Source organism: Rhodanobacter sp. C06, assembly GCF_002001105.1.
In the GTDB taxonomy this organism is placed as follows: domain Bacteria; phylum Pseudomonadota; class Gammaproteobacteria; order Xanthomonadales; family Rhodanobacteraceae; genus Rhodanobacter_A.
Genome location: NZ_MUNP01000028.1, coordinates 1 through 57671 on the forward strand (window position 1 = coordinate 1; position 57671 = coordinate 57671).

46 protein-coding genes and 1 tRNA gene (1 of these 47 running past the window's edge) are annotated in these 57671 nt (G+C 67.0%); 7 read left to right on the forward strand and 40 right to left on the reverse strand.

Annotated elements, in window-relative coordinates:
• Nucleotides 1-289 precede the first annotated feature (289 nt).
• Nucleotides 290-643 (forward strand): hypothetical protein, encoded by a 354-nt coding sequence (locus tag B0E52_RS02465; RefSeq protein WP_077481433.1) that lies wholly within the window; start codon nt 290-292, stop codon nt 641-643.
• Between the two features lie 48 nt (nt 644-691).
• On the opposite strand, the gene B0E52_RS18255 is transcribed toward B0E52_RS02465, so the two are convergent.
• From B0E52_RS18255 to thrS, 11 genes are all read right to left on the reverse strand, one after another.
• Complete coding sequence (locus B0E52_RS18255; protein WP_139351556.1) at nt 692-2293, reverse strand: hypothetical protein; 1602 nt, start codon at nt 2291-2293, stop codon at nt 692-694.
• A 195-nt stretch (nt 2294-2488) separates the two neighbouring features.
• Nucleotides 2489-3526: a site-specific integrase gene (locus B0E52_RS02480; protein WP_168174114.1), complete on the reverse strand. Its 1038-nt coding sequence runs from the start codon at nt 3524-3526 to the stop codon at nt 2489-2491.
• A gap of 555 nt (nt 3527-4081) precedes the next feature.
• Nucleotides 4082-4158 (reverse strand) — tRNA-Pro (locus tag B0E52_RS02485).
• A gap of 88 nt (nt 4159-4246) precedes the next feature.
• A complete protein-coding gene (locus B0E52_RS02490) occupies nt 4247-4603 on the reverse strand; it encodes a MerR family transcriptional regulator (protein ID WP_077481441.1) in 357 nt (118 codons plus the stop codon).
• Complete coding sequence (ihfA, locus tag B0E52_RS02495) at nt 4584-4883, reverse strand: integration host factor subunit alpha (protein ID WP_077481444.1); 300 nt, start codon at nt 4881-4883, stop codon at nt 4584-4586. The genes B0E52_RS02490 and ihfA overlap by 20 nt, the downstream gene beginning before the upstream one ends.
• 1 nt (nt 4884) lies before the next feature.
• Nucleotides 4885-7263: a phenylalanine--tRNA ligase subunit beta gene (gene pheT, locus B0E52_RS02500; protein WP_077481446.1), complete on the reverse strand. Its 2379-nt coding sequence runs from the start codon at nt 7261-7263 to the stop codon at nt 4885-4887.
• 18 nt (nt 7264-7281) lie between these two features.
• Nucleotides 7282-8277 carry a phenylalanine--tRNA ligase subunit alpha gene (pheS, locus tag B0E52_RS02505; protein ID WP_077481448.1) on the reverse strand — a complete coding sequence of 332 codons (996 nt, stop codon included), beginning with the start codon at nt 8275-8277 and terminating at the stop codon, nt 7282-7284.
• Between the two features lie 244 nt (nt 8278-8521).
• The gene (gene rplT, locus B0E52_RS02510) at nt 8522-8881 is read right to left on the reverse strand and encodes a 50S ribosomal protein L20 (protein ID WP_077481450.1); all 360 of its coding nucleotides are present in this window, start codon (nt 8879-8881) and stop codon (nt 8522-8524) included.
• A gap of 17 nt (nt 8882-8898) precedes the next feature.
• Complete coding sequence (gene rpmI / locus B0E52_RS02515; RefSeq protein WP_019467379.1) at nt 8899-9096, reverse strand: 50S ribosomal protein L35; 198 nt, start codon at nt 9094-9096, stop codon at nt 8899-8901.
• A gap of 370 nt (nt 9097-9466) precedes the next feature.
• A complete protein-coding gene (infC, locus tag B0E52_RS02520) occupies nt 9467-9994 on the reverse strand; it encodes a translation initiation factor IF-3 (protein WP_077481452.1) in 528 nt (175 codons plus the stop codon).
• A gap of 45 nt (nt 9995-10039) precedes the next feature.
• Nucleotides 10040-11941: a threonine--tRNA ligase gene (gene thrS / locus B0E52_RS02525; RefSeq protein ID WP_077481585.1), complete on the reverse strand. Its 1902-nt coding sequence runs from the start codon at nt 11939-11941 to the stop codon at nt 10040-10042.
• A 315-nt stretch (nt 11942-12256) separates the two neighbouring features.
• Between thrS and B0E52_RS02530 the strand changes: the two genes are divergently transcribed.
• Nucleotides 12257-13279 carry an NAD-dependent epimerase gene (locus tag B0E52_RS02530; protein ID WP_077481454.1) on the forward strand — a complete coding sequence of 341 codons (1023 nt, stop codon included), beginning with the start codon at nt 12257-12259 and terminating at the stop codon, nt 13277-13279.
• A gap of 48 nt (nt 13280-13327) precedes the next feature.
• Here the strand turns inward: B0E52_RS02530 and B0E52_RS02535 are convergent, their stop codons facing one another.
• The 17 genes from B0E52_RS02535 to B0E52_RS02615 form a co-directional block, all read right to left on the reverse strand.
• Complete coding sequence (locus B0E52_RS02535) at nt 13328-13777, reverse strand: CopD family protein (protein WP_077481456.1); 450 nt, start codon at nt 13775-13777, stop codon at nt 13328-13330.
• Nucleotides 13778-14112: 335 nt separating this feature from the next.
• Complete coding sequence (locus tag B0E52_RS02540) at nt 14113-15093, reverse strand: ABC transporter ATP-binding protein (RefSeq protein ID WP_077481458.1); 981 nt, start codon at nt 15091-15093, stop codon at nt 14113-14115.
• Nucleotides 15093-15824 (reverse strand): ABC transporter permease subunit, encoded by a 732-nt coding sequence (locus B0E52_RS02545; protein ID WP_217316653.1) that lies wholly within the window; start codon nt 15822-15824, stop codon nt 15093-15095. Before B0E52_RS02545 ends, B0E52_RS02540 begins: the two co-directional genes overlap by 1 nt.
• Before the next feature lie 23 nt (nt 15825-15847).
• Nucleotides 15848-16849: an extracellular solute-binding protein gene (locus tag B0E52_RS02550; RefSeq protein WP_077481462.1), complete on the reverse strand. Its 1002-nt coding sequence runs from the start codon at nt 16847-16849 to the stop codon at nt 15848-15850.
• The gene (locus B0E52_RS02555; protein WP_077481464.1) at nt 16846-17172 is read right to left on the reverse strand and encodes a hypothetical protein; all 327 of its coding nucleotides are present in this window, start codon (nt 17170-17172) and stop codon (nt 16846-16848) included. Before B0E52_RS02555 ends, B0E52_RS02550 begins: the two co-directional genes overlap by 4 nt.
• Nucleotides 17169-17741: an NTP transferase domain-containing protein gene (locus B0E52_RS02560; RefSeq protein WP_139351558.1), complete on the reverse strand. Its 573-nt coding sequence runs from the start codon at nt 17739-17741 to the stop codon at nt 17169-17171. The genes B0E52_RS02555 and B0E52_RS02560 overlap by 4 nt, the downstream gene beginning before the upstream one ends.
• Nucleotides 17725-18225, reverse strand: a complete 501-nt coding sequence (locus B0E52_RS02565) for a molybdenum cofactor biosynthesis protein MoaE (RefSeq protein WP_077481468.1) — start codon at nt 18223-18225, stop codon at nt 17725-17727. Before B0E52_RS02565 ends, B0E52_RS02560 begins: the two co-directional genes overlap by 17 nt.
• A gap of 1 nt (nt 18226) precedes the next feature.
• Nucleotides 18227-18487, reverse strand: a complete 261-nt coding sequence (locus tag B0E52_RS02570) for a MoaD/ThiS family protein (protein WP_077481470.1) — start codon at nt 18485-18487, stop codon at nt 18227-18229.
• Nucleotides 18484-19737, reverse strand: coding sequence for a gephyrin-like molybdotransferase Glp (gene glp, locus B0E52_RS02575; protein WP_254426673.1), 1254 nt, complete (start codon nt 19735-19737; stop codon nt 18484-18486). Before glp ends, B0E52_RS02570 begins: the two co-directional genes overlap by 4 nt.
• Nucleotides 19734-20726, reverse strand: coding sequence for a bifunctional molybdenum cofactor biosynthesis protein MoaC/MoaB (gene moaCB, locus B0E52_RS02580; RefSeq protein ID WP_077481472.1), 993 nt, complete (start codon nt 20724-20726; stop codon nt 19734-19736). Before moaCB ends, glp begins: the two co-directional genes overlap by 4 nt.
• 3 nt (nt 20727-20729) lie before the next feature.
• Complete coding sequence (moaA, locus tag B0E52_RS02585) at nt 20730-21713, reverse strand: GTP 3',8-cyclase MoaA (RefSeq protein ID WP_254426674.1); 984 nt, start codon at nt 21711-21713, stop codon at nt 20730-20732.
• A 70-nt stretch (nt 21714-21783) separates the two neighbouring features.
• On the reverse strand, nt 21784-22623 hold the full coding sequence (locus B0E52_RS02590; protein WP_077481476.1) for a uroporphyrinogen-III synthase: 840 nt from the start codon (nt 22621-22623) through the stop codon (nt 21784-21786).
• A 34-nt stretch (nt 22624-22657) separates the two neighbouring features.
• Nucleotides 22658-24094, reverse strand: coding sequence for a siroheme synthase CysG (gene cysG, locus B0E52_RS02595; RefSeq protein ID WP_077481589.1), 1437 nt, complete (start codon nt 24092-24094; stop codon nt 22658-22660).
• 29 nt (nt 24095-24123) lie between these two features.
• A complete protein-coding gene (locus tag B0E52_RS02600; protein ID WP_077481478.1) occupies nt 24124-26826 on the reverse strand; it encodes a nitrate reductase in 2703 nt (900 codons plus the stop codon).
• 40 nt (nt 26827-26866) lie between these two features.
• Nucleotides 26867-27217, reverse strand: coding sequence for a nitrite reductase small subunit NirD (gene nirD, locus B0E52_RS02605; protein ID WP_077481480.1), 351 nt, complete (start codon nt 27215-27217; stop codon nt 26867-26869).
• Between the two features lie 4 nt (nt 27218-27221).
• The gene (gene nirB, locus B0E52_RS02610) at nt 27222-29792 is read right to left on the reverse strand and encodes a nitrite reductase large subunit NirB (protein ID WP_077481482.1); all 2571 of its coding nucleotides are present in this window, start codon (nt 29790-29792) and stop codon (nt 27222-27224) included.
• A complete protein-coding gene (locus tag B0E52_RS02615) occupies nt 29789-31144 on the reverse strand; it encodes an MFS transporter (protein ID WP_077481484.1) in 1356 nt (451 codons plus the stop codon). Before B0E52_RS02615 ends, nirB begins: the two co-directional genes overlap by 4 nt.
• A 232-nt stretch (nt 31145-31376) precedes the next feature.
• On the opposite strand from B0E52_RS02615, the gene B0E52_RS18260 reads away from it, so the two are divergent.
• Nucleotides 31377-31736, forward strand: a complete 360-nt coding sequence (locus B0E52_RS18260) for a hypothetical protein (protein ID WP_139351559.1) — start codon at nt 31377-31379, stop codon at nt 31734-31736.
• Here the strand turns inward: B0E52_RS18260 and B0E52_RS02620 are convergent.
• The 4 genes from B0E52_RS02620 to B0E52_RS18265 all read right to left on the reverse strand — a co-directional run bounded on the left by B0E52_RS02620 (nt 31699) and on the right by B0E52_RS18265 (nt 36444).
• Complete coding sequence (locus B0E52_RS02620; protein ID WP_077481486.1) at nt 31699-33126, reverse strand: sugar porter family MFS transporter; 1428 nt, start codon at nt 33124-33126, stop codon at nt 31699-31701. The genes B0E52_RS18260 and B0E52_RS02620 overlap by 38 nt on opposite strands.
• Before the next feature lie 74 nt (nt 33127-33200).
• Nucleotides 33201-34541 carry a xylose isomerase gene (xylA, locus tag B0E52_RS02625; RefSeq protein WP_077481488.1) on the reverse strand — a complete coding sequence of 447 codons (1341 nt, stop codon included), beginning with the start codon at nt 34539-34541 and terminating at the stop codon, nt 33201-33203.
• Nucleotides 34542-34567: 26 nt separating this feature from the next.
• The gene (xylB, locus tag B0E52_RS02630; RefSeq protein WP_077481490.1) at nt 34568-36094 is read right to left on the reverse strand and encodes a xylulokinase; all 1527 of its coding nucleotides are present in this window, start codon (nt 36092-36094) and stop codon (nt 34568-34570) included.
• On the reverse strand, nt 36091-36444 hold the full coding sequence (locus B0E52_RS18265) for a hypothetical protein (RefSeq protein WP_139351560.1): 354 nt from the start codon (nt 36442-36444) through the stop codon (nt 36091-36093). The genes xylB and B0E52_RS18265 overlap by 4 nt, the downstream gene beginning before the upstream one ends.
• On the opposite strand from B0E52_RS18265, the gene B0E52_RS02635 reads away from it, so the two are divergent.
• The 3 genes from B0E52_RS02635 to B0E52_RS02645 all read left to right on the forward strand — a co-directional run bounded on the left by B0E52_RS02635 (nt 36443) and on the right by B0E52_RS02645 (nt 41425).
• Nucleotides 36443-37669 (forward strand): XylR family transcriptional regulator, encoded by a 1227-nt coding sequence (locus B0E52_RS02635; protein ID WP_077481591.1) that lies wholly within the window; start codon nt 36443-36445, stop codon nt 37667-37669. The genes B0E52_RS18265 and B0E52_RS02635 overlap by 2 nt on opposite strands.
• A gap of 559 nt (nt 37670-38228) precedes the next feature.
• Entirely contained in the window at nt 38229-39734 is a 1506-nt protein-coding gene (locus tag B0E52_RS02640) for an alpha-L-fucosidase (RefSeq protein ID WP_254426675.1), read from the forward strand.
• 131 nt (nt 39735-39865) lie between these two features.
• A complete protein-coding gene (locus tag B0E52_RS02645; protein ID WP_254426682.1) occupies nt 39866-41425 on the forward strand; it encodes a family 43 glycosylhydrolase in 1560 nt (519 codons plus the stop codon).
• 81 nt (nt 41426-41506) lie between these two features.
• Here the strand turns inward: B0E52_RS02645 and B0E52_RS02650 are convergent, their stop codons facing one another.
• The 7 genes from B0E52_RS02650 to B0E52_RS02680 form a co-directional block, all read right to left on the reverse strand.
• Nucleotides 41507-42169, reverse strand: a complete 663-nt coding sequence (locus B0E52_RS02650) for an FCD domain-containing protein (RefSeq protein WP_077481495.1) — start codon at nt 42167-42169, stop codon at nt 41507-41509.
• Nucleotides 42170-42259: 90 nt separating this feature from the next.
• Nucleotides 42260-45115 carry a TIM-barrel domain-containing protein gene (locus B0E52_RS02655; protein ID WP_077481497.1) on the reverse strand — a complete coding sequence of 952 codons (2856 nt, stop codon included), beginning with the start codon at nt 45113-45115 and terminating at the stop codon, nt 42260-42262.
• Nucleotides 45112-47637, reverse strand: coding sequence for a glycoside hydrolase family 3 C-terminal domain-containing protein (locus B0E52_RS02660; protein WP_077481499.1), 2526 nt, complete (start codon nt 47635-47637; stop codon nt 45112-45114). Before B0E52_RS02660 ends, B0E52_RS02655 begins: the two co-directional genes overlap by 4 nt.
• Before the next feature lie 11 nt (nt 47638-47648).
• Entirely contained in the window at nt 47649-49250 is a 1602-nt protein-coding gene (locus B0E52_RS02665; protein WP_077481593.1) for a DUF5597 domain-containing protein, read from the reverse strand.
• Between the two features lie 36 nt (nt 49251-49286).
• Entirely contained in the window at nt 49287-51224 is a 1938-nt protein-coding gene (locus B0E52_RS02670) for a sialate O-acetylesterase (protein WP_077481501.1), read from the reverse strand.
• Nucleotides 51221-53455, reverse strand: coding sequence for a sialidase family protein (locus tag B0E52_RS02675; RefSeq protein ID WP_254426676.1), 2235 nt, complete (start codon nt 53453-53455; stop codon nt 51221-51223). The genes B0E52_RS02670 and B0E52_RS02675 overlap by 4 nt, the downstream gene beginning before the upstream one ends.
• Before the next feature lie 154 nt (nt 53456-53609).
• Complete coding sequence (locus B0E52_RS02680) at nt 53610-56768, reverse strand: TonB-dependent receptor (protein WP_254426677.1); 3159 nt, start codon at nt 56766-56768, stop codon at nt 53610-53612.
• A 205-nt stretch (nt 56769-56973) separates the two neighbouring features.
• Between B0E52_RS02680 and B0E52_RS18590 the strand changes: the two genes are divergently transcribed.
• Nucleotides 56974-57405 (forward strand): hypothetical protein, encoded by a 432-nt coding sequence (locus B0E52_RS18590; RefSeq protein ID WP_174575533.1) that lies wholly within the window; start codon nt 56974-56976, stop codon nt 57403-57405.
• Here the strand turns inward: B0E52_RS18590 and B0E52_RS02690 are convergent.
• On the reverse strand, nt 57318-57671 hold the end of the coding sequence (locus B0E52_RS02690) for an ATP-binding protein (RefSeq protein WP_254426678.1). Its footprint extends 924 nt past the window's final position; 354 of the gene's 1278 nt are visible here — the last part of the coding sequence; its start codon lies off the right edge, out of view; its stop codon occupies nt 57318-57320. The genes B0E52_RS18590 and B0E52_RS02690 overlap by 88 nt on opposite strands.

Below are 57671 nucleotides of genomic sequence, written 5' to 3' on the forward strand. Positions count from 1 at the left end.
CTGTTTGCGCTGGTCAACCTATGGATGGCGCGCGGGATACTGCTGCAACCGAGATAGGGTTGCTGCGTCCGCCGTGGCCTGAAAAGGCTGGCGGCGGCACGAAGAACATGGAATGGGGCTCGCGGGCGGGAGCATCTTGCCTGCCGCTGGCTCAAATACGCGCCGAGAGCATGAGGCGGTGATTGATCAGACCATCCCTAGAGGCAGGGTCGATCCGTTCCTGAAAATCGTCTTCGCGCATTCATACAGATTTCTATAATGAGTTAACTCATTAAATAGAGAGAACCGTATGAAAAGTAAAGCTGACGTTGCCAACTACATCGAACACATCCTCGCCGCCTCCGGTAAATCCAACAAAGACATCGCCAAAGAAATCGGCTATGAAGCCCCCAATATCCTGTCGATGCTGAAGAGTGGCGACACCAAGGTGCCGCTGGCACGCATCCCGGCCATTGCCAAAGCAACAGGAACGGATCCGAAGGTGCTCCTGGATCTCTGCCTTGAGGCGTATGACCCGGAGCTTCATCGTTTGTTGTCCGAGCTGGCACCCAGCATGTTGATCTCCCGGGAAGAGCTTCAGCTGGTGCGGTTCGTTCGACGAGTATTGCGCGCTCCGGGAAGGCTTTCGTCTTGCCTAGCGTGATCACGAGCGACGATCCACCGCCAGAATCACACGCGCTGTTGTTGGTCTTCAGCTCGTAGGCGTCGACGCTCCATTCCGGATGACCTCATACAGCTCTTTGGCAGCGCCAGCCTTAACCCCTGCGGAGTAGCAGTCAGCCACAACTTGGCCGCTTTGCGCCACGAGCGCAGCAAACTGCGCAGGACTACCTTGGTAGAAGCGCATTCCCGTCACCGGATTGCGAAGATCGAACATGGAGAGAAGATATTTTCCTTCGTCTATCGGAGCGACTTTACGTTTCATGTCCTGGATTACCTGCTTACGCAGTGACAGATCATCTGGATCCCAGACGAGATCCTCACGGAGTTGGTTGATCAGCCTCCTTGAGAACCAAGACGGTAACCCGAACCGCTGACGCATACCCGACCAGTGCTTGAGAATGGCCTCTCGATCTACCCGAGCGCGTTCAAGCAAGACCCCACCAGCGACTTCGCAACAGTCAGAGGACCAATAAACCGACGAAAGCAGCACAGATGGGACACGGTTAGCCCACTCGCATCGGGCAACGTCATCAACGAGCTTCGAATACTCTTCTGCCAACTGGCTGTTAAGGTCACTCAGACGCTCTTGGTGCACACGCCGTCCATCTAGAGGCAAGCCGTAACGCATGTAAGCAAGCATTTCCTGCTGCCCGTCCTCCAGCACAATCGCGTCCGCTGCGTCGCTCAGATCATTGGCGCGCATCGCGAGAAACAACGTGATCCCGCCACCATCATCCCGCCGTGTCCAGACTGCCGCCATGTCAACTGGCCCAAGGCGGTGTTCCAAGGATCGCCGCAAATGACGCTGCAGGGTGGTCACCCCATTGTCACGCGCCAAAAAGCGCTCAGCCGCCAAGGCTGGCAGGTCAATAGCAAGGAACCCGACATCAGGCTCTGGGGTCTCGTCACGCCACTGCGAGACAGAAGGACCGCTACGAGGGTCTGCTGCAAGATTGGCGAATCGAACACCGAGCACCAGCTCCCGGACTTGCCTGGACTGGCGCCCCAAGGGGCCGACCTTCTTCCATGCCGGCAGCTTGCTGAAGCAAGGATCCGGGATGCTCACCATAGAGGGAGGCTTACTGAAGCTCACTCCGGGACGAGGGATGTTGTTCCGCCCGTTCCCTTCTTCTTTCTTGTTATTACAGATAGAAGAAGAGTTACTAACATATAAGGGAAAATTGGAACAATTTCCCCCTTGGATTCCCGGATTTGAGATGGAACTCCACACCATGGAGTAGTTACGGCGCGAGAAGTCCCGGAGCAGATCCATGGCCTCAACCAAACCACGTTTCGCATGGTAGGCATGGTATGGAAGGTATTTGGGGACCGGGTCAACTTCCATGGACAGCAGCTCGTCGACCCAGTCAGGTTCGGCAGCCGCACTCGAAGCGACGACAGGGACACCCTTGGAAGAATTTCCCTTCGGATGGGTTTGGACACTTTCCCCCAGCCCTTCTTCGTCACCGTCACTCAACAACCCCAGCCCACGAAGGTCCTCTAACCCTTCCTTCGTAAGGCGATCGATTTCATTCTCGATATCAAAAAGTAGTGGATTGTCACCAAGGTGGCCCTGCAATTCGGCAAAGTAGCCGATCCAATCTTGGTTCGCAGCGATCTGCTCCGTCATATCTGTTCTCCGGGTCCATATCCCACGGACTGCCTGCCAACCCGTGTAGATATTTATCTATAGTCAGCTCTGACTTATCGCGGCTCACGCCGTTTAGCCGGATTTCAGTTTCGACTTGCATAGGTCCGCCCTGGAACGAGCCCTCGCTGCTCTTCATCGCCCGGAACAACCTGCCGGGTAACTGTGCACTTCAGTTCAAACTCTGTAGGACAGCTGCGAGACCATCTCTACGCGCCGTTCCAACGTGACGCTTTGCCCAGCGCCGTAGCCGGCTGTCATACGCGCGATCTCCACGCCGTGACCGATAAGTGGCGCTATCTCGTGGTCGGGAAATCCGGCTGCACGCAGCTTGGTCACCACCGTGTGTCGGAACCGATGCATCGCACCGCGAGCGTCCTGGGCGATGTCGAGACGTGCCAGAAACTTTCGGAACCATTTCCCGATCGGGGTGGCACGGCGTCCGTACCTGTCCGGAAAGACCTCCTCGAAGAACCACTCGTGCCCCTTGTCGATGGCTTGCTGCCGGACATCAAGCAGCCCTAGCCGCACCAGCTCACTATGGATAGGTACGACGCGCCGTGAGGTTCGGGTCTTGAGCTGCTGACCCTCCCCGTCGTCGGTGATGTCGAACACCCACATCCCGTCAACAGAACGAATGTCCATGCACCGGAGCTGTGCGATTTCGCCAAGCCGCGCCCCTGTGTAGGCACAGATCAGGGGAACCCAGTAGCGCCAGTCCCGAATGCAATACGTCCCAGTTGCGGACTGGTTCTTCTCCGACTCGCACCCTGTGAAGGCTTTCGCCTGCAGGATCGCCTTGACCTCTCCATCCGTAAACGGACGCATGCGCTGGTCCGGCCGGGCATCCTTCACCAGCGTCGTTCGAAAACTCTCTGCCTTGAAGCCGGTGGTGTTGAGCTCCAGCCAGACACCGAACGCCGATAGCTGGGAGAGCTTGTTGTTGATGGTCTTGGGTGCGATCGGCTCAGCACCATCCTTCCCGGCCTGCGCGATGACCTTGGCGAAGGACATGCCGGGGTAGAGATGCTCGGCATTCTTCGGGTAACCACGCAATGCTCGTTTGAAGGCAGCGACGTGTTCGGCCGTATAAGCCGACACCGGCAGCTCGCCCGCGGATTCGACGAAACGCCGGATGGTGGCGCGGCGATCGGTCACGGCACGGGGATTGCCCTGCGCGTGCTGTTCTTCGAAATAGCGCTCGAAGTAATCCATCAGTCGCTGGCCACGGGGAGGCTTCGCAGGTCTCGTCGACAAGCCTCCAGACACAGCCGGAGCCTCTTTGAGCGGCTCGGGCCCAACGACATCGCCCTGAGTTGTGACCAGTGGCGACAGCGTTACAACTGCAGGGAGAGAGGCCTGCGCACGCCCTCGGGCAGCTCGTGAAGGAAGGGCTGGAGGGAGAGCTGCCCCGGAAGTGAGGTCACTCCACTCCCGCTCCATCTGATCAAGCCATTCGGCCTTGGCATCGGCGGCACGCTTACGCGCCAGCCAAACCTCGGCCGTGCCAAGCGAACGCCACACCTCACACCCCACGGGAAGACCACGGGCGCGGCGAAGGCGTTGAAGCTGGGAGGGACGCGCAAGTCGCAGGTAGAAGATGCGACCGCGAAGAACGAGATGGGTTTCGTGAGCCACGAGATCTCCAGGGTTGGGAGATCCTTGGGCCCTCGTCATGTGACGTGGCAGTTCCACGTAGCACTTTGACGTAGCACCTTCGAAAAACCGGGATTACGTACTACGTAACCCCTTGTCCCACTTAGGTGTTGATGGTCGGGGCGGCCGGATTCGAACCGACGACCCTTTGCCCCCCAGGCAAATGCGCTACCAGGCTGCGCTACGCCCCGACTTGGACTTGAAAGGCGGCAACGTGGCCGCCTTCTGCGCTTCGCGATCATGCGATCGGAAAGCGCGAACTATAACAGAGGAATGCGCTCAGCGGCGCAGCAGGGCAAGGACTTCTTCCAGCTCCAGCCGCACCTGGTGCACGATCTGGTGCGACATGCTCGCCTCGACGCGCGCCTGCGGGCCTTCCAGCCGCGCACGGGCACCAGTGATGGTGAAGCCCTCGTCGTACAGCAGCGCACGGATCTGGCGGATCATCAGCACGTCGTGGCGCTGGTAGTAGCGGCGATTGCCGCGGCGCTTCACCGGGTTCAGCGCGGGGAACTCCTGCTCCCAGTAACGCAGCACGTGCGGCTTCACCCCGCACAGCTCGCCCACTTCACCGATGGTGAAGTAGCGCTTGGCCGGAATGGCAGGCAGCTCGGTGTTATTCCCTTGGTCCAGCATAGCCCTCGACTCGCACCTTGAGTTTCTGCCCTGGCCGGAACGTCACCACCCGCCGCGCCGAGATCGGAATCTCCTCGCCGGTCTTGGGGTTGCGCCCTGGTCGCTGGTTCTTCTCGCGCAGGTCGAAATTGCCGAAACCCGACAGTTTCACCTGCTCCCCTCTTTCCAGTGCTTCGCGGACCACCTCGAAGCAAGCGTCCACGAATTCCTTGGCTTCCCGCTTGTTGAGGCCCACGTCAAGGAAAAGCCGCTCGGCCATATCCGCCTTGGTCAGCGCCATCTCATCCTCTCAACTTGGCCTTGCATTCCCGCTCCAGTGCGGCGATGGCCTGCCGCACGCAACGGTCTGCGTCGTCGTCGACAAGCGTGCGGGAAGCATCCTGCAAAATCAAGCCCATAGCGAGACTTTTTCGGCCCGCTTCGACCCCCTTGCCACTGTAGCGGTCGAACAGGCGCAGCTCCTTCAGCACGCCGCCGAGCGTGCTGCGGACGACCTCGCCGATCCGCGACCAGGTAACCTCTTCCGGCACTTCGACGGCGATGTCGCGGCGCACCGAGGGGAAACGGGCCACCGGTTGTGCCTTGGGCAGGCGGCGCGCCAGCAGCGGTTCGAGTGCCAGCTCCAGCACGTGCACGTCCGGCCCCAGGTCCAGTGCCTTGGCCAGCTGCGGGTGCAAGGCCCCCAGCCAGCCAGCCGTCTCACCGTCGCGCGAGAGGCGTGCGCCACGGCCCGGATGCAGCCAGCCCGGCAGATCGTCGGTATGCACCGACCAACGCTCCGGCTCACCGCCCCAGGCCAGCAAGGCATCCAGGTCACCCTTGAGATCGAAGAAATCCAGCGCACGGGACGGCTCGCCCCACTGCTCGGCACGGGCAGTACCGCAGGCGGCAATGGCCAGGCTGGGGGTTTCGATCGGTGGATTGCCCTCCGCAAACACGCGCGCCACTTCGAACAACCGCACCCGCTCCTGCTGGCGCGCACGGTTGTGGCGCAACGCCTCGACCAGTCCAGGCAGCAGCGAGGGGCGCATCACCGCGAGATCGGCCGACAACGGATTGGCCAGAGGCACGCCCTGCCCGGCCAGCCCCCACTGCACCAGCAGCTCGTTGGCGACGAAGGACAGGTTCACCGCCTCGAAGTGGCCCCGCGCGGCCAGCTGCTCGCGCAGGGCCAGTTCGCCGATACGCGCCTCCGGCTCGGCCGCCAGTGCCAGCGCGCCGGCGGGCGTGGCGGTAGGGATATTGTCGTAGCCGAAGATGCGAGCGACTTCCTCGACCAGATCCTCTTCGCGCTCGATGTCGAAACGGCTGCTGGGCGCGGTGATCTGCCAGCCATCGACCTGCGGCTCCACCTTCATGCCCAGCGCGGTGAAGATGCGTGCCACTTCGGCATCGGCCACTTCCACGCCCAGCACGCGCCGGAGGCGCGCGCGACGCAGCGCCACAGGTGCCGGCTTCGGCAAGTCGGCGAGGTTCTCCGCCACCAGCACGGGTCCGGCCTGCCCGCCGGCGATCGCCAGCAGCAGCTCGGTGGCGCGCTCCAGCGCGCGACGTGGCAACTCGGGATCGACGCCGCGCTCGAAGCGGTGCGAGGCATCGGTGTGCAGTCCGAGCTTGCGCGCGCGGCCCATGATCGCGGCCGGCACGAAGTGCGCGGCCTCGAAGAAGATGTTGCACGTGGCGTCGGTGACGCGCGAATCGAAGCCGCCCATCACGCCGGCCACCGCCAGCGCCTTGCTGTCGTCGGCGACCAGTACGAAGCCGGTATCGGGCTTCGCCTCGCTACCGTCGAGCAGCTTCAGCGTCTCGCCGGCGCGCGCATGACGCACCACGACGTCGCCTTCGAGCCTGTCGTTGTCGAAGGCATGCATGGGCTGGCCCAGCTCCAGCATCACGTAGTTGGTGACGTCCACCACCGCGCTGATCGGGCGCAGGCCCGCGCGACGCAGACGCTCGGCCAGCCACAGCGGCGTGCGCGCCGTAGCGTCGATGCCTTCGACGACGCGGCCGAGGTAGCGCGGCGCGTCCTTGCCGGCTTCGAGACGAATGCCGCGGCGGGCCTGACTCGTCACCGGCGCCGGCGCCTGCTCGCCGGTCTTCACGCGGCTGCCGAACAGTGCGGCCACGTCGTGCGCGAGCCCGTAGAGCCCGAGGCAGTCAGGGCGGTTCGGCGTGAGCTTCAGCTCGATGCTGGCGTCGGGCAAGCCAAGGTAGGTCGCCAACGGCTGGCCGACCGGTGCGTCCAGCGGCAGCTCCAGCAGACCCGAGGCATCGGCGTCGATGCCAAGCTCTTTCGCCGAGCACAGCATGCCGAACGACTCCACACCGCGCAGTTTCGCCGCCTTGATCGCGATGCCGCCCGGCAGGTTCGCGCCCACCGTGGCCAGCGGCACCTTGATGCCCACGCGCGCATTCGGCGCGCCGCAGACGATCTGCAGCGGTGCGCCCTGCCCTGCGTCGACCTTGCACACCTGCAGGCGGTCCGCTTCGGGATGCTTTTCGGCACCGACGATCTCGGCCACCACCACACCGTCCAGGCCTTCGCCCAGCGGCGTGAGTTCTTCCACTTCCAGCCCGGCCATGGTCAGCGCATGCGCCAGCGTGGCGCGATTCGCCTTGATCTCGACCAGCTCGCGCAGCCAGTTTTCGGAGAATTTCATCGTGTGTTCCCTGCCGGTTTACGCGAACTGCTTGAGGAAGCGCAGGTCGTTCTCGAAGAACGCGCGCAAGTCGGTCACGCCGTAGCGCAGCATCGCGAAGCGCTCCACGCCCAGGCCGAAGGCGAAGCCGGTGTAGCGCTCCGGATCGATGCCGCAGTTCGCCAGCACGTTCGGGTGCACCATGCCGCAGCCCAGCACTTCCAGCCAGCGCGACTGACCGTCGGCAGTCTCCCAGCGAATATCCACCTCGGCCGAGGGTTCGGTGAAGGGGAAGTAGCTGGGGCGGAAGCGCATCTCGAAATCGCGCTCGAAGAACGCGCGGATGAATTCCGCCAGGGTGCCCTTGAGGTCGGCAAAGCTGGAGGTCTCGTCGACCAGCAGGCCTTCGATCTGGTGGAACATCGGCGAGTGCGTCTGATCCGAATCGCTACGGTAGACCTTGCCCGGCGCGATGATGCGGATCGGCGGCTGGCGTCCCTTCATCGAACGGATCTGCACCGGCGAGGTATGCGTGCGCAAGAGGCGACCATCGCCGAAGTAGAAGGTGTCGTGCATGGCGCGCGCCGGATGGTGCGGCGGGAAGTTCAGCGCCTCGAAGTTGTGCCAGTCGTCCTCGATCTCCGGGCCGTCGGCACGCTGGTAGCCAAGCCGCGCGAAGATCGCGGCGATGCGCTCCAGCGCGCGGGTGATCGGGTGGATGCCGCCGCGCTCGCCGTCGCGGCCAGGCAGCGAGATGTCGATGGTCTCGGAGGCGAGCCGGCGATCCAGCTCGGCCTGCTCCAGCACCGCCTTGCGCGCGGCCAGCGCATCGGCGAGGCGCTCCTTGACGCGGTTCACCTCGGCGCCGCGCGCCTTCTTTTCTTCCGGCGGCAACGAGCCAAGCGTCTTCAGCGCGGCGGTGACGATGCCGCTCTTGCCGAGCAGGCCGACGCGCAACGCTTCGAGTGCGTCCAGCGTGTCGGCTTTGTCGATATCGGCCAGCGCGGCTACCGCACGACTATCCAGATCATCCATCGATGCGACTCTCGCTTCTCCCCTCCCCCCTTTGGGGAGAGGACTGGGTGAGGGGCGCTCTTGTGTCAACGCCAGTTCGAAGCGAGCTTCGATGAAGTTCGGGGCAAGCCTTGGCCCCTCACCTCAATCCTCTCCCCCGCGGGGAGAGGAGGCGAACGCAAAAAGCGCGCTACCAAAACAAAGCGGGGAGAAGGCGTTGGCCTTCTCCCCGCTTGATTCACATCATATCGTCAGTGGTCGACGATCAAGCGGCCAGCGCGGCCTTCGCTTTTTCGGCGATCGCGCCAAACGCCTTGATGTCGTGCACGGCGATGTCGGCCAGCACCTTGCGGTCGACCGTGATGCCGGCCTTCAGCAGGCCGTTGATCAGGCGGCTGTAGGACAGGCCGAACTGACGGGCCGCCGCATTGATACGCACGATCCACAGGGCACGGAACTGGCGCTTCTTCTGCTTGCGGCCGATGTACGCGTACTGGCCAGCCTTGATGACGGCCTGGTTCGCTACGCGGAAAACCTTGCGGCGGGCGTTGTAGTAGCCCTTCGCGCGGCCGATGATCTTCTTGTGACGACGACGGGCGGTAACGCCACGCTTTACACGAGCCATGGTCTAGTCCTCCCGTCTCAGAGATACGGCAACATGCGAGCCACACCCTTGGTGTCGCACGCCTTGACGTGGTTGGTGGCGCGCAGGTTGCGCTTACGCTTGGTCGACTTCTTGGTCAGGATGTGCGACTTGAAGGCGTGACCGGCCTTGAACTTGCCGGAAGCGGTCTTGCGAAAACGCTTCGCCGCCGCCCGGTTGGTCTTGATCTTGGGCATGGTGATGCTCCTTGATGAGGCTGCGCTCTGTGCAAGAGCAGCCCGGTTTCTGACTGATTCGGCGGCGACCGCGAGGCCGCACTTTCCATCCTGCCGACATCGGTGCACGACCCTTCCTGGCGGGTCGAACGGGCGATTATACGGGGGATGCGGGGCTGGCGCCAGCCCGTGCCCACTCCTCTCCCGCCGGGGAGAGGGTCGGGGGTGAGCGGCGGATACTCGCGCGAACGCAGCCCGGAAGCGGGCTTCGACGCGGCCTTGTGGCAGGACCACCCCTTTTGCCCCCTCCCCGGTGGGGGAAGGAAACGAGCGGTGCCGGGCGGGTTCGATCCGCACGAGCGATACGGCAGCCGGAAGGCCACCGTTCGCTTCACTGCTTCTTCTTGGGGCCGATCATCATGACCATCTGGCGCCCCTCCAGGCGCGGGAAGGACTCGACCTGGCCGTTCTCGCCGACGTCTTCCTGGATCTTCTTGGCCAGGTTCTGGCCGAGGTCCTGGTGCGACATCTCGCGGCCGCGGAAGCGGATGGTGACCTTGACCTTGTCACCCTCTTCCAGGAAGCGAAGCATGTTGCGCAGCTTGATCTGGTAGTCGCCCACGTCCGTGACCGGACGGAACTTCACTTCCTTGATCTCGACCTGCTTCTGCTTCTTCTTGGCCGCCTGGGCCTTCTTCTGGGCTTCGAACTTGAACTTGCCGTAGTCCATGATGCGGCAGACCGGCGGGTCGCCGTTCGGCTGGATCTCGACCAGGTCCATCCCCGCTTCCTGCGCCAGTGCCAGCGCCTCGTCGCGGGTGAGGATGCCCAGCTGCTCAGCATCGGCGCCGATCACGCGTACGCGTGGAACGCGGATTTCCAGGTTGCGGCGATTACCCTTGTTGTCGGTGGTAGCGATACCACTATCCTCCAGAAGAAGTTTCGATTAGGCCGCACAACGCCTTCAGCGCTGCGTCTCGGCCTGCAGTCGCCCGATGAAGTCGGCCAGCGGCATGCTGCCCAGATCCTCACCCGAACGGGTACGCACGGAAACGGTCCCCGCTTCCTTCTCGCGGTCACCGACCACCAGAAGATAAGGGATTTTCTGCAACGTATGTTCGCGGATTTTATAGCCGACCTTCTCGTTGCGCAAATCGGCCTCCACCCGGAAACCTTTGTCGACAAGGGCTTGCGCCACCTCGCTGGCGTATCCGGCCTGGGCGTCGGTAATGCTGAACACCACCGCCTGCACCGGCGCCAGCCAGGCCGGCAGCAGGCCGGCGTGGTGCTCGATCAGGATGCCGATGAAGCGCTCCATCGAGCCCACGATGGCCCGGTGCAGCATCACCGGATGTTTTTTCTGCGAGTTTTCATCCACATACCCGGCGTCGAGGCGCTCGGGCATCATGAAGTCCACCTGCATGGTGCCGACCTGCCAGGCGCGACCGATCGAGTCCTTGAGATGATATTCGATCTTGGGCGCGTAGAACGCGCCCTCGCCTGGCAATTCCTCCCATTCGACGCTGGCGGCACGCAAGGCACGACGCAGCATTTCCTCGGTACGGTCCCAGAATTCGTCCGAACCGATGCGCTTCTCCGGCCGCAATGCGAGCTTGATCGCCAGATCGGTGAAACCGAAATCGGCGTAGACCTTCATCGCCTGCAGGTGGAATGCCGTGACCTCCGCCTCGACCTGGTCCGGCGTGCAGAAGATGTGGCCGTCGTCCTGGGTGAACGCGCGCACGCGCATGATGCCGTGCAGCGCGCCGGACGGCTCGTTGCGGTGGCAGCCACCGAACTCGCCGTAGCGGATCGGCAGCTCGCGGTAGCTGTGCAGGCCGGTGTTGAACACCTGCACATGGCCCGGACAGTTCATCGGCTTCAGCGCGAAGGTGTGCTTCTCCGATTCGGTGAAGAACATGTTCTCCGCGTAGTTGTCCCAGTGCCCGGACTTCTTCCACAGCGACACGTCCAGCACCATCGGGCAGCGCACTTCCTGGTAGCCGCTGCGCTTGTACACGCCGCGCATGTACTGCTCCACCGCCTGCCAGATCGCCCAGCCGCGCGGGTGCCAGAACACCATGCCCGGGCTCTCCTCCTGCTGGTGGAACAGGTCCAGCGCCTTGCCGATCTTGCGATGGTCGCGCTTCTCGGCCTCCTCCAGCTGGTGCAGCCAGGCCTTCAGATCCTTGTCGTTCAACCACGCCGTGCCGTAGATGCGGGTCAGCATCGCGTTGTTGCTGTCGCCGCGCCAGTAGGCGCCGGCCACCTTCATCAGCTTGAACGCGCGGAGCTTGCCGGTGTTCGGCACGTGCGGGCCACGGCACAGGTCGGTGAACTCGCCCTGCGTGTACAGCGACAGTTCCTCGTTGGCCGGGATGGATTGGATGATCTCGGCCTTGTAGTTCTCGCCGATGCCGCGGAAGAACGCCACCGCCTCGTCGCGCGACTTCACGCTGCGCGCGAGCGGCAACGCCTCCTTGACGATCTTCTCCATCTCCGCCTCGATCTTCGGCAGGTCCTCGGGCGTGAAAGGGCGCTCGTAGGCGAAGTCGTAATAGAAACCGTTGTCGATCACCGGGCCGATCGTGACCTGCGCGCCCGGATACAGCCGCTGCACCGCCTGCGCCAGCAAGTGCGCGGTGGAATGGCGCAGGATCTCCAGCGCCTCGGGGCTTTTCTCGGTGACGATCTCGAGGCGGGCGTCGTGTTCGATGGAAAAGCTTGCATCCACCAGCTTGCCGTCCACCTTGCCGGCGAGGGTGGCCTTGGCCAGCCCGGCGCCGATGGAGGCAGCCACTTCCTGCACGGACACGGGGTGGTCGAACGGGCGCTTGCTGCCGTCGGGTAGCGTGATCTCGATCATGTTCATTCCTGCCGCGCCGTCGCGGTGGACGTCGCTTTTCTGAGAAGTCCGGCCATGGACGGCCGGTTTTGCCGCTGTCTGCCCGGATGGCGGACAAAAACAAAGGCGCTCGAGCGCCTTCGTGGAGCACAAGGCGGAAGAGTCGTCAGCGGTGATTACGTGTAGTTGCCATGTCGCACGCTCGGCCGGCGCGTTGGCGCGGGCCACCTTGTCTCTGGAATGACGGCGAAACGCTAGTTTAGCCCATCGCGTGCTGTCAATTCAGCGCCCCGCCACCGACAATAAGAATGCCCTATCGCCACCAAGGCCTTGCCCATGCGCATCCTCGTCACCGGCACCGCCGGCTTCATCGGCGCCGCCCTGGCCGAACGCCTGCTGGCGCGCGGCGACGAAGTGCTGGGCATCGACAACCACAACGACTACTACGACCCGGCGCTGAAGGAAGCCCGCCTCGCGCGTTTCGCCGAGCACCCCGGCTACATCCACGTGCGCGCCGACCTCGCCGACGCCCCGGCAGTAAACGCCGCCTTCGCGGGTTTCAAGCCGCAGCGCGTGGCGAACCTGGCCGCGCAGGCCGGCGTACGCTATTCGCTGCAGAACCCGCAGGCCTACGTGCAGAGCAACCTGGTCGGCTTCGGCAACATCCTCGAAGCGTGCCGTCACGGCGGCGTCGAGCACCTGGTCTACGCGTCCTCCAGCTCGGTCTATGGCGCCAACCGCAAGCTGCCGTTCGCGGTCGAGGACGCGGTGGACCATCCGGTCAGCCTGTACGCCGCCACCAAGAAGGCCAACGAGCTGATGGCGCACAGCTACAGCCACCTGTACGGACTGCCCACCACCGGGCTGCGCTTCTTCACGGTGTACGGGCCATGGGGACGGCCGGACATGTCGCCCATGCTGTTCGCCGATCGCATCAGCCGCGGCGAGGCGATCGACGTGTTCAACCACGGCAACCACAGCCGTGACTTCACCTACGTCGACGACATCGTGGAAGGCGTGATCCGCACCCTCGACCATCCGGCCGCACCCGATCCGGCCTACGACGCACAGTCGCCGAACCCCGGCAGCTCGAATGCGCCGTATCGCGTCTACAACATCGGCAACGACCGGCCGGTGCAGCTGCTGCACTTCATCGAGCTGCTGGAGCAGCACCTGGGCCGCACGGTGGAAAAGAACCTGCTGCCCATGCAGCCCGGCGACGTGCCCGACACTTGGGCCGATGTGTCGGCGCTGCGCCGCGAGGTGGGCTATGCGCCAAGCACCTCCATCGAGGACGGCGTGGCGCGTTTCGTGGCGTGGTATCGGGACTATTTCCGTCGGTCGCAGGAGCGGCTTTAGCCGCGATTCGCGCCGGTCGCGGCTGAAGCCGCTCCTACGCACGACCCATCAGAACGGCTTGGCCAGCACCAGGAAGATCACGCCCAGCAGCAACAGCACCGGCAGTTCGTTGAGCCAGCGCAGCGCTTTCGACGACGGCAGCGCGCCGCCCTTCTCGCAACGCTTGACCATCCGCCCCGCCCACACGAAATAGATCAGCAGCAGCGCCACCAGGGTCAGCTTGGCGTCGATCCAGTGCATGCCGGCTACCACGTTCGGCAGCTTCGCGGGAAACAGTCGCCAGCCTTGCCACAGCACCAGGCCGAACAGGAAGGCGATGCCGAACATGTTGTGGCCGAACTTGTACAGCCGTCGCCCCATCAGCAACAACCGCGCCTTCACTGCCGGCTCGTCGCCCGCCTCGGCGAGGTTGACGAGGATGCGCGGCAGGTAGAAGACGGTGGCCATCCAGGCGATCACGAACAGCACGTGGAAGCTCTTGACCCACAGATAGACCATCGCAACGCTCCGCCCGGAAAAAGAAACGGCACGAACCGGAGTTCGCGCCGTTGCATGGTATCTGGTGGGCGGTACAAGGGCCGAACTTGTGACCCCTGCCATGTCAAGGTCGCGAAAGATCAAGGCAATCAAGACCTGATGCGATCACCAGAACTCATGCTCGACCGCATGGCATCGGGCTTTGCGCGAGGTGTCGGGGTCAGTGCGGGGTCAGTCGGAGACCGGCCACCACGGCCACCTTCCTTCTACCCCCTGATGACTTGGCCCGATCACGACCATCTTCTTTCTCGGCCGCCGATGTCTACCTCACTTGGAATCAAGATCATGGTGACGCGTCAGGCTGGCCAGCAGCGAATCGACGACCATGGCAGACTCAGTCGCACGGTCTCGGCCGCATGGCACGATGGCAAGTCGGCCCACAGCCGCGCCTGTCCACAGCGCAGGCCGGCATATTGGCCGTATGCACTCCGTTGCGGCAGTTCGACACCGGCCACGATGGTATCGGCGGGCACGGTGCCCCCGTGCTGCAACCTGATCGCTTCCGGCGCAACGTGCCAATCCACGGCTGTGCCGTCCGCGAGCGTCGTTTTCACGAGCAGCGACACTCCCGCCTCCGGCCATATCAAATGCTGCGAGCCTGCAGTACCCGTCAGCCGGCCACAAAACACATTGCGCAGACCAAGCAGGCGTGCAACAGCGCCACTGGCCGGGTGCGCGTGCACGTCCAGTGGCCTGCCCGTCTGCACGATGCGCCGGCCGTGCATCAGCACCAGCCGGTCTGCCATCGCGGCCAATGCGGGATCATGGCTCACCGCCAACGCGGGGATCCCGACGGCGTGCACTTCGGCGACGAGTTCCGCCAGCACGTCGTCGCGGGTGGCGGGGTCCAACGCCGAAGTGGGCTCATCCAACAGCAGCAGTTGCGGCCGGCGGGCCAGCGCACGCGCCAACGCCACGCGCTGCTGCTGACCACCGGAAAGCTGTGCGGGCCAGCGTTCGGCAAGATCTACCAAGCCCACGCGCTGCAGCCACGCCATCGCCTCATCGCGGCGGTGCGGGCCACTGAGCGCAAAGGCCACGTTCTGCCATGCGCGCAGATGCGGAAACAGCGCAGGCCCCTGCGGCAGATAACCCACAGCGCGTCGCTGCGGTGGCAGGCCGCCGTAGGGCTCGCCCTGCGCAGGAAGCAACCCGGCGATGGCGCGCAGCAGCAGCGACTTGCCCTCGCCGCTGGCGCCCAGCAGCACGGTGAAACCCTCCACCTCGAAACTCGCGGACAGCTCGATGGGCCGCGCGATGCGGTAGTCGATGCGCATCAGGCCAGCCTCCGGCGCACCGCCAAGCCCAGCGCGAGCGGCAATGGCAGCGCCACCAGGAAGAACACCCACAACAGCGGATACACGGCGGACAGGCCGATGTCCTGCAGGTTGGTCCACAGCTTCACCGGGATGCCCTGCGGGTAATAGGCCACGATCAGCACCACGCCGAACTCGCCCAGCGCACGTACCCAGGCCAGCGCCACCGCGGCGGCCAGGCCGAGCTTGGCCAGCGGCAGGCTGACCCGAAAGAAACAGCGCGCGGGCGAGTGGCCAAGCGTCAGAGCGATCTGCTCCAGCTCGCGCGGCACCCCTTCGAAGGCGGCGCGCGCGGCCAGCACGTAGTACGGCAGTGCGGCGTAGAGCTGCGCCATCACGAAGGCCGGCGCGGAGTTGGTGAGCACCAGCCCGGCGCGCTCCAGCAGGCTGCCGGCCGGGCCGTAGGGACCGTACATGGCGGCGAGCAGGAGGCCCATCGCCAGCGGCGGCGTGAGCAGGGCCAGCAGCAGCAACGCGTCGATCAGCCACTGCCCGCGTACGCGATGGCGCGCCAGCCACCAGGCCAGCGGCGTGCCCAGCGCCACGATCAGCAGCAGCGCGACCAGGCTCAGACCCAACGACACCGCCACCGCGCCGCCATCGCCGTGGGCGAAGCCGAAATGGCGCCAGTCGGTGGCGAGCACCAGCCCCGCGAACGGCGTGGCGAGCAGCAGCAGGGCGAGCGCCGCCAAGCCCGCTGCGAATCGCGATCGACTCACAGCGCTTCGCCGTGCGGCGGGCCGTAGCCGCGCTCGCGCAGCGCCTGCTGCCCCGCTGCGCTCCTGAGCAATTCCACGAAGGCGCGGCCCAGCACCGGCTGTTCCGCGTTCGCCGGCACGGCCGCATAGAACACCAGCGGCCGTGCCTCCAAGTGCTTGCCGCAGGGCAGGGTGAAACTGGCCTTGGCATACCAGCTTGCCTGCAAGGCCGGTTGCGCCAGATCGATCTCGGCAGGCAAGGCGATGGTGGGCAGGTGGTGCGAGAACGCCGCGCTGGCGTAGCCGAGGGTGGCGTCGATCTGGCCGGCTTCCAGGCGCGACATCAGCGATGTTTCGGCAAATATCTGCTGCGGGTTCTGCAATTCGCCCGCCACCTCTTCCAGCAGCTTGGGCTGGTGGTAGTAGCGCGCGGCGAGCTGCAGGGTGAGCAGCGCATTCGCGCCTTGCGGATCGACCGCCGGATCGGTGCGGCCCAGGCGCAGGCCCGGTTCGCGCAACACGTCGTACCAGGCCTTCTTGCCCTCTGCGGCCGCCTTGAAATCCACCGCGAAACGGCTCTTGGGGCTGTAGACCACCACCATGCGCGTGCTGGCCACCGGCACCGCGTGCGCGACCAGGCCGGCCTTTTTCAGCACCTCCATCGGCCCCGACGTGATGCCGACGAAGGCATCGGCAACAAGCTGCTTGCCGGCGATCAGCCGCGCCAGCGCGTAGGAGCCCTGACCGATGCCCTGGTACTGCGCACCATGCGCCTTGGCGAAGGTGGGGCCGAGATCCTGATCCATCACCACGCCCATCGAGCCGGCATAGGCCACGCGCACGACAGGTGTTTCGGCGGCCTGCACGGCATGGGCAAACAGCAGCAGGGCGAGGCCGACGAGCAGGCGCCGGCTCTTCCGAGCCCGGTAGGAGCGCACCCTGTGCGCGATGAGGTCGTTCGTGAAGAACAGCAACCGCGCACAAGGTGCGCGATTGCCGGTAGACGGTGGCGCGCTCATGCCCTGCCCTCCTTCATCCGGCGCGCGCTGTCGCGCACGTCCACATCGAAGGTGACGTCGACACCTTCCAGCGCCAGTTCCAGCCCGTCGCGGCTGGGCAGGCGCGCGGCCAGCGTGCGCACCGCATCGCTCGCCAGCACCACCCGCCAGCCGTCATCCACGCGCTGCCAGCCGGGTGCGGTGGCCAGCGCCAGTTGCTGGCGTTCGACGCGGCCATCGGGCCAGCGCATGGCGTTTTCCACCACCTCGCCGGACAGCAGCCGCGCCAGTTCCGCTTCGTCGATGCGCAGGCGCAGCGACTGTTGCCGTTGTTGCACTCTCATCGGCTCATCTCGTTCCAAAGTTCGGGCGTATTGCAATCCACGAGTTGCGTCGCCTCGTCCTTCGACAAGGCCAGCGCTTCGGTTTCCATCGCCGCCTCCAGCGCGCGCAGCGATCGCGCGCGCGGCGCGGCCGACGAAGCCAGTGCAAGCAGCAAGGCGCGGCTGGCGGCGTCCAGGCGAAAGCGCCACGGCAACACGTATTCGGCAAACGCCAGGCTGCGCGCCTGCCAGCGCTCCACGCGCAACCGCTGCAGCAGCGCGCCGGACAAGCGCGGCATGTCCACCGGGATCACCAGCAGCTCCACCTCGCCGGTCACGCTGGCGGCCACGCTCATGAGGCCACCGACCGGGCCGAGCTGCGAGGCGAGATCGGCCACGCCGTGATGCGAGGGGTGCTCTCCGCTCACCCGCAGCGCATCGACGCCCGCCGCGCGCAACGTGGCCAGTTGATGCTCGATCAGCGGCTGGCCGTGCCAGTCCAGCAGCGCCTTGTCACGCCCCATGCGGCTGGACTGGCCGCCGGCCAACAGCACGCCGAGGCAGGGGCGATACTCAGCGATCGTGGCCATGCGCGGCATGCGAATGGGCGTGGGTGAACTGGCGATCGTCCTCGCACAGCGAGCAGCCTTCGCTCCAGGCGCTGTCGCCGTCGATGTAGTGTTCCTGCTTCCAGATCGGCGACTCGTGCTTCACCGCCTCGATGGCCAACCGGCAGGCGCGGAAGGCCTCGTCGCGGTGCGGCGTGCCGGCAGCCACCACCACGGCGAGATCGCCGATGGCGAGATCCCCTTTCGCATGCGCGATCCACAGCTTGAGCGGCGCGCCCACCTCGGCCAGCGCGCGCTCGGCGATGGCACGGAACTGGTTCAGCGCCAGCGGCACGAACAAGTCGTAGCTGATGCTGGTGACGCTGCGTCCCACGTTGTGGTCGCGCACCCGGCCGATGAAGCTGGCGATGCCGCCGAAGCGCGGATCGGCCACGAAATCCAGCGCCAAGGCCACGTCCAGCGTGGCCACGCGACGTTCCACCACGGCGACATGCAAGCCGTCCATTTCAGCCTCCACTCACCGGCGGCAGCACGGCCAGCGCCACGCCGGCCGGCACTTTGCGGTGGTTGTGCAGGATTTCCTCGTCGGTGGCGAAAGCGCAGCGCCGCACCAGGCCGGCGGACACCTGCGGCGCCTGCGCAGCAAGGTGCGCGACCAGCAATTCGCGCAGCTCGGCCATTGTGCTGCCAGCGGGTACGTCCAGCTCCACCGCGCCACTGGCATCGGCCTCGCGCAGCGCGCCGAACAGGACAATCGACGTCTTCATGCGTGGCTCCCCCCGAAATCAGGACTGTGCAAATGGCTGGGGCCGTAGACCTCGATCAGGCTTCCGGCCGGAAGCAGGCTCGCCTCCAGAGGAATCACCGCCCAGGCATTGGCCTGCGCCAGCGAGCGGATGCGGTAGGACTCCTGCCCTTCCAGCACCTGTGCCGTGAGGCCGCCTTGCGCATCCATCGCCACGCGCGCCTTCAGGTGAAAGCGCAGGCGCGGCTTCTTGGTGCAACCGGTGGCCAGCGGCACACGCCACGGCATTTCGCGCGGCAGGCCCAGCATGGCGCGCAGCGCGGGCTCGACGAAGAAGCGCAACCCCACCGCCACCGCGACGGGGTTGCCCGGCAGGCCAAAGAACAGCGTGCCGTCGGGCAAGCGCGCGAACAGCACCGGCTTGCCGGGACGGATCGCCACTTTGTGGAAGATCGCGGTGGCGCCGAGCTGCTGCAATGCCTCGGGCACGAAGTCGTAGCGGCCCATCGATACCGCGCCGGTGGAGATCACCACGCGCGCACCGGCGTCGCGGACACGCGCGAAGGCGGCGAGGAAGGCCTCTACATCGTCGCCCACGGTTTCGCGATGCACCAGCTCGGCGCCCGCGCGCGGCAAAGCCGCGGCGAGATACGGCCCGTTGGAATTGCGGATCTGCCCCGACGCGAGCACGGCCTCGGCGTCATCCACCAGCTCGCGGCCGGTGCACAAGACGGCCACGCGCGGACGCGTCGCCACCCGCACTCCCGCCACGCCCAAGGCGGCCAGCAGCATCAAGTGATTGGGCGCAAGCAAGGTGCCGGCGGCGAGCACGGCCACGCCCTGCGCCACGTCGGAACCGGCGCGGCGCAGGTTGTCGCCCGCCGCCACGGCGGCTTTCAGGCGCACGCGCGGCGGCGCGTTCAGGCGTTCGGTCTGCTCCACCGCGATCACGCGGTCGAGGCCGTCGGGCACGCGCGCACCGGTCATGATTTCCCAGGCGCCACGCCGCGCACGGCTGGCGCCGTCGCCCGCGGCCTGCTCGCCTTCGATCAGCCACTCGCTGCCGGCCGGCAAGGGCTCGCTACCGCCGGCGAGCGCGTAGCCGTCCATCGCCGAGTTGTCGAAGGGCGGCAAGGCCTCGGGCGCGATCACTGCTTCGGCCAGCACGCGGCCCAGCGCGTCATCGAGCTCGCAGTCCTCGGCGGGCAACGGCGTGCAAACGTCGAGGATCAGGTGCAATGCCTCGGTTGGGTCGAGCAAATCGTGGCTCATGCGTGGCCCTCGCCCGCAACCATCGCCAGCGCATGCGCGAGGATGGGCGCGAGGATCTCCATGCCTTGCGCCGCCGCCTTGCTGCTGCCGGGCAACGCGATCACCAGCATGGAACCCACCAGCACCGCATCGGCGCGACTCAACCAGGCCAGTGGGGTGTGCTGGCTGCTTTCGCTGCGGAACATTTCCGCGATGCCGGGCACACGGCGCTCGCCCACCAGAGCCAACGCCTCGGGCGTGACATCGCGCGGCGAAAGGCCGGTGCCACCGGTACACAGCGCGAGACGGATGCCGGCAGCGGCCAGCTCGCGCAGGCGCGCAGCCAGCGGCGCGGCCGCGTCGGCGCGCACTTCGGCCGGCCCAAGCTCGGCGCCCAGCGCGCGCAGGCGTTCCACCAGCAGCGGGCCGGAGGCGTCCTCGTAATCGCCGCGGCTGGCGCGATCGCTGAGCGTGATCACGGCGGCGGGTACGCCGTCCAGCTTCGGCAAGCCGCGTGGGTGGTAGTGCTCGCGCTCGGCATCCGTCATGCCGTCGGGATGGAACCACAACCCCTTCTTGCCGCCCTCCTTGAACAGCAGCCGCACGCCGCCGATGGCCAGCGCGGGTTCCACCGGCTTGCTGAGGTCGTACAGCGTGAGCAGGGCCGCGCTGGCGCCTGCGAGCGCCTCCATCTCCACGCCGGTGCGGGCGATGGCGGCGGCCTCGCAATAGACCCGGATCGCGCGCCGTTCGGGCACCGGCACGCAGCGCAGCTCGGCGTATTCCAGCGCCAGCGGGTGGCACAGCGGCATCAGTTGCGCGGCGTTCTTCGCGCCTTGCAGGCCGGCCACTTCGGCCATGCCCATGGCATCGCCCTTGGGCAGGCGGCGCTCCACGATGGCGTCGAAGGCACTCCCGGCCAGGAGTTCGCCCACCGCCACGGCACGGCGCGCGGTGATGCGCTTGGCGCGCACGTCGGCCATGTGGAAGGCGGCGCTGCGTTCGCTCATGGATCAACCTCCGGTGGATGCGAGATGCGGGGTGATGCCGGTGCGGCCCTGGTGCAGGAAGTGGCCCTGCTCCTTGCGGCCGATCTGGCCGCCGATGGCGCGCACCAGGTCCGGCAACTGGTCGTCGCGCGCCAGGTATTTGCGCAAGGGGATGCCGAATTCGCCGAACAGGCACAGGCGCAGATCGCCGGTGGCGGTGACGCGCAGGCGGTTGCAGCCGGCGCAGAAATCCTTCGCGTACGGCGCGATGATGCCGATGCGTCCGGCGTAGTCGGGGTGGGTGTACTCGCGCGCGGGACCGTCGTCGAGGGCACGCGGCAAGGCCTGCCAGCCGCGTTCGCGAAGTTCGCCGGCCAGTGCCTCCGCGCGCACATGATGGTCGCGGAAGAAGGCCAGGTTGTCGCCGGTCTGCATCAGCTCGATGAAGCGCAGGCCCACGGCGTGGTCGCGCAGGTAGTCCAGCCAGCGCGGCAGCTCGTTGTCGTTGACACCGCGCAGCAGCACGGCGTTGAGCTTCACCGCCGGCAACTCCGCGTCCAGCGCCATGTCCACGCCGTGCAGGATGTCGTCCAGCCGGTCGTGTCCGGTGATGCGCGCGAAGGCCGCGCGGTCCAGGCTGTCCACGCTGACGTTGATCGCGTTGAGCCCCGCGTCCATCCACGCGTGCAGGCGTCTGGACAACAGCGTGCCGTTGGTCGTCATCGCCAGTTTTTTCAGGCCGGGCGCGGCGGCGGCGGTGCGCAACACCTCGACGAGGTCGCGACGCACGCCGGGTTCGCCGCCGGTGATGCGCAGTTTCTGCATGCCCAGCTCGGCAAAGCCGCGCAGCAGGCGCGCGATCTCGTCCAGCGTCAGCGGCCCGGCCGAGCCGGCTTCGGCGTGGTAGCCATGCGGCAGGCAGTAGCGGCAGCGGAAGTTGCAGGCTGGCGTGATGGACAAGCGCAGGTAGGGAAAGCGGCGACCATGACGGTCGGCCAGCGGGGGCACGGCCGTGCTCCCTTCCGGTACGGGACGAGGATGCAGTGTCGGATACATTTCCACGGAACCTGACCCTCGCTCAGATCGACAAGGCATCGATCAACGCCTGCACCAGCGGCTTCAGGTGATAGCGATCGACCGGAACCACCGTGACCGCCACGCCGCGTCGCGACAGCGCCTCGGCGACGACCGGCCCGACGGCGGCCACGACCGTTCGCCGCAAAGCCTCATGCAGCACCTCGCCCTGCCCCTGGCCGTTCGCAAGCCGGAACAGGCGCTCCACCTGCTGGAGACTGGTGAACGCGATCGCGTCGACTCCACCCTGCTGCACGCGCCGCACCAGGGCGAGCACATCGGCGTCGCCGGCGGCGTCGGCATAGCGATAGGGGGCGACCGGCAAGGCCTGCGCTCCCGCCTCGGCAAGGAAGTCCATCAACGGGATATTGGGTTCGCTGCCATACAGCTGCACGCCGACGCGGCGGCCACGCAAGTCGAACCCGCGCAGGCAGGCGATCATGCCCGGCGTGGTGGCCGGTTCGGCGATCCGCTCCGGGCGCAGCCCCAGTTCGCGCAGCACGCGTGCCGGCTTCGGGCCGCGCACCACGATGCGCACTTGCGCCAGCCGCGCAATGAAGTAGACCCGCTCGGCGGGCGCATGCCGGTCGAGCACGTCGAGCAGGCGGCTCAGCCCCTCACCGGTGAACAGCAGCAAGTCGTCGCAATCGCCCGCGTTGAACCGGCGCAACCAATCCAGCACCGGTGCGGGATCGGGCGCGTCGAGGATGTCCACCAGCGGGCAACGCAGCACGCTGGCGCCGCGCCGTTCGAGCAGGGTCGCGAACACGTCCAGCTCGCGCGACTCGGGCACCGCGATGCACTTGCCCGCCAGCGGCAACCCGAATTCGCCGCCGACGCTCATCGCGATGCTCCGTGGCTGACCGGCGACGCGTCCATCAGGCCAGCTCCGCCATCGGTTCGGCGACAGGCTGCCCGGCGCGGGCGTCGACCAGTTCGCCGAACCATGCCTGCGAAGTCGCGCAGGCCGCGACCTCGCCGACGATCAGCAGCGCCGGCGAGCCCACCGCGTGTTCCCGCACCAGCCGCGGCAACTCGGCCAGCACGCCGGCGATCACGCGCTGCTGCGGCAGGCTGCCGTTCTCGACGATGGCCACCGGCGTGTCCGTGGCGCGACCGTGCGCAAGCAGCCGCGCCGTGAGTGCGTCGGCCCGCTCGACGCCCATGTAGATGGCCAGGGTCTGCCCGGGCCGACCCAGCGCCTGCACGTCCGGCATGTCGCTGCCCGCCTTGCCGTGCGCGGTCAGCAGGCAGACCGACTGTGCCTGCCCGCGCTGCGTCAGCGGGATGCCGGCAAAGGCGGCGCAGGCCACAGCCGCGGTGACGCCCGGCACCACCGCACAGGCGACGCCGTGGCGACGCAGGAACGCCATCTCCTCGCCACCGCGGCCGAACACGAACGGATCGCCGCCCTTCAGGCGCACCACGCGCCGGCCCTCGCGCGCATGCGCCAGCATCAGCCGATGGATCTGCTCCTGCGCCACCTGGCGGCCGCCGCAGCGTTTGCCCACGTCGATGCGTTCGGCATCGCGCCGCACCATCGCGAGGATCGCGTCGCCCACGAGCTGGTCGTGCAGCACCACGTCCGCCTCGTTGAGCGCGCGCAGCGCCTGCAAGGTGAGCAGGCCCGGATGCCCGGGGCCGGCGCCGACCAGCGTCACCGAACCCTTGCGCGGCGGCGGCCCGTCGCCTTGCAGGGCGGCGAGTAGCACCTGCTCGGCCTCCTGCCCGCGCGCCGCGCGCAGCAGCGGCAGCACCGGGCCATCGTGCAGCCAATCGTAGAAGGCGCGACGGTCGGCAAGGTTTTCGTGCCGGCGCACGATGCGCGCACGCTGGCGCTGTGCCAGCGCCACCAGCGCGCCCAGTCCATGGTCCAGCACGCGTTCCAGCGTCTCGCGCACGCGCCGCGCCAGCGCCGGTGCCGCACCGGCGGTGGAGACGGCCACCACCAGCGGCGAGCGATCCACCACCGCGGGCACGTGAAAGCGCGAATGCGCGGCATCGTCGACCACGTTGGCGAAGAGGCGCCGCTCGCTCGCGGCGGCGGCCACCGCGGCGTTCAATCCGCGCTCGTCGGTGGCGGCAATCACCAGCCACATGCCGTCGAGCCAGCCGGGCACGAATTCGCCACGCTGCCAGCGGATCGTCCCTGCCCCGGCCCAGGCGGCGAGTTCCGCGTCCAGTCGCGGCGCGCCCACCGTGACCTGCGCACCGGCGCCGAGCAGGGCCTCGGCCTTGCGTCGCGCCACGCCGCCGCCGCCGACCACCAGCACCGGCAAGCCATGCAAATCCGCGAACAGGGGATACAGCTTCATCGTCGCGCTCCGGTTTGCCGTGATGTCGTTCATGCCGCGCTCCAGGCGTGCGCTTCGGCGATCAGTCGGCGGATTTCCGGGATGCATGAGCCGCAGTTGCCGCCCGCGCGCAGCGCGGCCGTCACGCCGGCTGGCGTATCCAGGCTCTTCTCGCGGATCGACGTGCAGATCGTGTTGCGGCCGACGCCGAAGCAGGCGCACACCACCGGCCCGGGATCGCCGCCCGCATCCGGCGATTCGCCGGCAAGCAGGCCGGCGCGGTCGGCATCCTCCAGCCGCGGCTTGCCGAACAGCTGCGCCAGCCACTGGCGCGACGGCAAGTCGGGGCGCGGCGAAAGGAACACGCAGGCTTCGAGTCGATCCTCGCGCACCAGCGCGGCGCGATAGATCCCGGCATCGGCGTCCTCGTATTCCAGCCACTCGGCAGCGGCGGCGGCGTCCAGCCAGGCCCTGGCCCACGTGCCGCAGTCGCCCGGCCGTTCGCGGTGCGCGATCTCGTAGCGCCAGAACTGCTCGCCGCGGATCAGCGCCCAGTAACTCAGCCCTGCCGTCGGCAACTGGCGGCGTCCGAACGCGAAGCCATGCCAGCGCACCGGAAACGGCTCCACCTGCACCGGCGTGTGCTTGAACTCCGGCTGGCCGGAGACCGGATCGATCTCCGGGCTCACCAGCGCGCCCACGCGTGCATCGGAGGCGAACTGGTCGTTCCAGTGGATCGGCACGAACACCTGGCCGGCCTGGATGCCGCCGCCATGGCGCACCCGCGCCACCATCGTTCCCCAACGCGAGACCACACGCGCCAGTTCGCCCTCGCGCACGCCGCTGCGCAAGGCATCGTGCGGGTGCATGTCGACAAACGGCTCGCTGAGATGGCCGGCGAGCCTCGGCGATTTGCCGGTGCGCGTCATGGTGTGCCACTGGTCGCGGATGCGGCCGGTATTGAGCAGCAGCGGATACTCTCGGTCCGGCGCGTGGGCGGGCGCGCGTCCGGGCGTGGCGACGAAACGCGCCCGGCCGTCGGCGTGCGCGTAGCGGCCATCCTCGAACAGGCGCGCCGTACCGCTGCCGTCTTCGCGCACCGGCCACTGCACCGGCGCCAACGCGTCGTAGCCCGGTGCGTCGAGCGCGGCCAGTCCGCCCAGATGCAGGTGCCGTCGCGCCGCCGTCCCGCCGTCGGCGCCGGACTCGTGGTTGCGGAACGCGGTGAGCCGCGCGTGTTCGACGAAGATCTCGTGCGGCCCGGCGTAGTCGAAGGCTTCGGCGAAGCCCAGGCGTTTTGCCACCTCGCAGACGATGCGCCAGTCGGCCCGCGCCTCGCCCGGTGCCGGCAGGAAAGGTCGCTGGCGCGAGATGCGCCGCTCCGAACTCGTCACCGTGCCGTTCTTCTCGCCCCAGCCCAGCGCCGGCAGGCGCACATGCGCATGCACACTGGTATCGGTGCGCTCGACGATGTCGGAGCACACCACCAGTTCGCAAGCCTGCAGCGCCTGTCGCACCCGGTCGGCGTCGGGCAGGCTGACCACCGGGTTGGTGCCCATGATCCACAGCGCCTTGACCCGCCCTTCCAATACGGCATCGAACAGCGCCACCGCCTTCAGCCCCGGCTCGGCGGCGATGTGCGGCGACGCCCAGAACGCCTGCACGATCTGCCGGTGCGTCGGCTCGTGCAGATCCATGTGCGCCGCCAGCATGTTGGCCATGCCGCCGACCTCGCGCCCGCCCATCGCGTTCGGCTGCCCGGTGATCGAGAACGGTCCCGCGCCCGGCTTGCCGATGCGCCCGGACAGCAGGTGGCAGTTGATGAGGCTGTTGGCCTTGTCGGTGCCGCTGGTGGACTGGTTCACGCCCTGCGAGAACAGGCTGACCACGCGTTCGTGCCGCGCGAACAGCCGGTAGAACGCCAGCAGGTCGGCTGGCTGCACCCCGCACATGCGCGCCACCGCCTCCGGGTCGCCGGCCTCGGCGCTGGCCACCGCCAGCGCGGCGTTCATGCCGTCCGTATGCGCGTCGACGAAGCCCACGTCCATCACCCCATGCCGGAACAGGAAGGCGAGCAGGCCGTTGAACAGCCACACGTCGGTGCCCGGCTTGATGGGCAGATGCAGATCGGCCGACTCGCAGGTGGCGGTGAAGCGCGGATCGATCACCACGAGCTTCGCCCCCGCCTCCTTCGCCTGCGCGATGCGCTGGAAGGCCACCGGGTGGCACCACGCGGTGTTGGAGCCCACCAGCACCACCAGTTCGGCCTGCGCCAGATCTTCGTAGCAGGCCGGCACCAGGTCTTCGCCAAAGGCCCGCTTGTGGGCGGCGACCGCCGAGGACATGCACAGGCGCGAATTGGTGTCGATGTTCGCCGTGCCCAGGTAGCCCTTGGCCAGCTTGTTGACGACGTAGTAGTCCTCGGTGAGCAATTGCCCTGACACGTAGAACGCCACGGCATCGGGGCCGTGCTGCTCGACCGCGCGGCGGAAACCATCGGCCACGCGGTCGAGCGCCGCGTCCCAACCGACGCGGTGAAAGCTGCCGTCCGCCTCGCGTACCTGCGGATGCAAGAGGCGACCGTGCAGGTCCGTCGTCTCACCCAGCGCCGCGCCTTTCACGCACAGGCGGCCGAAGTTGGACGCATGCGAGGGATCGCCTTCAACGCTCACCGTGCCCGCGGCATCTGCCCGCGCCAACACGCCGCAGCCGACACCGCAGTACGGACAGGTGGTGGCCACCGCCTTGCTCATGCGGCGACTCCATGCTTGGCCATGGCGGGCCGTGCGCGGCTCATCGTTCCCCGCGACGGATCAGCACGTGTTCGCCATCGCGGCGTATCTGCCACGCATGCACGTGCAGCGCCGCATCCTCCAGGCACTCGCCGGTACGCAGGTCGTAGTGCTGCTTGTGGATCGGCGAGGCCACCACCACGCGCTCGCCGAGACTGCCCACCAGGCCACGCGACAGCACTGCCGCACCCGATTCGGGATCGATGTTGTCGACCGCGTGCAGCGTGTCGCCGGCGAGGCGGAACACCGCCACCTGCTCGCCCGCCACCAGCGCGCACACGCCGGTATCGGGCACGATCTCGCCTATCCGGCACACGCAGGTCCAGCCGTCCGTTGTAGCGTTGCTGTTCATCGGTTCACTCCGTCTCGACCACGACCGGGATGCGCTCCAGCCGACTGCGTTTTTCTTCCCGCGTAGCGGGTCGGAGCTGTCCGCGCTCGGGTACGAAAGCCACGTTGTCGTCGGCTGCCTCGCTGTTGACGAAGTGGCGGAAGCGACGGCGCACCTGCGGGTCGCTCACGGCCTTCTTCCACTCGCATGCGTAGTTGTCGATCACCCGTTTCATTTCCGCCTCCAGCTCGGCGGCAATGCCCAGCGTGTCGTCGATGACCACCGCGCGCAGGTAATCCATGCCGCCTTCCAGGTTGTCGCGCCACACGCTGGTGCGCTGCAGGCGGTCGGCGGTGCGGATGTAGAACATCAGGAAGCGGTCGACGTAGCGGACCAGGGTGGCCGTATCGAGGTCGCCGGCCAGCAGCTCCGCGTGCCGCGGCTTCATGCCGCCGTTGCCGCAGACGTAGAGGTTCCAGCCCTTTTCGGTGGCGATCACGCCGACGTCCTTGCTCTGCGCCTCGGCGCATTCGCGCGTGCAGCCGGAGACGGCGAACTTCAGCTTGTGCGGCGAGCGCAGCCCCTTGTAGCGGTGCTCCAGGTCGATCGCCTGGCGCACCGAATCCTGCACGCCGTAGCGGCACCAGGTGGAGCCCACGCAGGACTTCACCGTGCGCACGGACTTGCCGTAGGCATGGCCGGATTCGAAGCCCGCCGCGATCAGCTCTTCCCAGACCAGCGGCAACTGCTCCAGCCGGGCGCCGAACATGTCCACGCGCTGGCCACCGGTGAGCTTGGTGTACAGGCCGTACTTGCGTGCGATCTGGCCGATCGCGATCAGTCCGTCGGGCGTGACTTCGCCGCCGGCCATGCGCGGCACCACCGAATAGCTGCCATCCTTCTGGATGTTGGCGAGGAAGTAGTCGTTGGAGTCCTGCAACGAAGCGTGTTCCTGCTGCAGCACGAACTCGTTCCAGCAGGAGGCCAGGATGCTGGCCACCACGGGCTTGCAGATGTCGCAGCCCAGGCCGTGGCCATGGCGCGCCAGCAACTCGTCGAAGCGGCGGATGCGCTCCACGCGAACCAGGTGGTAGAGCTCCTGCCGCGAGTACGCGAAGTGCTCGCACAGGTGGTTGTTCACCGCGACGCCGGCGCGCGCCAGTTCCGCCTTCATGATCTGCGTGACCAGCGGCACGCAACCGCCGCAACTGGTGCCGGCCCGCGTCGCCTGCTTGAGTGCGTCGAGCGAGGTGGCGCCGGCCGCCACTGCCTCGCACAGCTGCCCCTTGCTGACGTTGTTGCACGAGCACACCTGCGCCGACGCCGGCAAGGCATCGACCGCCAGGCCCGGCTTGGGCTTGCCCTCGCCTGACGGCAGGATCAAGGTCTCCGGCGACTCCGGCAATTCCATGCCGTTGAGCATCATCTGCAGCAGCGAACCGTAGTCGGCCGCGTCGCCCACCAGCACGCTGCCGAGCAGGCGCTTGCCGTCCTCGGACACGACCAGCTTCTTGTAGACCTGCCGGCGCCCGTCGCTGAACTGGTAGCTGAAGCTGCCCGGGGTGGCACCGTGCGCGTCGCCGATGCTGGCCACGTCGACGCCCATCAGCTTGAGCTTGGTGGACATGTCCGCGCCGGCGAATTCCGGCAAGTCGGGCGCCGGGCGCCGGGCCTGCAGCGCATAAATGTGCTTGGCCACCACCCGCGCCATGTCGTAACCCGGTGCCACCAGGCCGAACACCTTGCCGCCCCACTGTGCGCACTCGCCGATGGCGTAGACGTCGCGGTCGCGCGTGCGGCAGAAGTTGTCGACCATGATGCCGCCGCGCTGGCCTACGCCCAGCTCGCTCTGCCGGGCCAGCTCGTCGCGCGGGCGGATGCCGGCGGAGAACACGATGAGGTCGGTTTCCAGATGGCTGCCGTCGGCGAACTCCATGCGATGGCGCCGCGCGGCGCCGTCGACGATCCGCTGGGTGTTCCGGCCGGTGTGCACCACCAGGCCCAGATCCTCGATCGCCTTGCGCAGCATCTGCCCGCCGCTGTCGTCCACCTGCACCGCCATCAGGCGCGCGGCGAATTCCACCACGTGCGTCTCCAGCCCCGTGTCGCGCAAGGCCTTGGCGCATTCCAGCCCGAGCAGACCGCCGCCGACCACCACGCCGTGCTTCGACCGGCCGCCCCACTCCGACAACGCATCCAGGTCGTCCAGCGTGCGGTAGGTCAGGCAGCCGGCGCGGTCGCTGCCCGGAATCGACGGCACGAAGGGCGAAGAACCAGTGGCGATCACCAGCTTGTCGTAGGGCAGTTCGTTGCCATCGGCGGTCGTCACGCGCTTCCGCGCGCGATCGATGCCGGTGGCGCAGGTCGCCAGCCGCAAGCGGATTCCCGCCTGTTCGAAGAAGCCGGGCGCCACCAGCGACAGCTCCGCCGCCGTCTTGCCGGAGAAAAACTCCGACAAGTGCACCCGATCGTAGGCCGGCCGCGTTTCCTCGCCGAGCACGGTGATCTCCAGATCCGGCGGCTGCAGGGTCGCCAGCTCTTCCAGCAACCGGTGCCCCACCATGCCGTTGCCCACCACGACCAGTCGCGTCGTCATATCGATGCACTCCCCGTGGAATCCGCCGATGGCCCTCGCACTTGCCGCAGAACGTCCTGCCGCAAGGCCTCCTGGTACAGCTGTTCCTCGCTGGCCACGTGCTCGTGGCTGAAGCGCACAGCGAGCGCGCACAGCGAGCCGGCGATCACGAAGCCGCCGAGCGCCGCGAAGGTGTGCTGCACCGAGCCGATGTATTTCTGCAGGAACCCGGCCGCAACGGCGCCGACGTTGCCGCCGGCACCGATGATGCCCGCCACGCCACCCAGCGCCTTGCGATCGACGAAGGGCATCAGCGCATAGGTCGCCCCGCAGGCCATGTGCATGAACAGGCCGAAAGCCAGCATCGCCGCCACCGCCATGGCCACGCCTTGCGCGTTCGAGAAGCACAGCAGCCCGACGCCTTCGCACAACATCAGCGCGCACAGGAGTCGCACGCGGGACAGCAGGCCTCGCCTGCGCGCCAGCCGGTCGGACGCCATGCCGCCCATCGCCCGCGCGAACAAGGCCAGCAGACCGAAGCCGCCGACGGCCAGGCCCGCGCCACGCAGGCTCAACCCGTAGTGGTCGACGTAGTAGGAAGCCGCCACGCCATGCACGAAAAGTTCGACGCCGAAGCAGCCCGCGTAAGTGACGAACAGCATCCACACTCGGTAGTTGCCGGCTGCCTGGCGAAACGCCATCCAGCCACCCGGCTTGCCCCGGCCGGCGGCATCCTGTCCGCGGCCATCGCCTTCCGGACCGTCCTGGGTGAACTTCCAGTACAGGACACCCACGATCACCATCAGCACGCCGGGCAGCAGCATGACGAGACGCCATGCGAGACGGTCTCCCACGCCAAACGCGAGCACACCCGCCAGCGCCAACGGTATTGCCGCCTGCGCCACGCCACCGCCTGCGTTGCCCCAGCCGGCGGCGGTTGCGTTTGCGGTGCCCACCACGTTGGGCGCGAACATCACCGAGGTGTGGTACTGCGTGATCACGAAGCCCGCGCCGACCGCACCGATCGCCAGGCGCACGATCAGGAACGACACATAACCTTGCACGAACATCATCCCGAACACCGGAATCGAACCCAGCAGCAAGAGGCCCGCATAGGTGCGTCGCGGCCCCAGCCGGTCGCACAGCGGGCCGACAAGCAGGCGCCCGAGGATGGTCATCGCGACGGCGGCGATGGTGACGTTCGCCACCTGGTCGGGACTGAGCCGGAGCTCTGCCCGCAGCAGTGGCATCAGCGGCGCCACCGCGAACCACGCGAAGAAACACACGAAGAACGCCAGCCAGCTCAGATGGAACGCACGCATCTGCGGCGTGCGCCACTGGAACAGCTCGATCCGCGTCGCCTTGCCCGACATAGCATCTCCGCCCGAAGATGACGAATCGCCTCCTGCACCCGGCCGCGCAGCGACACATCCCTGTCCGCCTGGATTGTTGCGTAGCAACACGCATGCCAGCGCTAGCGCCACCATGAAAACAGGGGATTGGCGGATTTTTTGGAGCTGCCTGGGCAGCAGAGTGCACCCGCTTTGGTGCGGCTTTCTTCGGCTTGCACCATTGCCGTGCAGCCGACACCACGCGAGAAATCGGTTGGCACCGACCGTCTTCGTTGTCGAACCGCCAGGCAAGACCTCGGATATTTCCCTGCGGCGTGGCGCGATCAGAGTCGAGCTCGTGCGCGGAGAGGGTCTTCAGCCACGCGCGATGATGCTGACGCTGTTCCCGCCAGCCCGCCTGTGGGTGTGCAGCGAATGCCATCCTCCGTTGCGGGAGCGGCGACCTGCGTACTCAAAAGAGATTTATTTCCAGGCCACCGGCGTACTGGCCGAGCGACTTTGGGCGGTCTTCAACACGCCCATAGGGATGGCTGCTGCAGTTGAAATCGATCGGGACAAGGCTGATCCCAATGTCTTTACATCTGCTCCAGTTCCTTGCCCCGCGTTTCCTTGACATAGCGGAGCACGAACACCGTCGACAACGCTGCCGCCACCGCATAGATGCCGTAGGTGGGCGCAAGCCCGATGCCGACCAACAGCAGCGGGAAGCTGATGGTGATGGCGAAGTTGGCGATCCACTGCGCGGCGCCGGACACCGCCAGGCTGGAGCCGCGAATCTGGTTCGGGAACATCTCGCCCAGCATCACCCACATCACCGGCCCCCACGACATGTTGAAGAACACGACGTAGACGTTGGCCGCGACCAGCGCCAGCGTGCCCATCGGTGACGGCAGCCCGAGTTTGCCGCTGGCATCCATGTGCGCATGCGCGAACGCCCAAGCCACCAGTGTCAGCGCCACCGCCATGCCCAGCGAACCGATCCACAGCAGCGGCTTGCGGCCGATCCGGTCCACCAGCGCCACGGTCACCAGGCAGGCGGCGATGCTGAGGCCGCCGGAAACCACGTTGATCAGCAGCGCATCGCTCTCGGAAAAGCCCACGGCCTGCCACAGCACGGCGCCGTAGTAGAACACCACGTTGATACCCACCAGTTGCTGCAACACCGCCAGCCCTATGCCCACCCACACGATCGGGCGAACCCGGTTCGTGGCCTTGTCCATCAGGTCGGACAGTCTGGGGCGGTGCCTGTCCTGCGCCAGTGAAGTGCCGATCTCGCCCAGCTTCGCGCGAGCGATATCGTGACCGTACAGGCGAACCAACACGACTTCCGCTTCCGCTTCGCGCTTGCGCATCACCAGGAAGCGCGGGCTCTCGGGAATGAACACCAGCGAGACCAGGAACAGCGACGATGGTAGTACCTGCATCCAGAACATCCACCGCCATGCGTCTTGGCCCAGCCACAGCGCCTCGGTGGACGCACCCGCCGCCCTGGCCAGCAGGTAGTTGCTGAGGAAGGCGCAGAACAGGCCGCTGATGATGGCCACCTGCTGCATCGTGGCGAGGCGCCCGCGGTAGCGCGCGGGTGCCACCTCGGCGATGTAGGCCGGCGCGATCACACTGGCTGCACCGACTGCAAAACCGCCGGTGAGGCGCGCGAGGACGAAGAACGCCACGTCGTGTGCGGCGCCGGCGCCCAGCGCCGAGAACAGGAACAGGATAGCCGCGGCAATCAACACCGTGCGGCGCCCCTGGTAGTCGGCCGCGCGTCCGGCGAAGAACGCGCCCACGGCGCAGCCCAGCAGCATCGAGGCCACCTCGAAACCGATCTCGGCGGCATTGGAGTGGAAGGCCAGCTTCAGGCCGTCCACCGTGCCGTTGATCACGCCGCTGTCGAAGCCGAACAGGAATCCACCCAAGGTGGCCACGCAGCTGATCTGCACGATCAGCCGCGTGTTTTCTGTCCGCTCCAGCGGTCCGGTGGCATCAAGCGTTGCGCTGTACATGTCCACGTCTGGCTCCCCTTTGGTCGGCTCGCAGGTTTCCCGATACCGCGACCCGCCGCGTGTGAAATGCGCGGTCAGGCGCGCACCAGGAACTGATTGATCAGGTTCTCGTAGCGCTCCTGCTTGCCGCTTCGCTGTGACGGCTCGCCGTGCGCAAGCGCGTGGGCGCGCAAGTCTTCCATGCCGAGCCGGCCGTCGGCAAACGCCCGGCCGTTGCCTTCGTCGAAACTGGCATAGCGATCCGCGCGCCACCGCTCCAGCGGCGAGCGCGTCAGCAGCGCATGCGCCACTTCCAGGCCCCGCGCAAAGGAATCCATGCCGCCGATGTGGGCGATGAACAAATCCTCGCCGTCGGTCGATTCGCGGCGTGCCTTGGCATCGAAGTTCAGGCCGCCGGGCGCCAACCCGCCCTGGCGCAGCACCACCAGCATAGCGCCCACGGTGTCGTAGAGGTCGCTGGGGAACTGGTCGGTATCCCAGCCATTCTGCGGATTGCCGCGGTTGGCGTCGATGCTGCCGAGCAGGCCGTGGTCGGCGGAGACCTGCAGATCGTGCTCGAAGCTGTGGCCTGCCAGTGTGGCGTGGTTTGCCTCGATGTTGAGCTTGAAGTCCCGATCCAGGTCATGCTCCTTCAGAAAACCGGCGACCGTGGATGCATCGAAGTCGTACTGGTGCTTCATGGGCTCCATCGGCTTGGGCTCGATCAGGAAGTTGCCCTTGAAGCCGATGCTGCGGCCATAGTCACGTGCCATGGCGAGGAAGCGCGCGAAGTGTCCCAGCTCGCGCTTCATCTGTGTGTTGTGCAGCGAGGCGTAACCCTCACGACCGCCCCAGAACACGTAGTTGCTGCCGCCCAACTCCACCGTCGCGTCCAGCGCGGCCTTGACCTGCACCGCCGCGCGCGCCACCACCGCGAAGTCGGGGTTGGTGGCCGCACCGTTCATGTAGCGCGGATGGCTGAACAGGTTGGCGGTGCCCCATAGCAACTTCATGCCGGTGGCCTGCTGGCGCTCCTTCGCCAGCGCCACCATATGCCGCAGGTTCTGCTCGTACTGGGCCACGTCGTCGGCGTCGGGTGCCATGTCGATGTCGTGGAAGCAGTAGTACGGCACGCCCAGCTTGGTGAAGAACTCGAAGGCGGCGTCCATGCGCGCCTCGGCGCGGGCCATCGGCGCGTCGCCGGCATCCCAAGGGTAGTGCCGCGTTCCCGGCCCGAACGGATCATGGCCCGCATTGCAGAAGCTGTGCCAGTAGCACACCGCGAAGCGCAGGTGTTCGGCCATGGTCTTGTCGCCGATCTTCCGGTTCGCGTCGTAGTGCTTGAACGCCAGCGGGTTGTCCGAATCGCGCCCCTCGTAGGGGATGCGGCCGATGCCGCCGAAATATTCGCGCTTGCCGACGAAGGGAGTATTCATGGAATGCGTTGCCTCTGCGGGTTGCTTCATTGGGGAAGTTCGGGGGGAGCGTTGCCGGCGATCCGGCCATGGGTATGCCGCTCGACCTTCAGCAGTGCGAGGAACTGCCGGTAAGGCTCCTGGTACGCGGCCACGTTCGCCGCCCGTGGCTGCACCGCGCGCGAACCGTCCAGCGCCACGTGTTCGTGTACGAGCTCGGCGATGGAAACCTGGTCTCCGCCACTGCAGCGCCATGCCCACAACGCCTGCAAGGCGGCGCCAAAGGCGGCGCCCTCGGTTTCCGCGGGTATCTCCACCGGCAGCTCGAACACGTCGGCCAGCAGTTGCCGCCACGGCGCACTGTTCGCTCCGCCGCCGGTCAGGCGGATCGTCCCGAAATCCAGGCCGGCGGTGCGCAAGGCGTCCAGGCCGTGGCGCAACGCGTAGGTCGCGCCCTCCATCGCCGCGCGATAGGCATTCGCGCGGGTGAAGTTGCCCGGTGTCATGCCATGCAGGCTGGCGCGTGCGGTGGGCAGGTCGGGCGTGCGCTCGCCATTGAAGAACGGCAGCATCAGCAAGCCGTCCGCGCCTGGCGCCGTGCGCTCGACCAGTGCATCGCCCTCCCCGGCCTCGAAGCCGAAGGCAGCGGCAACGCGCGCCGTGGCCACGGTGCAGTTCATCGTGCAGACCAGCGGCAGCCAACCGCCGGTGGACGAACAGAACGCCGCCCAGAGCCCCTCCGCATCCACCACCGGACGATCGGCGCTGGCGAACAGCGTGCCCGAGGTGCCCAGGCTCACGCTGAGCACGCCCGGCTGCACGTTGCCGGTGCCGATCGCCGCCATCATGTTGTCGCCGCCGCCGGCCGACACGCGCACCGCATGCGGCAGGCCCAGTTCGTCGGCGGTGGCGGGTGCGATGGGCGCACTGAAATGCGCGTCGACCAGCGGCGGCAGGCAGCGCGACAGGTCGCGCTCCGCATCGGTGGCCGCCAGCATCGCCGAGGACCAGCGGCGCCTGCGCACGTCCAGCCAGCCTGTGCCCGAGGCGTCGCCGCATTCCATCCAGCGTTCGCCGGTGAGCCACGCATTGATGTAGTCATGCGGCAGCAGGATGCCCGCGAGCCGGCGATAGACGTCCGGACGATGCTTGCGCGTCCACGGCAGCTTGGAAGCCGTGTAGCCCGCCAAGATGGGATTGCCCGCCAGCGCGATGCACTGCCGGTAACCGCCCGCCGCGGCCATGATCTCGTCGCACTCGCGCCAGCTGCTGGTGTCGCACCACAGCTTGGCCGGTGCCAGCACCTCGCCCGCCGCGTCCAGCGGGACGAAACCGTGCTGCTGGCCGGAAACCCCGATCGCCACGACGCGTGCACGCAGGGTGGCATCGAGATCCGCGAAACATTGCCGGACCGCCTCAAGCCACCATTGGGGATGCTGCTCGCGGCTGCCGTCGGGGCCCTCGACCAGCGCCAGCGGCCGGCTGCGAACCGCAAGCATGCGGCGACGATCGGCGTCGTAGACAAGCAGCTTGACGCTCTGGGTGCCGATGTCGAGGCCGACAACAACGCTCACGCCGCTGCCTGCCTTTGGCCCTCTGCGGCATCGCGGCTGGCCGGCGCCGCATTCCTCGTCGAAGCTTTCAAGATACCCACCCTTTTCAGGAATCCGGATCCAGACCGGTCGTGGTCGTGCCGGCAATCACTCGTCGCACGATCCGTGACGGCGCGGCAGACGGCCACGTCCGCGGCGATCGCGCTGCGCCTCGACTGCGATGCTGCGTTCGACGTTGCGGCGCCGCAATTGCGAAATCCGTCATCGCGCAGGTCATTTTCCGTGCCGCATTGCCGCATGTACGCAGTCGACCCAGCAGGTATCGTCGATCCAATCCGGTAGATGCCGTCCCAGCAGATCGTGGTATCCATGCCATCCCCTCACCGCATCGCCCTGCTCTTCAACGCGAACAAGGTCTACGACCGTCACGTCCTCACGGGCATCGGGCAATACCTGACGTCCACGCGCGTCGAGTGGGACCTGTTCATGGAAGAGGATTTCCGCTGCCGTACCGTGGGCATCCACCACTGGCGCGGCGACGGCATCATCGCGGACTTCGACGACCCCATCGTGGGCGAGACGCTGTGCGGCCTGCCCTTGCCGGTGGTCGCGGTGGGCGGCTCCTACGCCGACCCGGCGAACTATCCGGAAGGCATTCCCTACGTGGCCACGGACAACGCCAAGCTCGTTCGCCTGGCCTACGATCACCTCATCGACCAGGGGCTGCAGCGCTTCGCCTTCTACGGCCTGCCGCCCACGCCGAGCAACCGCTGGGCGCTTGAACGCGAGCAGGCGTTCCTCGGCATGACCCGCGTGGACAACCTCGAAGGCCAGGTGTTCCGCGGCTCGCCCACCAGTGCGGGCGGTTGGGGCATCGCCCAGGAAGCGATCGCGGACTGGGTGCGTTCGCTGCCCAAGCCCATCGGCATCATCGCGGTCACCGACGCGCGCGCGCGCCACCTGCTGCAGGCCTGCATCGTGGCCGACGTGCCCGTGCCGGCCGAGATCGCGGTGGTGGGCATCGACAACGATCCCATCGCGCAACTGCTCAGCCGCATCCCGCTGACGTCGGTGATCCAGGGCGCCGAGGAAATGGGCCATACCGCCGCCCGGCTGCTGCACCAGATGCTGCACGGCGGACGGCTGGCCGAGCAGCGCATCGTCGTGCCGCCCAAGGGCATCAACGTGCAGGCAAGCAGCCGGCACGAACCGATGAACAACCAGTACGTGATGCGGGCACTGCACTACATCCGCCAATACGCCTGCCTCGGCATCAAGACCGACCAGGTCGCCGACTATGTCGGTGTGTCGCGCACCCTGCTGGAGGAGCACTTCAAGCGCGAACTCAAGCTGACCGTCCACCAGGCCATCCTGCGCCACAAGCTGCAGACCGCGCGGCGGATGCTGGTCGACTCCGCCGTGCCGCTGGCCGACGTGGCCGTGCGCAGCGGCTTTACTTCGCTGCAGTACATGTATGCGGTATTTCGCCGCGAGCTCGGCTGCACGCCGCGCCAGTACGCCGAAGGGCTGCAAGGCGGCGAAGGAGCTCCCGACGATGTGGAGGGGCTGGCCGTGGTGGACGACACGGCACCGTAACAAGCACCACCCGGGTGCCTGGGTGGCACGCGCCCGTCGCACCTGCGGAGCATTCGCCTCCCGCAGACGCTGGCATGCCGTGCCGCCACCTGGTTCGACGCGACCCGATGAACAAAAAAGCATCGGCACGTGCGGGGGTGACGCATGTGCCGATGGGAACCGGCGTGCGCGGGGAGGACGCACAAACCGACGAAAACACTGACATGGCGTGTCGAACCGATTGCAGCGGACGTCGTGGAAGCCCGCTTGCTTGAGCGGATCGTGAAATGGCGTCGCCGAGGCGACAATTGCGAAATCAGCAGCAGACGCTAACGTTTCTTCGTATGCGTTCGCACATCCGGCCTCGCTGGCGTGTGCTTGCTGCTAGCGTCTGACGACCCCTTCGCCAAGACATTCCATGTCGCTCTTCCCGCACGCCAGGTTTCCACGCAGACTGCATCCTGCCCTGCTTCGCGGATGCCTGCTGTCCGCATGCGTCGTGGCGGGCTCGGCGGCATGGGCCGCACAGCCAGACAGCCAATCCGACGCTCCCACTGCGAAGACACTCAGACCGGCGCAGATGGATCAGGCCTGGCAGCGCGCCACGGCGCGCTACGCACCCGAGCGCAAGGCACTGCTGGCCGAAGTCGCGCAAGGCGATGCCATCGGGCCGTTCTGCCCCGACTGGATCTCCCTCGCGCAATACCGGGCACCGACCTGGTTCGGTGCCGCGAAGTTCGGCATCTTCATCCACTGGGGCGTCTACGCCGTGCCGGCGTTCGCGAACGAGTGGTACCCGCGCAACATGTACGACGGCACGACACGCGAGCACGCCCACCAGCTCGACACCCTTGGCCCATTGACGCACCGCGGCTACAAGGATTTCATCGCCGGCTTCAAGGCACGGCACTGGGATCCCGCGGCGTGGGCCCGATTGTTCAAGCAGGCCGGCGCGCGCTATGTCGTGCAGGTGGCCGAGCATTCGGACGGCTTCGCCATGTACGACTCGCGGCTGTCGCGCTGGACTGCCGCGCTGATGGGGCCGAAGCGCGACGTGGTGGCGGCGCTGGAACGAGCCGTGCGTGCCGAAGGCCTGCGCTTTGGTCTGTCCTCGCATCGCGCCGAACACGACTGGTTCTTCGACCACGGCCGCGAGCTCGCCTCCGACGTGAACGATCCAGCCGATGCCGACTTCTACGGCCCCGCCGTGCCGCACTTCGCGCAGGATGGCGACCAGGACCTGCAACAGGACTGGACCTACGTCTCGCCCACTTACGTGGACGACTGGCTGGCACGCACGGCAGAACTGGAAGCCTATTACCGGCCCGATCTGATCTACCTCGACTGGTGGGTGGGCCACCCTGCATTCCGCGGCGCGCTAGCCGAGTTCCTCGCCTACTACTACAACCGCGGTGCGCAACGCGACGGCGTGGTGCTCAACTACAAGTTGCATGCGCTGCCCGCCGGGAGTGCGGTCCTCGACGTGGAGCGCGGCCAGCTGGGCGATATCCGCCCCACGCCGTGGCAGACCGACACCACCATCAGCAACGGCTCATGGGGCTACGTGGAGCACGACATCTACCGTTCGGCCACCTCGATCATCCAGCTGCTGGCCGACGTGGTGAGCAAGAACGGCAACCTGTTGCTGGATGTCGGTCCGCGACCGGACGGAACCATCGTGCCGCAGGAACAGGCCGTGCTGCTGGAAATCGGCCGATGGCTGGCTACCAATGGAGCGGCGATCTACGGCAGCCATCCGTGGCGCGTGTCCGGTGAAGGCCCCACCGCGCCGACCACCGGCGCCTTCAAGGAACAACTGGCCAGGCCCTGGACCACCGACGATTTCCGCTTCACCCGCAACAAGGACCTGCTGTACGCCATCGAGTTCGGCTGGCCAGCCGACGGCACGACCGTCATCCGCAGCATCAAGCCGGCCGACCGCGTGCGGGACGTGCGCCTGCTGGGTTCGTCCACGCCGGTGCACTGGGAAAACACCGGGCAAGGACTGGTGCTCCATGTCGGTTCGCGTCCCGCCGGCCCCGCAGCCTTCGTCTACGCCATTCGCACCGCGACGGATACGCCATGAAGAAACCCACCAACCACCTCGACGCGGCAAGCGATGGCACGCTTCCGACCACCGCCGTCGCGCCGAACCTTGCGCGCAGAAATCTGTTCAAGGCCATGGCGACGGGCGCGATCGCCGCACCACTGGCCCGGATGGCGAAGGCCGATCCCGGCCAGCGATGCGCCGACTCCGGTCCGCACTGGGACAAAGGCATCGAGGGCCAGCGCATGGCCGTTCTCGGCGACGGCAGTTACCGCAATCCCATCGTGTCCGGCGATCACCCCGATCCTGCCGTGCTCAAGGACGGCGACGATTACTACATGACGTTCACGCCCTTCACTGCTTCACCGGGGCTGGCGATCTGGCACTCGACCGACCTGGTCGGCTGGACGCCGATCGCGACCGCCCTGTGCAAGCCGATGGGCAACGTCTTCGCGGTCAACCTCTGCAAGCACGGCAACCGTTACTACATCTACCTGCCGGCGCAACGGCCCGGCGGCGACTGGTCCATCTTCGTGATTGCGGCGGAACGCATCACCGGCCCATGGAGCGAGCCGGTCGACCTCGGCATCCCAGGCTGCATCGACCCCGCGCATGTGGTCGGCGAGGACGGCAGGCGCTATCTGTTCGTCAACGGCATCCGCATGATCCGCCTGCGCGACGACGGCCTGGCCACCGACGGAAAACTCGTGCATGCCTACACGCCATGGCAATATCCGCAGGACTGGATCGTCGAGGACTTCGCGCCGGAAGGCCCAAAGCTGTTGCGGCGAAACGAGTGGTTCTACCTGGTCAGCGCCGTGGGCGGCACAGCTGGGCCGCCCACCAGCCACATGGTGATCGTGGCGCGCTCGCGCTCGGTGCATGGGCCGTGGGAGAACTGCCCGCACAACCCCATCGTGCGTACGCAGTCGGCCGCCGAACCGTGGTGGTCGCGCGGGCATGCCACCTTCGTCGAGGGGCCGGCCGGCGACTGGTGGATGGTCTACCACGGCTACGAGAACGGCTTTCGCACGCTGGGCCGCCAGACCCTCCTGGAACCGATGGCATGGACGGCGGACGGCTGGCCGGTGGCCACCGGAGGCGATCTGTCGCGACCTCTGCGCAAACCCTCGGGCGGCAAGGCAAGCCCGGCCGGCTTCGCGCTGTCGGACGACTTTTCCAGCGACAAGTTCGGCACCCAGTGGTCCTTCCACGATCCGCGCCCGGACGAAATGCGGCGGGTCCGCCGTGCCGGCGGCGGCATGGAGCTGGCCGGTGCTGGCACGTCGCCGGCGGACAGCTCGCCGATGGTCTGCGGCGTGGGCGACCGTGCCTACGTGGCGGAGCTCACACTGGAGCCTTCCGCCGATGCAGAGGCGGGACTGCTGCTGTTCTACAACCACAAGGCCTTCGTGGGCGTCGGCTTCACGCCGGACACGATCAAGACCTTCGAATACGCGCAGGAGCTGGACTGGGCCCGCATCCAGCGGCCGAACCGCCGCGTGCGCGTGCGCCTCACCAACGACCACAACGTGGTGACGTTCGAGTACTCGCACGACGACGGCCGCAGCTGGCAATTGCACACCTTGCGCATGGAAGTATCCGGCATCCACCACAACGTGTTCGGCGATTTCCTGAGCCTGAAGCTCGGCATCTACTGCGCCGGCAAGGGGACGGCACGGTTGGGCGACTTCAGCTACCGCGCGATCGATGGCAATCCGCTGGCATGAGCCGCGCAGCGCGACTCGCGCACCAGCGGCGAGCACGAACGGGCCGGTATGCGGCGTACCGCCCGACCCGCTCATGCCGCTTCAGCCGCGCGGCTCGGCCAGCATCTCCTGCATCGCCCGGCGCGCCGCTTCCGGCTGGCGACGACGGATCGCGCCCAGCAGCTTCCGGCGCCGCGGCAGCGCAAGCCGGACATCGCCGGCGGTGTGCACGGCGGATGCGCGGCAAGCGGACAGCGCGTTCCCGATCACCGCGAACATGGAGATCATCAGTTCGTTGCCGGTGGCGTGCAGCACGGCCTCGTGGAAGGCCAGGTCCGCGCTGGCCATGGTGGCAGGATCGGCCGCCGCGGCCATCGCATCGCATGCGGCCTCGATGCGTCTCAGCTGTTCGTCGCCGTGCCGCTGCGCGGCGGCGACAGCGGCGGCGAGTTCGATGGCCTCACGCATCTCCAGCAGCTTCTCGACGAAATCCCCTGCGGGCAGCAAGGCACAGCGCCAGGCCAGCACGTCGGCGTCGAACTGATTCCAGCGCCTGGCGTCGCGCACGCGGGCACCGGTCCGCTGGCGCGATTCGATCAGGCCCTTGGCCGACAGCACCTTCATCGCCTCGCGCAGCACGGTGCGACTCACCTTCATGCGCCCGGCCAGCACCTCTTCGCGCGGCAGGTGGCCGCCGACGACCAGACGCCCCAACTCCTGTACCACCTGTTCGTGCAGGTTGCGCACAACGATCGGCCCGATCATGGCGCCACCGCCAGGGTTGCCGGGTCGGGGGCGGTGGGTGGTAGGTGCGTCATCGGTCCGCACCCGTCAGGCAACGGACGCATGCATGGCTCACAGCCGCACCTTCCGCTCGCCGCCGTCGTAATCCATGCGCACGTCGTGGCCGGCACCGGCGGCATACGGGTCTGGATGTGTCGCGCCGACGCGACGCACGATGAACTCGCGCCTGACCGGCGCACCGTTGCCGTCACCCTCGCGCTTGCCGAGGGTCAGCACGCCGGTGGCGTCGTCGTAGTCCAGCGGGATACGCGAGTAGTGGCCGTGCTCGTAGCCGTAATCGATGCCGTCATCCTCGTAAAGCGAGAAGTGGCCGTTGGCGCCGGCGTAGACCAGCACGGTGATCGGCGCGGCGAGCTTTTCGTTGGTGTACTGCTCCGCCGGTCCGCTGGGCACGATGGCGCCGGCGCGCACGAACAGCGGCATGCGCGCTAGCGGCGCCGGTGCCTGCACGGTCTGTCCGCCGGCGTAGCGCTTGCCGGTGTTGAAGTCGTACCAGTCGCTGCCGGCCGGCAGGTACACGTCGCGATTGCGCGCCTGGTAGCGCGTCACCGGCGCGACGAGGAAGGCCGGCCCGAACATGTACTCGTCATTGATGCTGCGCACCTTGGCGTCGTGCGGGAAGTCCATCGGCAGGCCGCGCATGATGGTGCCGTCGTGCCACCAGGTGTCCGCCGCCAGCGTGTAGATGTACGGCATCAGCCGGTAGCGCAAGTGGTCGTACCAGGCCAGCGCGTCGTACACCGGCGTTCCGGGCGGCGAGATGTTGTAGATCTCGCGCGGCACGCCCTGGCCGTGCGAGCGGAAAATCGGACTGAACGCACCGAACTGGAACCAGCGCAGGTTGAGCTCGCGCCACTCCGCGAGGTTCTTCGCGTCCGGCTTCATGTAGCGGTCTTCGATCGCGTAGCCGCCGATGTCGGTGGTCCAGTTCGGGATGCCCGACAGCGAGAAGTTGATGCCGGCGGAGATCTGGTCGCGCAGGTTGCTCCAGCGCGCCACCACGTCACCGCTCCAGCTCGCGGCGGCGTTGCGCTGCTGGCCGGCGAAGGCCGAGCGGGTGAGGATGAACACCCGCTTGTCCGGGTAGGACTGGCGACTGCCCTGGTACACCGCGGTGGTGGTCATCAGCGGGTAGCTGTTGAAGAACGCCGCACCCGGGCCCAGCGCCGTCGGCCCCATCAGCATCTTGCGTTCGGCGATGCTGGTGTTGGAGTTGATGTCCGGCTCGGTGGCGTCCAGCCACCAGGCATCGACGCCGAGGTCGCCCAGGTTCTCGCGGATCTGCCGCCAGTAGATCTTCCGTGCCGCGGCCGAGTACGGGTCGTAGAACGAGCTGAGGTAGCCCGGTCCCACCCAGTCCTTGACGCCCTCCTCGATGTTGCGCTGGTAGATGTGGCCGCCCGCCGCCAGCTCCTTGTAGTTCTGCGTGGCGGGGTAGAACTTCGGCCACACCGAGATCATGAAGTGCGCGTGCTCGTCGTGCACCTTGGCGATCATGCCCTTGGGATCGGGGTAGCGCGTCGCGTCGAACTGGTGCGAGCCCCAGGCGTCGTCCTTCCAGTAGCGCCAGTCCTGCACGATGTTGTCCAGCGGCAGGCCCAGCCGGCGGTAACGCGCCACGGTGTCCAGCAATTGTTCCTGCGTCTCGTAGTGGTCGCGGCTCTGCCAGTAGCCGTAGGCCCAACGCGGCAGCATCACCGACTTGCCGGTGACCTCGCGGTAGCCGGCGATCACGTCGTCGAGGTTGTTGCCGGCGATGAAGTAGTAGTCGACCGCGTGTCCCAGCTCGGAGTACAGCGACAGCTCGCCCTGCTCTGCCGCCGGCAGCGGATCGAGGTGGTCGAGCGCGATGTAGCCGGACTGCGGCGTCCACTCGAGGCGGATGGCGTGCTTCTCGCCGGGCCTCATCGCCACGGTGAAATCGCGATACCACGGGTTCCAGTTCTGCCGCCAGTCGTCCAGCACGAGCTTGCCGTCGATATAGAGCTTGAAGTAGCCGCTGGCGTAAAGGCGGAACTTGTGCGTTCCGGCCACGTCGCTGGCCAACGCGCCCTTCCATTCCACCGTCTGGCCCGGGCCGCCGGTGACGCCCTTTGCGTCGGTCAGCGCAGAGGGCCAGCGCTTCAGGTCGTCGAGGTACTGGTAGTCGACGCCGGCTTCATCGCGGCGCAGCTTCAGCTTGCCGTCCACGGAGTAGCTGGCGGTGAGGGCGCCGGGCTTGCCGTCGGCATCGAACAGCTTGAGCCCGTGGTCGATCGGCTGGTAGGGACGTGGATCGCCGAACCGGGTGATCGAGTTGTTGTCCCACAACACGCCGTAGTTGCGCGAAGACACGACGAACGGAATGCCGATGTCCATGTTGTGCTGGGCCAGTTCGACGTCCTTGCCCTTGTAGTCCAGCACGCCTTCCTGGTGCTGGCCCAGTCCGTAGAACGCTTCGTCGGATGGCGAGGCGAACTGCTGCCGGATCGCGTAGAACGACTTCCCGTCCACCATTACCGGCGTGAAGCTGCGGCCATGCGGCTGCTCGGCCAGGATGGGCTTGCCGTCATGGCCATAGAAGCTGACCGCGCCGTCGCGCAGCGACACGCGGGCCTCGATCGCCGGCGTGTCGAGGGTCACCGTGCCGTCGTGCTCGCCCACGTTGAAATGACCGTCGCCGCCGGTCTTCAGCGCTATCAGGCTGGGCGGCAGGTCGAAGCCACCCTTCGGCACCGCGGTAACGTGGATGATGCGGTCGGACACCACTTGCAAGCGCAGCCTTTGCGGCGAACCGTCGAAGCTGATGGCGGCGCCGTCGGCCAGCCGTTGGACGTGGCTGGCCGGCACTGCCGATGCGGCCCGTGCACCACCGGCGCACAGGCCGAAGGCAAGCAGGCATGCCAAGGACAGGTGGACACGGCTCATGGTGTTTTCTCCATCGTGAGGTCGGCGGTCAACGGTGTGTGGTCGGAGGCATCGCCCACGCTGATCACGAAGCGGCCCGGGTCGATCTTCCAGTCGTTGAGTTCGGGGTCGTAATAGGCGAACGCGCGCCGGTCGAGCGTGAGGGTGACGCGCCGGCTCTGTCCCGGCGCCAGGCCCAGCTTCTCGAACGCCTTCAGTTCGCGTTCCGGCCGCTCGACGCTGGCCGATGGATCGCTCACGTAGACCTGCGCGACTTCCGCGCCCGCGCGCTTGCCCGTGTTGCGGACCACGAACGACACCTGCACCGGCTCGCCGTCGCGCGCCGCCGCCGGCTTCACCTCGAGACCGGAGAACGCGAACGTGGTGTACGACAGGCCGTAGCCGAACGGGAACAGCGGTTGCGGCTTGTCGGGGTGGCTGGTGTACCAGCGGTAGCCCACGAACAGGCCTTCGCCATAGCGCACCGTGGGGTGCGCGCCCGGCGCATGCGGCGGCGCGTAGTAATAGTCGTGTGTGGGGTTGTCCTGCGGCTGGCGCTCGAAGCTGATCGGCAGCTTGCCTTCCGGCGAGCGCGCACCGAACAGCACCTCGGCCACCGCGCGGCCGCCCTCCTGCCCCGGATACCAGTTCTGCAGCAGCGCCGGCACCCGACCCAGCCAGTCCGCCGTGGCATAGCCGCCGCCCGAGGTCACCGTCACCACGGTCTTCGGGTTCGCCTTCGCCACCGCCTGGATCAGCGCCTCCTGGCCCCACGGCAGCGCGAAGGTGCGGTCGTAGGCTTCGCTCTCCGAAGTCGGGTCGAAACCCACTGCCACTACCACGGCATCGGCCATCGCCGCCATCTTCAGGGCGGCCGGCGAGATCAACTCATCGACCGGCACCACGCCCAGGCCCATCCGGCTGTAATCCACGTCCGGCATGTAGTCCAGGCGCACCTGCACCGCCTGCCCCGCCTTGAGATCCAGTGCAGCGTACAGCGGTGCCTGGCCCTCGCGCTTGGGCTGCGCGATCACCGCCTTACCGTCTATGTAGAGCGTATAGCTGTCGGCGCTCGCCGCCGCCGTCAGGAACAGGTAGCGCCCCGCATGCGGCGCCACGTAGCGGCCGCTCCAGCGGAGGCTGCGGCGCTGCGCGGCCGGCGTGGTCCACAGCTCCGGCTTCCACTGGTCGACGTGGGCGTCCACACCGGTCGCGGTCGGCGTGCCACGGAAATCGGGATTGTCGAAAGTCTCGCGGCGCAGGCCGGGCTGGCCGTCGGTGGTGGCGAAGCCGTCGCGCTTGAACACCGTATCGGGCGACGGCAGGCCGCGGTCGTACAGCACACGCACGTGCTGGCCGAGGTAGTCGACGATCCCTCCGAGGATGCTTTCAGTGCGGAAGGTGTCGATGTGCGAGCTGCCGCCGGCGGTGGCATAACCGGGGTAGGCGTCGGGGCCGATCACCGCGATGGTGCGGATCGCGCCGGCGTCGAGCGGCAGCACGTGGTTCGCGTTCTTCAGCAGCACCAGCGACTCGCGCGCCGAGTCCAGCGCCACCTGGTCGTTGGCGAGGTCGAACAACGGTTGCGCCAGATCCTGCTGCGGCCGGTCGAGCAAGCCGAAGCGCACCGTGGTGCGCAGGATGCGCCGCACCTTGTCGTCCAGCTCGGCCCTGGACAGCGTGCCGTCGCGCAAGCCGGACAGCAGCAGCGCGGGCTGCATCTTGTCGGCTGCAGGCATCTCCAGGTCGAGGCCGGCCTTGAACGCCTTGAGCCCGTCGTCCACCGCGCCCCAGTCGGACATGAAGAGGCCGTCGAAGCCCCAATCGTGCTTGAGGATGCCGCTCACCAGCTCGCGGTTCTCGGCGGTGTACTCGCCGTCGAGCTGGTTGTAGCTGCTCATCACCGCGCCGACGTGGCCTTGCTTCACCGCCATCTCGAACGCGCGCAGGTAGATCTCGTGCAGCGGCCGCGGCGCGATGACGGAATTGAGCTGGCGACGGTCGTACTCGGCATTGTTGGCGGCGAAGTGCTTGATCGTTGCCACAACGCCCTGGCTCTGGATGCCGTCGATCAGGCCGACGGCGGTGCGGCCGGCCAGATACGGATCCTCGCCGTAGTACTCCATGTTGCGGCCGTTCTGCGGCGCGCGGTAGATGTTCACGCCTGGCCCGAGCAGGAAGCTGATGCCGCGGGCGCGCGCATCGCGCCCCATCGCCGTGCCGACGCGCTGGGCCAGCGCCGGATCCCAGCTCGCCGCCAGCGCGATGCCGGCGGCGTAGGCCGTAGAGCTGCCGCCCATGCGCACGCCGTAGGGTCCGTCCGACATCGCCAGCGCCGGCAGGCCGATCGACGGTTCCGCGCGGATGTCGAAGCCGTCGGTGCCGCCGACCAGCGCGACCTCCTGCTCCAGCGTGAGCTTGTGCAGTAGCTCGTCGACGCGATGTTCGACCGCGGGCGAATCAGGCTGCGGCCCGGAGGCCAGCGCCGGCAGGGCAACGCCGGCGAGCAGCAAGGCAACGGAAAGCGTTTTCCAGCGGATCATGCAGACATCCTTCAGTACGTGGCCAGCTTCACGCGCAGCCACTGCGGTTCACTGGTGAGATTGAGGCCCCAGTCGGTCTGGTCGCCGTTCCACACGCGCAGGAACTGCCATTGGCCGTCGACGTAGCGGCCCTCCTCCACGCGCTCGAACAACGCATGTTTGCCAGCGTTGCGGCCGGCCGGCTGGAAGCTCACACGCGCGTGGCAGCCGGCCACCAGGTATTCGTCGCGGCCGATCTGCACGATCAGCACGCCACCCTGCGGCGTGGGATTGCCCTTGGCCTCGGGCATGCCGAACTGCGGCAGACCGTAGCCGACCTGCGCCTGCCAGGCGCCCAGGTCGATCTGCTGGGTATGCGTCTGCTCGGGTTCGGATACACCCCACAGCTTGCCCTCGAAGCCGGCCTTGGCGACCAGCGAGGCAATCGGACGCAGCAGCTCGTAGTCCAGCGCGAAAGGCTTGAGCGTATCGGCGTCGATCTTGCGTGCGCCCAGCGGCCAGTTGGAGTAGCCGGTGAAATCCATGCCGAACGGCGAGAAGCCGATGGCGCCATGCCCCAGCGCCGCGAACACGTAGCGCGCATACGGCGCCGCGCTGCCTGTTTCGGCAATGAACAGCGGATTGTCGGAGCGGCTGTAGCGGTCCAGCACGGCGGTGTACTTCGCGTACTCCGGCAGGTAGATGTCCGGTGCGATCAGGTCGAGCGCGGGCGCCGCCGCGCGCCAGATGCCGAGCACGTTGTCGGTGGGACCGCCGCTGGCGTAGCCGCCTGGCGGGCCCGGATGGAACGGATCGCGCAGCGCGACATTGGCGTACATCGGCAAGTCGTAGACGGCCTTGCCGGCGGCGGCGACCTGGTCGATGTAGTGCGCGATGGCCCAGGCGTAGGAGAACTCCGCCGCGTCCTTGCCGAACACGGCCGTCCAGCTGCCGGCCTTGCGCCCGGTTTTCGCCAGCACCGCCGCGGGCACCGGCGATTGCAGCAGCCTGTCTCCGGCGGTGGAGTAGTCGCGGTCCGTACCGTAGGTGCCCGACTCGTTTTCCACCTGCACCATGATCACGGTATGGCGTTCGCCGTCGATGGCGCGCAGGTGCTTCATCAAGGCCGTGAAGGCGGCGCGGTCGGCGTCCAGCGTGGATGCCGCGAACGGCGACAGCGAGTCAAGCGTGTCGCCGTCCTTCTTCAGCACGCGGGGGAAGCGCTTGTTGTCCAGCTTCACCCAGGCCGGCGCATAGGCGGGACCGTTGTTCTTCCAGGTGGCGAACCACAACAGCGCCAGGCGCACGTGATGCTCGCGCGCCTGGCTCAGCAAGGTGTCGAGGAAGCTGAAATCGAAATGCCCCTCGCTGGGCTCGATCTGCTCCCAGGCGATCGGCACCTGCACGGTGTTCACGTGCAGCGCATCCATCGCCGGCCATACCTCGGGCAGCATCGCCGGCCACGCGCTGGAGTTGTTCACCTGCGCGCCCAGCATCAGCCAGGGCTGGCCGTCCACCAGCAACATGTGGCGGCCGTGGGCGCTGACCAGGCGCGGCAGCGGAGTGGCGGCGATGGCGGGCAACGCCGTGGCGAGGCAGGCTGCCGCAGCGAGCAGCAGCGACCACCTGCCCATGCGGCGGAATCGATGGTTCGAGTGCGGCTTCATCGTCTACCGCTCCCGGCTGCGGAACGGCGCCGCTGGCAGGCCATCGCGATTGACGAGATTGGCCGCGACCGGGTCCTCGCTCCACGCATAGCGCACCGATGCCGGGTGCCCGACCGCGTTGCTCACCGCCACCACGGTGGTGCCTTCGATGCGCGCTTGCGCAGGGTGGTAGCGGCCGTTCGCGCCGGCCAGCTCGAAACCATGCACGTCCTGGCCGCCACCGCGCACCGCCAACGGCTCGCCCTGGGTGTCGAACGACAGCACGGCGTGGCTGCCATCCACGCGCATGCCGCGATACAGCGGGCCGGCGTCGACCAACTTGTCGCCGAAAGTCACGCGGCGCGCGACCAGCGCCAGCCGGTGGCCGACGTCCTGCTTGTCGGTGGGATGGATGTTGTCGCTTTCGCCGAGATCGATGATGACGGCCTGCCCAGTGTGCGGCAGCGACAGGGCGGCGGCCTGCGACTCGCGCAGCTCGGCCCACGGACTTTCCGTGGCGGTGTCCTCGCCCGCTTTGAAATTGGGCAGCTGCACCCAGAAGAAGGGCAAATCCGGCCGTCCCCACTGCGCGCGCCAGGATTCGATCAGCGCCTTGAACTGGCCGCGGTAGCGCAGCGCATTGCTCGCGCTCGCGTTGGTTTCGCCCTGGTACCAGACGACGCCGCGCAATGGATAGCCGATCAGCGGATGCAGCATCGCGTTGTAGAGCAGGGTCGGCGTGAGTTGATCCTGGCTGGTGGGTACCACCGTCACCGCGGCGGGGCGGAAACGCCACTGGCCCACCAGCGAGCGACGCGTGCCGTCGGCCAGTTGCAGGTAGACCTCGTCGGGCTTGCCGGCCATGCCGCCACCGCCGCCAAGATCGTCCACGCGCACGGCGATGCTGTTGTTGCCGGCGTGCAAGTCGGCCGCGGGCACCTTGTAGATGCGTGGCGTATTCCACGCGAGATCCATGTGGCCCACCGGATGGCCATTCACGAAGCTCTGGTCGGAATCGTCGATGCGGCCCAGGCCCAGCGTCACTCCCTGCGCGGCCTCGGCGGCGCTGAGCGTGAACTGCCTCCGATACCACGCGACGCCGTCCATGTCGTAGTAACCGACCGGTTCCCAGTCGGATGGCACCGGCAGGCTGTCCCAGTCGGAGACATCGAGTTTTTCTGCCGCCCAGGCCAGCGAGCCATCGGCGGCTTTGACATCGGCGTGCAGCGCGGGCCAGTGCGCGATGCGCTTGTAGGTCCGTGCATTCCCCACCGCATCGGCTGCATCGTCGGCCTGCTTCTTCGCCGCCACCGCCGCCACGTCGAAATGGCCGGTCTGCGCGTCCGTCCATGCCTCGATGGCACTGCCGCCCCAGCTGCTGTTGATGAGCCCCTGCGGCACGTGCGTGCGCGCCTGCATGTCGCGCGCGAAGAACCAGCACACAGCGGAGAACTGGCCCACCGTGGACGGATTTGCCGCCACCCAGTTGCCGCCCTGCAATTGCCGCTGCGGCCTGATGGCAGAGCTGTGCGGGATCTTGAACTGGCGGATGGACGGATCGTCGCCGCGCGCCTGCTCCGCCTCGGCATCGCGCCCCTGCGACACCATGAACTCCATGTTCGACTGGCCGGAACACAGCCATACGTCACCCACCAGCACGTCGCCGATGCGGCGATGCTCGTGGCCGTCGTCGACCTCCAGCACATACGGTCCACCGGCCGCATGCGCCGGCAGCGTCGCCTGCCAGCGCCCCTGCGCGTCGGTCACCGCGTTTGCCTGCTTGCCGTCGAAATCCAGCCTCACCTTTGTGCCGGGGGTGTCCCAGCCCCATACGTGGATCGGCCGTTCGCGCTGCAACACGGCGCCCCGGGAGTACAGCAGCGGCAAGTCGAGCGTGGCCTGTGCGACGCCCGGCAACAACGAAGCCAACGCCAGCGCCGCAGAGAGAGAAAGCATTTTCATGGAGTGGATTCCTCGGGATCGCCATAGACGATGCCGCGCCCGCTGGTGGCCAGATACACGCGACCAAATACGCGCGGGTCGCCAGTGAGATGGGTGATGCGGCCGTACTGGTGGGCGTTGTCGTCGATGCGCCGCCAGTGCCGGCCGCCATCGTCCGAACGGTAGATCCCCTGCTGTCCGTCCAGGCGCCCGGCCACGAACAGCGTGGACTGGTGGCCCCCCGGAGCCGACTTGCCGAAGCCGAAGGCGTCGACGCCGTCGATCCCGGGCAAGGTCGCCTGCAGCTTGCCGCCGTCTTCGCCGCGCAGCAGCAGCAGGTCGCGCGCAGCGAGGTAGAGTTCGCCAGCCGCATCGGGCGAGGCCCGCAGTTGCACATGGTCATGGCCGCGCGCGGCGGCGCCCAAGGCGCCGGCCAGCGGCGCGAAGCTGGCGCCGCCGTCGTGGCTGACGAACAGCGCACCACTCTTCGCGTCGAAGGCGTAGCAACGCTGCGCATCGAAACGGTCGCCGAGCACGTTCACGCCGCCCGGCAAGCCCGCCGCCACCTGCCAGTGATGGCCGAAGTCGCGCGTGAGCCAAACATGCTTCGCGTTGCGCGGTGCCCACAGCACGCCGCTGCCATCAGCCGTCAGCGCGATGCTGCCGGCGCCCTCGCCTTCCGGTGGTTCGCTGGCGAATGCCTGCCAGCGCCGTCCCCCGTCATCGGACCAGGACGCGCGCACCGCCGGCCCGAACGGCTCGCGCAGGTAGCCGCTGCGCACGATCCGCTCCGGCCGCTGCCCCGCGTAGTCGATGGCTTCGCTGTTGGCGTAGCGCGGCGGCGCCTGGAACTGCAGCGGCGCCACACCGAGATCGTCGTGGCGGTAGCCATCCAGATCGCCCAGCGCGCTCAGCAGGTGCGCGCCCTGCGGCGGGCTGATCAGGCCCAGCGGAACGGTTTCCTCCAGCCCGCGATCCACGAACGTCCAGTGCACCTCACCGCCCGCATCGAGCCGGCCCATGTCGCGCGTGGACCACAGGCCGTAGCCGGTGACGAAGATCACGTGGCCGGGATCGAACGGATCGATGGCCACGGTGGTCATCCAGTGCGGCGTGTGCTCGACCGTCCAGGGCGCCTCGCGGCGGTCGAACACCGAATGCGCGAACACCTCGACCCAGTGCGCGCCGCGGTCGGTGCTGCGGAACAGCAGGTCGTGCGGTGTGTAGCGATGATGCGTGCTGGCAACCAGCACCGCCGGATCGGAGGGCGCCACCGCGACGTCGCCCCAGCCGAAGCCCGCGGGCTTGCCGCGGCCGGGCCGGCTTTGATCGGGTATCGGCGTGATGTCGGTCCAACGGCTGCTGGCCGGCTGCCAGCGCCAGAGGGCGCCGTCGTCCATGGTGTCCGGACCGGGCTCGTCGCCGTAGCTCAGGTAATAGTCGCCGTCGCTGGCGCGGTGCATGTGGCTTGGCCGCAGGCCCACGGGCTGGCCCGGCACGGCGCTCCAGCTGCGGCCGCCGTCGGCGGAACGGAACAGGCTGGCCTGCCGGGTGGACACGCCGGCGTAGATCACCGGTGTCGGCTGGCCGCGCCGGCCGCTGGCCGGATCGAACACCACGAACACGATGCCGATGGGTTGCGTGCGCCAGGCATTGCTTGCGCTGGACGATGGCGAGGTGGCCACGGCGGGGAAACCGTCCACCTTCGCCCAGTGCGCGCCATGGTCGGCACTGCGCCACAAGCCAGCATCGCGCGAGCCGAGGAACAGCACGCGGCCGTCGTTCGGGTCCACCGCCAGCCGCTCGCCGTTGCCGCGCCCCAGCTCGTTGCCGCCGAGCTTGAACGGCAGATCCGCGCGCCGGAAGCTGCGCCCCCGGTCGTGCGAACGCAGGATCGCGGCATCGCCTGCCTGGGGTGTGGTGTACATGCCCGCGGCGAGATACAGCCACTGCGGATCGGACGGATCGATCGCGAGGCTGTCGATGCCGAGCAGGTTGGCGTCCTTCGCCGCGATCCAGTCGGTCAGCGGCTGCCAACGTTCGTGTTCCTGATCCCAGCGATAAGCGCCACCCACGTCGGTGCGCGCGTAATACAGGCCGCGCACCGAGGGGTGAAAGAGCAGACCGGAGACATAGCCACCGCCACCGATGCGTACGTTGGTGAAGTGGTAGGGAGTGGCGGCGGGTTGGCTGGCGTGGACACTCAGCGCGAAGAACAAAGAGCAGGCCATGGCGCCGATGGTTCTGAACATGTCGAAGAAACTCTCTCTCACCTTGTCGTCATCCCGGCCTCCGCGCTTAACATGCCGGAACGTGGTGAGGTTTTTCAGGCGCCCGGCAAGGCACCCGACGCCGGATGCCCTGCTCCATGCCGGAACCCTCATGGCCTGCGCAGGCACTGCACGATCAGAACGCCACGCGCAGCGTCAGCGCATAACGGGTGTCGTTCACGTACCAGGAAGTGACGTGCTTGCCGGATGCGTTCTGATCCATGATCGTGCGCTGTTCGGCATTGTTGAGGTTGTTCATTTCCAGGCCGAGCTTCACGTGCTCGTTGAACGCGTAGAAGACCGAACCGTCCAACTGTCCGTAGGCATCGGCGAATACCGGCAGCTTCCACGGAATGTTGTTGTCGGTGCCGTTGTAGCCATTCGGGCCGATCGACAGCAGATACTGACTGCGCCAGTTGTAGGCCAGCCGGATCTGCCACGGACCGTGCTCGTAGAAGCCGGCGACATTGAGGGAGTTCCTCGACAGGCCATCTGCCGGGAGGCTGCCGTAGGTGGAGCCATCCGTATCGATCGGCACCGCCGTGGTGTCGTTCGGCACATGGGTCCTGCTCCGGATGTAGGTGTAGTTCACCGACATGCCGAAGCCCTTGACCGGCAGGAAATCGAAGAACTGGTTCCAGCCGATTTCCGCGCCATCGATCGTCGCCTTGCCGACGTTCACCGGACGGGTGATCAGATACTGGTAGTTGTTGCCGTCGACACCCGGATACGCCACGAACTGCGACTCGTTGCGGAAATAGTCGCTGATCCCCTTGTGGAACAGGTTGACCCAGGCCATGCCGCCGCGGTCCTGGTCGAAATACCACTCCAGCGACAGATCGAACTGGTTGGCCTTCATCGGCGTCAGGTACGGATTGCTGTTGGAGCTACCGGTCAAGGTCAGCTTGTCGAGTGGCAGGGTGGTTGTGCCGGCCGGCGGCGTATAGCCCGACAGCACCCCGGCATTGAGAATCTGATAGGCCTGCATCTGGCTGAAATCCGGCCGCGCAATCGCCTTGGAGAAGGCAAAGCGCGTGATCCAGTTCGGAGCGAACTCCCACTTCACGTTCAAGCTGGGCAGGACGTCGGTGTACTCGTTGCGCGCATTGATGGGGGAAGACTGGCCCGTGCCCAGATAAGGCGCCAACGCCTGGTTTGGATACACCACAAAGCCATCGGCGGCGTTCCTGGTCTTCACCGCGCGTACGCCGATGTTGCCGCTCAGGCCGACCTCATCCACCCCGAAGTCGAGCATGGCGTACGCCGCATAGGTCTTTTCGTGCTGAAGGTTGGTGTACGCGGCATCGAGCAGCGTGGGCTGGTACGGGACGTTGTAGCCGCCACCGATGTAATACGGAATGGCGGCGTCGTGGATGGCCGCGTAGCTGCCCGGATAGCCCAGCGCAGTCGACAGCACCGGTGCATAGAACGCACCCGGCGTGCCCGCGCCGCCCCGGTAGAAGTTGCTGAACGTGTCCAGGTGCACCAGGTTGCTATTGACCGTGCCGTTCAAGTCCAAGCCGGGTAATGCGCCGGCAGGCATCGCCCAGCCCTGCATCCAGGTCTGGAACACAGGTATCCAGTGGTAGCCGGTATCGATGTTGTTGGCGTAGCGGTTGGTCAGGCGCACGCCCGCCTTCACCCCCTGCACGAACCCGTCGACGAAGCTGTGGTCGATGTCGGCACGCCAGGCCAGTTCTTTCGCGTAGTTCTGGTCCTGGTGGTCCTGGGTGAATCCCCAGTAGTAGTTGGCAGGGTCCCCGGTGAAGCTGGAATCGACACCGATGCGCGGCGGGCTGTTGCCGTTCAGGGCGACGTCGATGTAGGGCACGTTGGTGCCCAGGGCCACCGTGGAATCCAGGCTGCTTGTAGTGGCCTTGACGAACTGCAACGAGCTCGTGAGTTCGGTGCTTGTGCCCAGCCGCCACTTCATCCCGGTGGAGAAATTCGTGGTTTTGGAGTGGCTGTTGGACGCCTGGATGTCGGTGCCCATCGGCACGCCGCCGTTCTGCGTGAGGCGACCGGACTGGAACACGCCACCATTGACCACGCTCGGCTGGCTTGCGTCCACCATCACCTGCGTCGGGTCGTTGCTCACGAAGATCGCATCCTCGTTCCAGACCTCGTGGTATTTGCTCTGGAACGCGGTGGCGTAAAGGTCGACGTCGTCGTTGGGGCGCCACTGGAAGGCCAGATAGGCGCCATCGCGTTTGCGGTCGTAGCGCAGGGTGCGCCAGTCGGCGCCGCGCGGCACCCAGATGCCGCCCGCGTTCTTGAAGAACGGACGCACGAACAGGCCATCGGTACGCGTGGCCAGGCGGGAATCGGCGACATCGACGAGGAAACCCATTTCGCCGAGGCTGGTTTGCCAGCGGTTGCTGTAGAGCACCGAGGCGGACGGCTTGTACTTCTCGGCAAAGTTGCCGTAGTTCTCGCTGGCCGAAGCGGCGATCTTCTGGCCCTGGAAGTCGAAGGGCATGAAGGTGCGCAGGTTCACCGTGCCACCCAGGCCGCCCTCGATCATCTCGGCCGTCTGGTTCTTGTAGACGTCGACGCCGGACATCAATTCCGATGGCACGTCCTGGAAGCTGAGGGCGCGCCCGCCGTTGGCGGAAAAACTGTCGCCGCCATTCAATTCGGAACGCACCTGCGTGAGGCCGCGCACCTGCACGCCATTGCCTTCGGCAGAGAAGTGTTCCGGATCGCCTTGCGAGAGGAAATGGTCGATGGTGACGCCGGGAATGCGCGACAGGGTTTCAGTGACGCTGCGATCCGGCAGCGCGCCGATGTCCGTGGCGGACAACGAATCGACGAAGGTGTCGGCGTCGCGCTTGATGTCCTGCGCCTTCTCGACTGATGCGCGGATGCCGGTCACCACGACGGCAGAGAGGTCCTTGGTCTGCTTGGCGCCCGCCTTCTCGGCCTTTTTCTTCGATGGCTTCGCGCTGGTTGCAGCTGCCTGCGACGCCTCCTGGTCCTGCGGCTGCCCCTGCGGCGCCCATGCGGCCGGCTGCGCATGCAGCGCCAGCGGCCCACAGCACAGCAGTCCGAAGGCGATTGCGCTGGACAAACGCGCCATCGGGAGCTTCCTCGCCGCGTAACGGCGTCCGGCATCAAACGTGGTGTTGCCCATCATGTTGGTCTCTCCCCAAGATTTGACATGGCCGACCATTTCGACAGTCCGTCGGCTCCCCCGCGAGATGCGCAACCAGCCCGAGCCCGTTCGCAAGCTCATCGCTTCAGCGCATGTTGGATGCTGTCGCGCCGCACTAAAATCGGACAATTGCGAAATCAAAAGTCCGCGCTAACGTTTCTCCATGTGCGTCTGCAGCATGCCCAGTGCCGGAGTTGCTCCCCAGCTGGCTTTGACCTCGCGCAGCCTGGTCAGCCGAGGCCACTTCCACGCCACTGCATGACGGGAACGCGTGTTTTGCCCGTGCTGTTGCGGCCGAGACAGTGCGCAGTTCATTGCCGCGCCACCCACCAGCGGAGCACGCTGCATGCGTTCGCTCGTTCTCTCGCTCGCCCAGGCCACCATGTTCATCACCGCACCGGTGACGGCCGAAACGCACGTGGCCGCCGTCCCGCCGATGGGCTGGCACGGCTGGAACCATTTCGCGCGGAAAGTCACCGGCACCGATGTGCGGGCGGCGGCCGATGCCATCGTTTTCAGTGGCAAGCGCGACGCCAGCTGCGTCTACATCAACATCGACGACCCCAGGCAGGGCAAGCACGGCCCGGACTCGGCGCCCTTGCCAGTCGCAACTCCATGGCTGGCTCGAGACGAACAGAGTGACCACGACAGCACGAGTCAAACATTCTTTGGCCAGCAAAGGAACCTGCGTTACACAGGGTTCTGCTCGCGCTCGTCGCTGGCGGGCAGCTCGAACACCACGCGCAGGCCCCTGCCGTCTGCGCGCGGCTCGGCATAGATTCGTCCATTGTGCAATTGGATGATGCTGCGACAGATGGCCAAGCCCAAGCCGCTGCCGCGATCCTCCTCGCCACTTTGATGGAAGCGCACGAAGCGGTCGAAGGCCCGCTCGCACTGATCCATGGTCAAGCCCGGTCCCTCGTCCTCAACACTGACCCTCCAGTAACGAGGCACGAACTCCGAGCGCAGCGTGATCAGGCCGCCGGGCGGCGAGGCTCGCAAGGCATTCGTGAGGATGTTCAGGACGACTTGTCGAAGCCAGCG

What these genes read in the sequence shown, in the direction of transcription:
- nirD (WP_077481480.1), bottom strand. Translation starts at nt 27,217, where the DNA reads ATGAACAGCAACGCTACAACGGACGGCTGGACCTGCGTGTGCCGGATA.
- cysG (WP_077481589.1), bottom strand. Translation starts at nt 24,094, where the DNA reads ATGAAGCTGTATCCCCTGTTCGCGGATTTGCATGGCTTGCCGGTGCTG.
- B0E52_RS02665 (WP_077481593.1), bottom strand. Translation starts at nt 49,250, where the DNA reads ATGGGCAGGTGGTCGCTGCTGCTCGCTGCGGCAGCCTGCCTCGCCACG.
- B0E52_RS02480 (WP_168174114.1), bottom strand. Translation starts at nt 3,526, where the DNA reads ATGGATTACTTCGAGCGCTATTTCGAAGAACAGCACGCGCAGGGCAAT.
- B0E52_RS02650 (WP_077481495.1), bottom strand. Translation starts at nt 42,169, where the DNA reads ATGATCGGGCCGATCGTTGTGCGCAACCTGCACGAACAGGTGGTACAG.
- B0E52_RS02615 (WP_077481484.1), bottom strand. Translation starts at nt 31,144, where the DNA reads ATGTCGGGCAAGGCGACGCGGATCGAGCTGTTCCAGTGGCGCACGCCG.
- B0E52_RS02635 (WP_077481591.1), top strand. Translation starts at nt 36,443, where the DNA reads ATGCCATCCCCTCACCGCATCGCCCTGCTCTTCAACGCGAACAAGGTC.
- B0E52_RS02655 (WP_077481497.1), bottom strand. Translation starts at nt 45,115, where the DNA reads ATGAGCCGTGTCCACCTGTCCTTGGCATGCCTGCTTGCCTTCGGCCTG.
- B0E52_RS02620 (WP_077481486.1), bottom strand. Translation starts at nt 33,126, where the DNA reads ATGTACAGCGCAACGCTTGATGCCACCGGACCGCTGGAGCGGACAGAA.
- moaCB (WP_077481472.1), bottom strand. Translation starts at nt 20,726, where the DNA reads ATGAGCGAACGCAGCGCCGCCTTCCACATGGCCGACGTGCGCGCCAAG.
- rpmI (WP_019467379.1), bottom strand. Translation starts at nt 9,096, where the DNA reads ATGCCCAAGATCAAGACCAACCGGGCGGCGGCGAAGCGTTTTCGCAAG.
- B0E52_RS02530 (WP_077481454.1), top strand. Translation starts at nt 12,257, where the DNA reads ATGCGCATCCTCGTCACCGGCACCGCCGGCTTCATCGGCGCCGCCCTG.
- B0E52_RS02535 (WP_077481456.1), bottom strand. Translation starts at nt 13,777, where the DNA reads ATGGTCTATCTGTGGGTCAAGAGCTTCCACGTGCTGTTCGTGATCGCC.
- glp (WP_254426673.1), bottom strand. Translation starts at nt 19,737, where the DNA reads ATGAGCCACGATTTGCTCGACCCAACCGAGGCATTGCACCTGATCCTC.
- B0E52_RS02560 (WP_139351558.1), bottom strand. Translation starts at nt 17,741, where the DNA reads ATGGCCACGATCGCTGAGTATCGCCCCTGCCTCGGCGTGCTGTTGGCC.
- B0E52_RS02465 (WP_077481433.1), top strand. Translation starts at nt 290, where the DNA reads ATGAAAAGTAAAGCTGACGTTGCCAACTACATCGAACACATCCTCGCC.
- B0E52_RS02600 (WP_077481478.1), bottom strand. Translation starts at nt 26,826, where the DNA reads ATGAGCAAGGCGGTGGCCACCACCTGTCCGTACTGCGGTGTCGGCTGC.
- xylA (WP_077481488.1), bottom strand. Translation starts at nt 34,541, where the DNA reads ATGAATACTCCCTTCGTCGGCAAGCGCGAATATTTCGGCGGCATCGGC.
- B0E52_RS02675 (WP_254426676.1), bottom strand. Translation starts at nt 53,455, where the DNA reads ATGTTCAGAACCATCGGCGCCATGGCCTGCTCTTTGTTCTTCGCGCTG.
- B0E52_RS02490 (WP_077481441.1), bottom strand. Translation starts at nt 4,603, where the DNA reads ATGCTGGACCAAGGGAATAACACCGAGCTGCCTGCCATTCCGGCCAAG.
- B0E52_RS02540 (WP_077481458.1), bottom strand. Translation starts at nt 15,093, where the DNA reads ATGCGCATCGACTACCGCATCGCGCGGCCCATCGAGCTGTCCGCGAGT.
- B0E52_RS18255 (WP_139351556.1), bottom strand. Translation starts at nt 2,293, where the DNA reads ATGACGGAGCAGATCGCTGCGAACCAAGATTGGATCGGCTACTTTGCC.
- B0E52_RS02640 (WP_254426675.1), top strand. Translation starts at nt 38,229, where the DNA reads ATGGATCAGGCCTGGCAGCGCGCCACGGCGCGCTACGCACCCGAGCGC.
- B0E52_RS02570 (WP_077481470.1), bottom strand. Translation starts at nt 18,487, where the DNA reads ATGAAGACGTCGATTGTCCTGTTCGGCGCGCTGCGCGAGGCCGATGCC.
- thrS (WP_077481585.1), bottom strand. Translation starts at nt 11,941, where the DNA reads ATGATCGAGATCACGCTACCCGACGGCAGCAAGCGCCCGTTCGACCAC.
- B0E52_RS02670 (WP_077481501.1), bottom strand. Translation starts at nt 51,224, where the DNA reads ATGAAAATGCTTTCTCTCTCTGCGGCGCTGGCGTTGGCTTCGTTGTTG.
- pheT (WP_077481446.1), bottom strand. Translation starts at nt 7,263, where the DNA reads ATGAAATTCTCCGAAAACTGGCTGCGCGAGCTGGTCGAGATCAAGGCG.
- B0E52_RS02550 (WP_077481462.1), bottom strand. Translation starts at nt 16,849, where the DNA reads ATGAGCGCGCCACCGTCTACCGGCAATCGCGCACCTTGTGCGCGGTTG.
- rplT (WP_077481450.1), bottom strand. Translation starts at nt 8,881, where the DNA reads ATGGCTCGTGTAAAGCGTGGCGTTACCGCCCGTCGTCGTCACAAGAAG.
- B0E52_RS18590 (WP_174575533.1), top strand. Translation starts at nt 56,974, where the DNA reads ATGCGTTCGCTCGTTCTCTCGCTCGCCCAGGCCACCATGTTCATCACC.
- B0E52_RS02555 (WP_077481464.1), bottom strand. Translation starts at nt 17,172, where the DNA reads ATGAGAGTGCAACAACGGCAACAGTCGCTGCGCCTGCGCATCGACGAA.
- B0E52_RS02565 (WP_077481468.1), bottom strand. Translation starts at nt 18,225, where the DNA reads ATGGACGGCTTGCATGTCGCCGTGGTGGAACGTCGCGTGGCCACGCTG.
- B0E52_RS18265 (WP_139351560.1), bottom strand. Translation starts at nt 36,444, where the DNA reads ATGGATACCACGATCTGCTGGGACGGCATCTACCGGATTGGATCGACG.
- pheS (WP_077481448.1), bottom strand. Translation starts at nt 8,277, where the DNA reads ATGGATGATCTGGATAGTCGTGCGGTAGCCGCGCTGGCCGATATCGAC.
- B0E52_RS02660 (WP_077481499.1), bottom strand. Translation starts at nt 47,637, where the DNA reads ATGATCCGCTGGAAAACGCTTTCCGTTGCCTTGCTGCTCGCCGGCGTT.
- nirB (WP_077481482.1), bottom strand. Translation starts at nt 29,792, where the DNA reads ATGACGACGCGACTGGTCGTGGTGGGCAACGGCATGGTGGGGCACCGG.
- B0E52_RS02590 (WP_077481476.1), bottom strand. Translation starts at nt 22,623, where the DNA reads ATGAGCGTCGGCGGCGAATTCGGGTTGCCGCTGGCGGGCAAGTGCATC.
- ihfA (WP_077481444.1), bottom strand. Translation starts at nt 4,883, where the DNA reads ATGGCGCTGACCAAGGCGGATATGGCCGAGCGGCTTTTCCTTGACGTG.
- B0E52_RS02645 (WP_254426682.1), top strand. Translation starts at nt 39,866, where the DNA reads ATGGCGAAGGCCGATCCCGGCCAGCGATGCGCCGACTCCGGTCCGCAC.